Here is a 57,671-nt window from a genome sequence, read left to right as displayed (position 1 = left end):
TTGATGCATGAGAGTGGATGTCTTTAATTTCACTTCACGTTCAAGCTCATCCTTGGTCACAATATGGTTTTGTAGAGACACTTTCATTTTGTTAAAGAACGTCACTAGCACGACATACTCTTCCGCGAGTTTAGGGATAGAGATCAATGTGTCTAAGTCGCCGTTGTATAAGTTATGTATCCCTTCCTTGATAACATCCTGCCCAGCTTTAAACTGTTTAAAGATCAGTATTGCCGTAAAGCTTACAAGAAGTGTGAAAAAGAGTAAGACTAACGCGGTCATGGCGAGCGCTTTCTCTTGCTGAGCTCGATTGCCAACATGAACTTCCTGCTGCAAATGAAACAATTCTTCACCCATACTCTGAGCAATCATATTGTAGCGAGAGTGAAGTAAAGAGCGAGATTCAGACATATCAGCCGTAACGACGCTATGAGGAAAAGATTGTAACTTTGAATCATCAAGAGCCCGTTCTTGTCGCAACAAAACCGCTAAGCTGTAATTCATCTTCTCTAAGTTCTCGATGTAGTGCTTAAAATTGGTTTGCTCGCCTAACTGTTCCGTTAAGCTCTGTTGAGCCATATACACTTCTTCTAAACTGGCCTTGTCTTTATACTGCAAAAATATCCATAACTGGCTTCGTAACGTATCGATTCCTTGCTGAATTTGTAGAATGGTAGCCAACTGCTGATCATGAATTTGCTGATCTTCGCGAATACTCCAAAGCGACATCGAAACAATACCCACCAGCAATACTGAGATGATGACCAGTAAATTGAGCTTACTCAGAATAGACTTCATTATTTGATACTCAACGGGTTTCGTTGAACATATTCCAACGCTTGTGAATCAAGAATACTTCGGTAGTTAGGCATACCTCCCTCGACTAGATTTGAGTCCAACGCCCATCGAGCTTGCAACTGCAAGTTTGATAAGAGGGCATTTCCGATTGATAAACGAAATGCGTAATCTTGCCATGACCAATCAAGCTGTGACTGGGGAAGATCAAGCGCATCAGCCACTATTTTTTGGGCGTTTTTGGGGTTTTCTTTCATCCATTGAATCGACTCTTCCAGAGCCATTAAAATCGCTACAGAGTGTTCTAAGTGCGCTGAGTCTGATGATTTTCTGGTGACAAGATTAAATGTTAGGTGGTAAATGCCCTCTAAGCTCAGATCTATCACATCGCCGACGGTTGAGCTTAGCTGATAACCGTACGGTTCCCACACTGAAATGGCGTTCACTTCTCCTGATATCAGTGCTTGGTTAAGTTTATCGGGCGCAATATAAACACGCTCGACTGGCATCGATTTTAGATTGTTCGCTATCAGCAAAGAATCGAAATAGAACTCACTCGCGCTGGCTTTAACAATGCCTATTTTCTTTCCCATTAATTGATCGATCGATTTAAATTGGCTGGATGCTAATGCGAGTAGCTTTATATTGTTTCCCGATTCAACAAAACAGCTGACAAGTGAAATATCATCATGTTTAAAGCTCTCAAACATAACGACAGATTCAGAAGACGTCGCATAACTCACCTCGTTGTTGAATAAAGACCGAGCGCATGCAACACCGCCCTTACAAGGGACTAATTCAACGTTGATGTTTGCCTTTTTAAACAAACCAAGGTGATTGGCAACAATAAATGGGGAAGACAATGGCGTTTGAGAAACGGCAATTTTCACAACACTTTGCCGTTCAAACGATGAAGGCTCATTTGAATCTGACATGTAATAAAATAGAGATGTCATCGCTGAAAAGACTACCGCTATGAAACAAATTTTGGTCTTCAATCTCACTATACTAATACCCACAATGTTGCTGAGGTAAATTAACTATAGTTCAAACTAAAACGTGTTGTTTCATATATTTTGTGAATTATTCAATATCCACAATTCATAAAAAAGCAGCATCGAAAACGATACTGCTTAAACGTTAAATCAAGGCTGGATACTCAGCCTAGTTGTATATCTAACTCATTCTGAATCAATACAATACACTGAGAAGCAAACAACATTTTAGGCCCGAGACTTATTTTTTGAGTATTCAGACGCTTAAGGCTATTCCAAGACTTTTTAGGCATTGGAATATGATCCGTCAGTAGAAAACAAGCGTCATGCGATAACTCTATGTCACGCACAGAATCACCTTTTTTATCCAGCAAATAGAGTTGGTAAGTTTCAGCCAAGCGCTGAACTAGGCGCTCAAAGCTAACGGTTTCTACCGTTATTCCCGAGTCAACATCACGGATTTGCTCTTTATCCATTCCAACAGACTCCCCCAACGCGCGAGCTATCATGTTGATCAACGCTTCCTCATGAAATCCACCAATATCACGTAGCTCACTCGATTGAAAACGCACCGTTCTCGAAAAATCCTGAGTACTTTCAATCACCAGATACACTTCAACATCGTCACGATGTGACTGAGCAGTAAAAATGGCATTCATTAATACATGAGCCAAGATTTCGGTATGGGCTTCCTCTCCTACTGAGGCTAGAAAAGTAGTTTTATCCGTTGAAGCGGCGCGGGCTCGAACAACAAATGCTCTCATATTGGTACTCTTTCACTTAGGCTGGTAACAAACGCTCGTTACCCGGTAATATTTTGGAAAGCGAGGATACCATACCGAGAATAATCAACATACCCTCGCGCGTACCAAACCATTACGAACCATCGCCTAGCTTCAAACCTAATGTTCAATACCCGATGGATTAAATCCAAATTCAGACTGCTCATACACTTTCGCCAGAGACTTCGTCTTCATTTTCTTTCTGGGTTTCATGTCACTCGAGTGGCTTTCTTCATCGAGCAACGCTTGCTCATGCTCTTTTGCTGACTCAACAAATGCTTGGTTATTCAAAGCTTCTTGTCGTAAACGATTCACTCGTTCTAAGGTTTCCCACAACATATTTCACCTCAATAAACACTGTATTTATAAACAGTATAGATAATGAGCAGGAATAAACAAGAAAATACTGTATATAAAGTCAGTAATGTAAATATTCGCTATGCAACACTTGGTGTCATTCTGTACTAAACTCAGAGCTATCAGTGGAATTCATGGAAGCCTTTGAGAAAATGAAGCAACCTATAGTGCGGTTAAGCCTTTACTCTATTGAACTCATGAAAAACAAAGGGTTGATGCTGATCATCCTTTCTAATTTATCTCTATTTTCACTCAATGCGTATTCCGTTTCTTCGAGTTCGGCCAAGCAACATCCCGCCATTGATGTAGACGCTATCGCACAGCAATTCGAACATTCCACGCTATCAAAAAGCGAACGTGTCGCTGAACTCGAGTGGTTTCGTCGGGCAGCATTGCCTTATCAGGGCCTCAAAATTACTGTGATTTCCGAGGACATTCCTACCCACCGATACGAATCTCAGCACCTTGCGAAGTTATTCACGCAATTAACGGGGATACAAATTAGCCATGAAATAGCGGGAGAGGACGACCTGGTAAAACGGCTACAGCTTCAATTGAATTCAGGCTTACATATCTACGACGGCTATATCAATGACAGTGATTTTATCGGTACTCATACGAGAGCAAACAAAGTCATTCCAATTTCAGACTTCATTAATACAGACTGGAAAGACATTACTCTCCCTAGTCTGGATCTAGACGACTTCATCGGCATCGAGTTCACCAAAGATTCACAAGGGACTATTTATCAACTGCCCGCTCAACAATTTGCCAATCTCTATTGGTATCGCCATGACTGGTTTTCTAAACCAGAGTTTAAAGATGATTTTTACGAGCTTTATGGTTATGACCTTGCTGTTCCTCAGAACTGGCAAGCCTATGAAGATATTGCGGATTTTTTTACTCATCATGTTCGAGAAATTGATGGTGAACAGATCTGGGGCCACTTCGATTATGGAAAATACGAGCCTTCATTGGGATGGCGGATCTCTGATTCTTGGCTAAGTTTGGCTGGTGTCAATGACGTAGGTTTGCCGAGTGGACTTCCTGTTGGCGATTGGGGAATACGGGCGGAAAACTGTCACCCCGTCGGCGCGAGTGTCAGCCGTGGCGGTGCGCTAAACAGCCCTGCCGCTATTTATGCCTTAGAGAAATACAAATTTTGGTTAGAGCAGTTTGCGCCGCCAGAAGCGAAAACATTAACATTCAGAACGGCGGCACAATGGCTAGCCCAAGGCAAAGTCGCACAACAAATTTTTTGGTATAGCGCATTCGTGCCAACACTGTTAGATGAGAACTCGAAAGTCATTGATGAAAACGGCAATCCTTTATGGCGTCTGGCTCCTTCCCCACGAGGAAAATACTGGAAGGCCGGCATGAAATCAGGCTATCAAGATGCTGGCGCATGGACATTTCTTCATTCAGTTCCCAATGAAAAAACTCAAGCAGCTTGGCTCTACGCACAATTTACCGTGGCTAAAACGGTGTCTTTTGACAAGTTGCTTAAGGGCTTCACACCTATCAGACATTCAGATGTGCAGTCTCCTGCGTTCACTGACTTAGAGCAGCGATTGGGAGGGCTCGTCGAGTTTTATCAAAGCGATGCGAAACATGTCTGGACGCCCTCTGGTTTAAATATCCCAGACTATTCCGCAATGGCCGCCATGTGGTGGCAGCACATTGGTGAATACTTGTATGGCGACATAACAGCGAAAGAAACGCTTTTTAAACTCGCCAGCCGATTTGACCAACACATGCAAACTTTGTCTAACTCATCACTAAAACAATGTGCGCCGGAACTGAACAAGATCTCTGACCCGACGATATGGCTAAACACACCAGGAGCACCTTGGAAAGAGCTCGTCGAAAAACCAAAAGGAAAAACCCTACCACTCTCTGAGGTTTATAAGCAATGGAACATCGACGCACGCTAATAATGGCACTGTTGTGCATTAGCTCGGTGAGCTACGCAGAACCTCTTACGCTCAATACCTTTTTTTCCCCTCCTTTAGTCAATAAAGAAGGGAACCCGAACAGTGGCATCACTCATCACACGATTACTGAGATCTTCCACCGCGCCAACATTGATTACGACATGTTTTACGCGCCCAAGGCCCGAGCTTTGAAATCAGCGAAAAAACGCCTGAATACCTGTTCGTTCCCAATTTCAAGGTCACAGTTGATCGAGGCAGATTTTGTTTGGATAGGGCCCGTCGCCATTAGCCAATACGCGCTCTACGGAAAAGAAGGTTCTCACTCACAAGATCTCTTTTCCATTCGTGACGCGGTACACCACAAAATAGTGGCTTACGAAGGCTATGCGTTAACCCAGCAACTCGAAGCGCAAGGCTATAACTTACTGATCACAAAAGAGTTAGAAGACGGAATAAAAATGCTTAGACGAGAAGGCGTTGACTATTGGCTTTCTGACACACGATCCGCAACGACAATCGCCAGTGAACTAGAGATCAGCTTAGCGCCCTCGCCTTTCGTATTTCTTACAGAAATTAAATACTTAGCGTGTAACAAAGAAATACCGATTCAGAATGCCGTCAAACTACAAAATGAAATCGACACAATGCTTTCCAACGGTGAAATTAGCATGTCGCTGATGAAGTAACGCATCTAAAACTTTCCAAACGAATGGCACAAAAACAAAAAAGGAGCACAATCGCGCTCCTTTCTGAATGTCGCTACAGCTTCCGCTTAGTTTGCAGATGCTACCGAGTATTTAACGTTGCTCAGCTCTGAACGCAAACCAAGAACTAGGCTCACGCACATCACCAACAAGATAAAGGTAAACGGCAGAGCAGTTGAAATTGTTCCTGCCTGAAGCGCCTGTATCGCCTCAGTGCCACCAACCCACAGTAAAACCGCGGCAATTGAGCCCTCAATGATTGCCCAGAAAACACGCTGAGGAACCGGTGCATCAACCTTGCCCCCTGATGTAATGCTATCAATAACCAGCGATGCTGAATCTGAAGAAGTGATAAAGAAAACCATGATCAACACAACTGAAATGATCGACAAGACATTCGTCATTGGCAGCGCGTCGTATGTACTATAAAGCGCTAATGAAATATCAGTCAGTCCGTTCGTACCCAGTTCGCCGACTTTGTTCGCAATTTGATCAATGGCTACTCCACCAAATACGGCCATCCAAATCAGAGTGATGATGGTAGGAATGATAATCACAGCCGTTAGGAATTCTCTCACTGTTCTGCCTTTCGAAACACGCGCGATGAACATACCGACACATGGTGACCATGAGATCCACCACGCCCAGTAGAATACCGTCCAACCGTGCATCCAAGATTCATCTTCACGACCAAGTGGGTTACTAAGTGGAATGAAATTCTCAACATAGCCCATCAATGCAGTAGGAATAGCAGAGAGTGAAACCGTCAGAGTCAATAGGGCTACAAAGATAAGCAATCCAAAGGCGATGATCATGTTCAGGTTACTCAGCACCTTAACCCCGCCATGAATACCGCGAACAACCGATAAAATCGCAAACATGGTAACGAAGACGATCACACCCATTTGCAATCCTAAACCGCCCGTTGTGCCGAATACATGGTTGATGCCGCTCGTAACCTGCTGTGCGCCAAGACCAAGAGATGTGGCCAAACCAAACAGCGTCGCCAAAACAGCCATGATGTCGATCACATGGCCAAATACTCCCCAAGTACGATCACCGAGAATTGGGTAGAAAACAGAACGCATCGATAACGGCAGGCCTTTGTTAAACGCAAAAAGAGCCAATGACAAACCAACGATGCCGTAGATCGCCCAACCGTGGATTCCCCAGTGGAAAACGCTGGTACCAAGCGCGACTTTAGCGGCTTCTTCAGTGTATGCCTCAACACCTAATGGCGTGCCATACCAGTCGGTAAAGTAGGCCGCAGGCTCCGCAACGCCATAAAACATAAGGCCGATGCCGATACCCGCTGAAAATAGCATCGCTATCCAAGACAAGTTCGAATGCTCAGGTTGGGCGTCTTGCCCACCAAGGCGGATTTTACCAAAAGGCGTAAAAATCAGGCCAATACAGAAAACAACAAAGATATTTGCAGACCACATGAACAGCGTATCAAACTTATCAATAATGGCCCATTTGATGCTGTCTAAGGAGGATTTGGCAGTGGAAGGATCCAAAATGAGGAGAACGAAAAGGAATAAAAGGATGAGCCCCGCACTGATGACAAAAACGGGAGTATGAACATCAAATCCCCATTTTTGAACGTTATCTTGACCAACCGTATAGTCGGTATTTTCGATACTATATTTGTCTTTAACTTGTGTCATTTTCCCTCTCAAGTTACTGCGTACATCCAAATTTGTGCGATAAAAAAACCACTATTTCCTTAGTGGCCTAAACAAATCACACCGATGTACTTATGAGTTTTCGCGGAAAAGGGTAACAGCTAAGGTCACCAAAGCCAACAGAAATAAGATACAAATCACATTTACAATGAAATTAGTGATCATAAATCTCAATCAAGAATCCCTTGTTCATAGGCATATTTTGCTAACTCAACCGTGGAGTGAAGCCCCAATTTGTGCTTAATATTTTGCCTATGCGTTTCGACAGTACGACTGCTAATACTCAATAATGAAGCAACTTTTTTACTGCTGTTTCCCTGTGCGACTAGCTTAAGAACGGCTTCTTCTCGTCGACTTAAGGGGCTAACTTTAGTGTTAGAAGGAATGACTTCTTGAGAGAACAATGTTTGAGTTGTTGTCTCACAAAAGTAGGTAGAGCCTTGATTTACGGTCTTTATTGCTTGAACCATCTTCTCTGCCGTTATCTCTTTGAGCATGTACCCAACCGCTCCTGCTTGCATCACTTTCATGATGTATTCTCGATGATCATGCATGGTGAGCATCAGTACTTTTGCTTCTGGGTCTTCTTCTCTAATGAGACGCGTCGCTTCAATGCCATTCATCAGTGGCATACTCACATCCATTAATATAACGTCGGGGTTCAATTCCCTTACTTTTTCTATGGCTTCCACACCATTACTCGCCGTACCGACAACCGAAATACCGCTTTCCAACTCCAATCGAGCAAGGAATCCATCTAAGACAACTTGGTGGTCATCAACAATTACAACACTAATTAAATCATCCATACACTAACCCATCCAATCGCAATAACACGGTTATCTCAGTCCCAAATCCTGGTTCACTCATTAACTCAAAATCCCCACCCATAAATTCCACTCGATCACGCATATTTCTCAATCCTATGCCCCGTTTTTTAAGCGCCCCACTCACCGAAAAACCAACACCATCATCGCGCACCATCAACTGAAGCATGTTACCCATCTGTTGCAATACCACCGTAACCTTAGTGGCGTTTGCGTGTTTTTGAATGTTGTTTAGCGATTCTTGAGTGACACGATATAGCGTGGTTGCAGCTTCTGACTTGAGCTTCCCTTTTTGGGTATCAAAAATCGTTTCTATTTCTACCCCAGAGTGAGATTGAAAGTCTTGTAACAACCTCGACAGTGCCGCTTCTAAACCAATATCATCAAGGGCACTCGGCCTTAATTGGTGTGAGATATGACGAACTTCATTGATGGCTGACATGAGAGATTGTTGAGATTTCTCTACGTGCACCTTAAGTGAATCGTCTTCCAATTTATGACCTAGCAGCTCTAGGTGGCATTTGCTTGATACAAGCAGCTGATTGATTCCATCATGGAGTTCGCGCGCAAGGTGCTTTTTTTCATCCTCTTGAAACATGACGGTTTGATAGACCAGTTCCTTGAGGTTTTTGTCGGCTAAGCGATGTTCATGCAAATTGATGGCGAGTGTCAGAACAATGATCACAGCAACGGTCACGGCCAATATCACAATGACAGAAAAGAAAGTGGTTTCTATATTTCCAGTCACGGCTGATTGCATAATCGCAACTTCATTGGTGATGTCTTCAATGTAGAGCCCTGTCCCTATCATCCAATCCCATTTATCAAGCCACTGCGCGTAGCTCAGTTTGGGTACAGTTTCTCCCGTTGACGGTTTTTCCCACAGATACTGATGGAATCCACCACCCGACCTTGCTTGGTATAGCAATGATTCAATCAAATAATCACCATCGCTATCTTGAATATGAAGAAGATTTTGCCCAATAAGCTCAGGCTGAATAGGGTGAACAAGGTTAACGCCATTCTCATCGTAAGCGAAAAAGTACCCGTCTGAGCCGTAACTTAATCGAGTCAGAATGGCTTTCACTTCGGCTTTCGCTTCCGCTTCTCTCATGTCTGGATCGTTATACACATAATAGATGGCATCAAATGCCAAATCTAAACTGTCTTTTAGGGCACTTTCTTTCGCCGAAATGAGTCGGTTATAGAAAATCTCAACTTCTTGCTCACCAAGCTTTTTCGATTGGTAAATTGATATCCAACTGATACTCGCGGTCACTAATAACAGCGGCAGTAAAGTCAGTAATATGAGCTTAACCTTTAGAGGCATCCGTTCTCCAAAACAACAAAGACTTGTCTCTCCGTGGACAAGCCTGTCTACTGTAACAGTTCATCAACATTGATGAAATTTATGCGATCACACTCTACGGACATCGCGGGAACGATCATTCTCTCAATCCCCCTCAAAAAACTACCGTATCAATCACCACTGCTCTACATCGTGCTACCAAGAACACGTGCGTTTTCAGCAATCAAGGTTACTAGGCCTCAACGAATGCACTCAAAAAAAGCGGACACAAGAACAAAAAAATGGCTCCGCAATCGGAGCCATTTAGACAGATTTGATTCGATTCTTTTTACGACATGCCGTAAAACCCAGGGAACAACAGCAGAGACATCAAGATAGCTATCTGAATCGCGATAAACGGCATCACACCTCGATAGATATCCATTGTTGTCACTCCTTTTGGAGCAACGCCCTTCAGGTAGAACAGGCTGAAGCCGAATGGAGGGGTGAGGAAAGAGGTTTGTAAGTTCATCGCAACCAGTATTGCAAACCAAGTCATGTTGATGCCCATCAATTCAGCAACCGGGGCGATAATTGGAACAATGATAAAACAGATCTCAACGAAATCGATGAAGAATCCAAGTATCAGAATCACTAGCATGGTAATGATGAGGAAACCCCATTTCTCACCAGGCAGTTGAAGCATCCACTCCTCGACCAAATAGTCACCACCTGTGTAGGTAAAGGCCATAGAGAACGCCGTCGCACCAAGCAAAATAGCGAAAACCATTGCCGTTACTTTAACCGTCTCTTTAGCCGCATCATAAACCATTGAAAAGCTAAACTGACCATAGAGCAGTGCCAATACGATTGCACCAGCGCCACCTAAGGCTGCTGATTCTGTTGGTGTCGCGACGCCCGCAAAGATTGAACCTAGCACAACAATGATGAGTGCCAAAGGAGGCACTACGGCTTTCAACGCGGTAATCACTTCTTCTTTACGACTGATAGAATCATCACGCTCAATCGGTTGAGCCGCTTCTGGGTTTAGCTTCGCATAGATAAGGATATAGACAACATAAGCGCCTACTAGCATAAGCCCAGGGCCAACAGCTGCACCAAAGAGATCGCCAACAGGAACACCGAGTACATCACCCAATAAGATCAATACGATGGAAGGAGGAATGATTTGCCCTAACGTACCAGACGCACAAATCGTTCCGCAGGCTAACCCCTTGTCGTAGTTGTACTTGAGCATTACAGGCAAAGAAATTAAACCCATTGCAACCACTGACGCACCAACAACCCCGGTGGAAGCCGCAAGCAATGCCCCCACTAAAACAGTAGAGATGGCAATACCACCCCTAACTCCGCCAAACAAGCGACCCATTGATTCCAAAAGCTGCTCTGCCAAGCGCGTTTTTTGCAGAACTAAGCCCATGAAAACAAACAGAGGCACCGCCATTAGAACGGTATTTTCCATTATCGATTGAATTCGATATGGCATGAAGGCAAACATTTCAATACCTTCCGCCCAAACACCAAATATCAGTGCGATACCACCGAAAGTAAACGCGACAGGGAAGCCGAGTAAAAGCGCAAATAACGCAACAAAGAACATTACTATTCCGATCATGACAATATCCTTTATTTGTTATTCAGCGAATTGGCTTGCATTAGGTGTGGGTTAAAAATCTTATTCAATGAGTGAAGAAGTAACCCTATTCCCGCAACCGCCATGAAAAAGAATGACAATGGAATCATTGCCTTAATGAGCCAGCGATAAGGAAGACCACCAGGATCTCCTGACGTTTCACCAAGCGAATAACTTTCTTTCGCAAAGTCGACGCCAAACCATGCCACCAGTAAACAGAAAGGCAGAAGGAACACCAGTGTTCCTAGAATATCGATAATGGCTTGAATTTTATAAGAGAGCCGCTCATAAAAAATATCGACTCGAACATGACCACCCGCTTTGATTGCGTAAGGTACACCAAGTAGGAACACGGCAGAAAATAGATGCCATTCCATTTCTTGAAAGGCGATAGAGACATCATTGAATACGTAGCGCATGACCACATCGTACACAACGTTCGCTAACAATAGGATAAACAGGATACTGGACAGCCAACCTAGGGCGTCTCCAACCCGGTTAAACAATCGCTCGATATAAATAAGACTTCTCATTCCCGACTCCATGGGGCTTAAACTTGCTACGTGGATATCGTGATAAAACACCACGTAACAAAATTGGGGATAATTCTTTTATAGAAATAATGTGTTGATAAAAATAGGTTTCTTGGGCTTCTCGGCGAGCCGTAACCCGCCGAGTATTTTTTATTATTAGATTGGTTTTATTGTGCGCTACTGTTTAAGTAAGCTCTGTGCGAAATGTCTGTCCACGAGCGAACTTGTTTCAAGTAATCGGCTTGAGATTTCTGAATTTCTTTCGCTAGGTCGTCTTTTTCAGCATGCTTAACCAATAGGCGGTCATTCGCTTCTTTTAGTGCTGACATCACTTCTGGCGGGAAGTCTTTCACTTGAACATCAGGGTATTCTGTTTTCATTGAAACCCAGTTCTTACCACTTTCATGCGTCGCTTGAGTGTACATATCGTAAGCGGCTGTACGCATTGCGACACGTAGAATTTCTTGTAGATCTTCAGGCAAGCTTTCCCACTTACGCTTATTCACCAAGAATTGAAGTTCTGATCCAGGCTCATGCCAACCTGTGTAGTAGTAAGGTGCAATTTTGTGGAAACCCATACGTAAATCTAGAGAAGGTCCAACCCACTCCAATGCATCGATAGTACGACGCTCTAGAGAAGTGTATAGCTCACCCGGTGCAATGTTTGTCGGTTTAGCCCCTAGCTCAGCAAGAATTTCACCTGCGAAGCCTGGAATACGCATTTTAAGGCCTTGTAGATCTTCAACTGAGTTGATCTCCTTTTGGAACCAACCGCCCATTTGAATATCCGTGTTACCACCTGGGAATGACATTAGGTTATGTGGAGAGTAGACCTGCTCCATTAACTCCATACCGCCACCGTGATAGAACCAAGCGTATTGTTCTGCTGGTGTCATACCAAAAGGCATTGAAGTGAAGTAAAGCGTATTCGGCACTTTACCCTTCCAGTAATACGAACCTGAGTGGCCCATGTCATATTGGCCAGACTTCACCATATCAAATACGCCTAATGGCGCTTTATGCTTGTTAGCAGAGTCTATACGGATTTGAAGACGTCCATTCGACATCTTCTCTGCCATTGCTGCCATATTTTTGGTTGCGTCACCGAATACTGGGAAGTTAGGACCCCAAGTTTCCGCTAGCTTTAAACGATACACTTTCTCTGCAGCGGTCACTGAAGTTGACATCATTGCTAAGCATGCCGCCGCAACCACTGTACTGTTTTTTAATACTCTCTTTAGGGAGCAACTGATAAGACTCATATCTACGTCCTTTGTGTGATGGTAGCCATATAGGCTTGTTTCGTTATCCATCATTGACCAAAGAGCATAAAAATAAATCAGCGAGAACACGCACTGAATAACGCACCCACTGCCCGACTAAAACTTTAGTCTTAGGTAAAAGTACGTAGGATAAAGTTGATTAGGCTTCGTGTAATAAGGAATATATCGACGTACCTAGTTTCTTAAAAGCAATTTGTACGTACGAAGTGTTCGCATCGATTCGTTAAATAAATGTTCACTATTTGTGATGTGAGCATATGCATCAGAGCGCAATCATCATGAGTTATCGGAAAAATTTGGAAAAAGGAGGAGAAATGATTGGATTGAACTGAACATGTAGAGAAACAATAGAGACAAAAAAGCCTCACACAATGCGAGGCTCAAACCTTTACAGCTCAGCAGATCAAACTGATTTGTAGATAACTTTGTTACCTGCTAACTGCTGTTTTTCAACTAGGTTTTCTTCCAATAGTTTTTTCAATGCACCAGTCGCCCAAGATGCCGCTTTCGCTTCTTCTTGACCAGCGGCTAGGCCGATACCTTTAGGGTTAATACCTTCGGCATTGCTAACAACGATGTCTAAAACTTGTTGCTGCTTAGGAGTTAATGCAACGTCCACTGTTTTAGCCGCTACAGCTTTCTCTGCCACTGGTTCTTTTTTAGGCACAGGTTTCGCTTTTGGTGCTGCTTTAACATTCGCAACTGTCGCTTTAATGTGCTTTTGCAATTTCATCTGCACTTTACGCTTATGAGCAAGTCTCATCGAGTATCTCTCCATTTCACTGCTACGATGCAGTGGTGAAAATTTGAAGCGCGATTTATACCAAAAAATCACCCCCATTTGTAGGAGATTAGCTATTTTTACCGTCAAAAGTGCGCTCAAAGCCCAATGATGACTATAATTTAAACAGAAGAAATCAGAGACACGATTTAACCCTGATTATTTATACATATGCCAACAGTTACTAATCAAGATGCCTAGTTTACAAATTTCAAATTTCGACTTAGGGGCACTTTTATCCCCGTTTAAGCCAGCCCTTTTCATGGCCGTATTGATATTCTTAGCGGCCATCTATACTTTTTATAGCGTAGAAATTGCCACGCTTATTCTCTTCGTTGTGCTTGTCGTGTCCGTAGTAAGTTACATTATCGCGCAGCGTGCAAAAGTCTCATATACCCTAACCGCCACCCACTTCCAACAGCATTTGTATCGTGGCGGCTGGGTCGTTAAATGGACGAATATAGAACGAATCGGACTTTGTCAGTTGGATCGTGATGGCTTTCAACAACCTCTACCATGGATAGGCATAAAGCTAAAAGACTACACGCCTTATCTAAACAGCATTTGCCCAAGAGTCGCAACCGACATATTACTCAGCCAGCGCTCTTTACTCTACGTTGGCCACCAAAACTATAAAAAACATCATCGTTCAAAAGAGTTTGAAGACGTTGTTCTCGACTCAAACACCTACAAGACAACATCAGGGGCAAGCTATAGCGGATTAAGGGCAATGCTAGCAAATAGAATGAGCTATCAAAGAACATTTCATGATTATGATATTTTTATCTCTACCAGTGATCTAGACAGAGATGAAGGCAGCTTCGTTGGTTTAACTCGGCGCTATTTAGCCGCGGCAGAGCCTGAGAGCAAATTGGAATCTCTGTCTACATCTGTACACAAATAAGACACCGACTTGCTTAATGACGACACAAAAAAGCGATGGCGCAACACCATCGCTACAATCTATAACTCTGTATGTACTTAGTACAACGGCATCTCATCGGCTACGAAAGGGTTCGACACTCGCTCTTTACCGAAGGTTGATAGCGGCCCATGACCAGGAACAAAAGTGACATCATTACCTAGAGGCCAAAGCTTCTCTTTTATTGAAGCGATGAGTGTATTGAAATCCCCTTGAGGAAAGTCGGTGCGTCCTACCCCACCAGCAAAAAGAACATCACCAACAAAGGCCACTCTTGCAGACTCGCTAAATAGGATAACGTGACCTGGCGTATGCCCAGGTGTATGAATAACATCTAAGGTTTGGTTACCCACTGTCACCGTGTCTCCTTCTTCTAACCATTTTGTTGGCAAGAAAGGAGGAGTGTGTTCAAAACCAAACATCTGACACTGATTTTCAAGACCATCTAGCCAAAACTGATCACCTTTATGAGGGCCTACAATCTCAATGTTACCCAGTTCTTTGGCTAAAGGCTCAGTGCCACCCACATGATCTAAATGGCCATGGGTCAATACAAGACGAACGACGTTGACACCAAGCTCTTTAATCATAAGAACGAGCTGCTTTACATCGCCGCCAGGGTCAACCACTACGGCGTCCATCGTTTCGTCACACCAAACAATGGAGCAATTTTGAGCAAATGAAGTAACCGGAACAACTTGGAATTGCAAAGACATATATCTACCTAGATCAAATTCAAACTGCGTGAACTATGACACTAGGTAGTCCGATTTTCAATGCTATTACGACGAGATAATAAGGATATCTGACTACGCCCAACTCCGCACTGGGCCCGTATCTATATGAAGGAAATTACTTCTAGGATAATAACCCACCCCACCCGCTTTTAAACTTATAGCAGCTTCACGAACTCGTTTGAGATCAACACCATCCAACCGGAAATCCATTGCCTGCCCTAACATGTGAAAACTCTTCTTTGCGACACCATTGGATTTGCTTCGTAGCGCTTCATTCGTTACAGGAGAACGATAACCAGAGATAATTTGAACTTCAGTATCCGTTCCTAACAGCGATTGAATCGTCGATATTTGATCGAACAAACGGCGATCGATGGGATGCACTTCATTACGCCGGAAATCTCGACATAAATGGTCAAGACGACTCAGTTCACGCTCATTGTAGTCCACACCATTAAAATATCGGGATTCTACGCTTTCGCCCGTGTGTAGGTTATTCATCACTAAATGACGAGGCTTATCTGGGTATGAGGCCTGAGCAATTGAAGGGATCCCACTAGCAACAACAATACTGCCACCAGCAACTTTTAAAAAATGACGTCGAGAAAAAACCAAAACACTAACCTTCACACTGAGTCCAAACTTTCGAAACTGGACATTACCTAACTAGAATGTGAAGTTCAAATGCATAAATCGTGCAAAAACCGGTCAAACAGTGTGAATTTTGTGCTTACTGTCTGACCAGAATAGAAAAGTTATTTTAATAATAGTTATGTTAAAAGTGCGTCAAGGTTAACCTTTGCCGCTAGATTGCGGTGCTTTGTTGTAAGTATCGTACAGGTAAATATCGTCACGATAATGGATTTGCCCAGATTCCACCCACACGGTTTGATAAATGATATGAACCGGTATTCTCTTTTTCAAAGGAATCGATTGAGTCGTTGAATGGTCATTATTCACTTCATCAACGATATCGAGCCCTTGAGTTTCAAGTAGTGTGTTCGCAAACTGATCGGCATTTTCTACCCTGACACAACCGGAGCTAAAGGCTCTGATATCTTTAGCAAAAAGATGTTTACTTGGCGTGTCATGCAAGTAAATAGCACGTCGATTGGGGGTGTTAAATTTATACAAACCTAACGCATTGCTGTTCCCTGAGCGCTGACGCATCTTATAAGGAAAAGTTCTCGGATTCACCTCTGACCAATTAATCTCTTCGGGGTTGACGGTTGTTGACGTATTCCACCGTTCAATAATCTCAATTTTATTATTCGCTAGATAATCTTCGTCTATCTTCACTTGAGGAAGAATGTCTTCAACCATTATTTTTCTTGGCACGTTCCACGTAGGGTTAAGAATCAGCGAGTCTAGCTTAGTATGCATCACTGGCGTTTTACGAGACGTTCGTCCAACGACCACTTTTGACTGGAAAACTTCTTCACCAAGATGCCAATATTTCATATTGAAACTTGGCACATTCACCAAGATCATGGTGTCTCGTTGCGCAGGCCAAAGTCGTGATCGCTCGGCATTAAGCGCTAACATTGACAAGCGTTGAGCCGGAGAAATGTTCAGCCACTTCAACGTCTGTGAACCAATGATCCCGTCTTGTTTTAACCCGTGAATACGTTGAAAGTCCTTAATAGGTTCGACAAGAGAAGCGTCATACCAATTCACATCGGTGCGAATCATTGAGGTATCTATATTCACCACACTGAGTCGTTTCACCAATTCATTCCTATGAGACAGCTTGTCCCCTGATTTCTTTATTGCGTTTTGGTGGTAGGTTGGAATCGAGACATCTTTTAGCTGTTTGAAAGACTCATAGGAAGCAATGATCTGACGATAATCGGCACTGGATGGCGTATAGCTGTCAATGAGATCACCTAGATCATGAAGCTCAACAGCGATGAGCAAGGCGTTGACGGAACGAACGGAAGGAGGAGGCAGTTTCGATACCAACGGCTGATCGAAGAACCAAGATTCACCATCACTGGCCGCTTGCTCAGCGTAGCTCATATAGAGAAGCAATGTATCCGTTGCGAGTAAATCATATTCAAACCAACGGTTTTCTTCTCTAAACTTCTTTAAATATGTCAATTGGTTAGAGAATAAGGGGCTAAACCCTGCCTCTTCTATCATCTCCAACTGTAATTCTAGTTGTCGGCTCTGTTCAATATCAAACCAAATCAGCTGATCGTCGTTCTCTTCATAGATTCTATTGAGTAGCTGTGGGTACTGCATCAACTGCACAGTAGAAGAATCCGTTCCTAGCCATGTTAACTGTACAAAGCGATCCAACCCATACGCAGAGAGTGATACGAATAGCAGTGATAATACGAGCAGAACTCTTTTAAGCATTCTTATACTCTCCATTCCGTAGATGAGTTAAAAGTATGGCAGAAAAATGAGCACATGCAGGAGGAACAGAAAGCAAAAAGCCCCAGTCTCCTGAGGCTTTTTCTGAATTACTTCAATAATACTAGAGCTTTAAATTGTGTTTGCCGTGAGAAACTTTCGCTCGCAAATAACTTTCATTGCCAGATTTAACGTGAGCGGAGGTGTTCACGACATCCACAACTTCGATACCGTTCTCTTTCAGCTCTTTAATTTTCTTAGGGTTATTCGTAACCAAGCGAATTTTTGTTAGGTTCAACGCTTTCAGCATTTGAGCGGCCTCAGTGAAATCACGAAGATCGTCACCAAAACCCAAGTGATTGTTCGCTTCGTAGGTGTTCATGCCTTCACTTTGTAACCGATACGCATCAAGCTTGTTATAGAGGCCGATTCCGCGTCCTTCTTGACGCAAGTAGAGGATAATCCCTCCTTCTTCTCCCATCTTATTGATGGTTTCTTCTAACTGCTCACCGCAATCACAACGAGAAGAGTAAAACACGTCACCAGTAAGACATTCTGAATGCAAGCGAACTAACGGAACATCACGTTTGCTGTCTGCATGCTTAAAGACAAGTGCAACATGCTCTTTCTCTGTTTCCAAACCATGAAAAGATAAAATTTCTGCATCAATGTTACTTTGTGAGCCAACTTTAAGATCAACTCGGGCACGAACTTCCGCCATATTACTACTCACTTCAATGTTTGCTTTAGTAACCACAGCATCAGATTGCCATGTTCCTATTGAGTCTAACTATGGGGATTGTTTAGAAGTTTTTCAACGTTTCATTGAAAATGAGAGAGTACTCAAGCTGAGACGACAAATGTTCGTGCGTTTATACAAAACGAAGGAAAGTAAAAAATATATAAATTGAGGTAAACAGGGAGAACGGCTGAGGATTATATGGTCAAAAAGAACGAGTGACAGTATCTAACGATCTTGTTTGTTTTTCCAAAGAGATAACTCTACCCATGCCAACTCGAGTTGTTGTAACTCTTCATCAGTCAGTAGGGATATGCTGGGATCGGTCTCAGTGGGCGATTTTATTGGGATATCTGCAGGTCTGAGCCCTAGTCTCACATAAAAATCTTCTTTTAACTTGAGAATTAGTTTTTCTACTGCTTTTCCTTGCATGTACCAACTCAATCAATCGAGATATCAATATATTGAAAAGAATAACACATGCACTTTCCGCGTCTTTTTTAGTCTCAAATTATGGAATTATTATCACACATATACACTTGACGTGTGACTAAAGGTCAAAAGTTAAAACAACTCAACATCACTATCCGCATCCCCGTCATCCGTGTCATTGACCAACTGATGGTAACTGCAAACCTGATTCCTTCCGTTGTCTTTTGCGTAATAAAGAGCCTTATCTGCTTTGTCTAATATGTTTGATACAAAGAATGTGGTTTTAACTGAACATATTCCAGCACTGAATGTGACGTTCGAGATCTGGGGGAAATGATAGGCCTCGATATATTTTCTGAAGCTTTCCATTCTATCTTCAGCGTCACTTTGTTTTGCTCGTGGGAAAAGAACCACAAACTCTTCTCCCCCAAAGCGAAACAACTGCTCATCGTGTTGGAAAAAATGCTGCATCTGCTGAGCAAATATCAGCAGCACCTCATCACCAATCATGTGACCATACGTATCATTAATATTCTTGAATCTATCGATGTCTAAAATCGCTACCCTAGGTGAATATTCACCATCAAAATCGCCTTCTGCCATACGTTCAAAACAAAGATTCAACTTTTGGTCGAGCACTTTACGATTGAAAAGCCCCGTGAGTTCATCTCTTTCACTTTCGCGCAAAACAGCGAGGTAGTTTCGATAGATTTGACAAAAGCCTTCCATCAATAATAAGTAATTTTTGGGATTGCTCTTCATGGTGACAATAAACCTTGCCGAGCTGTGACCATCCATTTCTATCGGAAAGACACACCGAAATTGACCATCATCCAGTGCTTCAACTCGACTTGAGGTTAATGAGTGGTCAAACCCTATAGGAAGCTTACTGTCGTCTTCGTGTAACCAATGGTAGTTAACCTGACCGTCAACACTGGTTTCTCGATTCACAGCAGCCGTTAAGTGGGCGGTATCCCCTGAATAATGAAATAGGTGGACATATTGAATCGGAACCATTTCAGCCAGTGTGGCAATCACACAATGGGCCAAAGAGATGGAGTTTGTTTGTTCGGTTATCTCTACAACTGATTGGAGAATCTTCTGCTCGGCACTCATGATTCACCCGTGGTGAGTAATTTATAGCTAAGTATAGGCAGTCGATTTGGGTAGTGAATAAAAAAAGCAGCGTAAAATACGCTGCTTTCAATAAGGGTTATCTTCAGGTTAACTAATTTCGAGAGCCCAATTTCACTTTGCCTTTGGAATTAAACCAAAGCGCCTCTTTTCGTCGACGCGCAATCAGTATTGGTCCATCATCATAGAATAAGAAATTTTTCCAATGCTTCTTAAACGTTGACCACTTGGTCTCTAAGATGTTGTATTTTTCATAACAGAAATAAACGGTCACATCATCTTGCCACGCTAACAATTCGGCAATTTCTTCTGGAAACCCTTGGCCATCGTCTTCCCAAGGCGCCATCCAATCGAATTCATCGCTCCAGTTGCTCTCTTTACTTGGCCAGTCTTGTTTACTCAACCGGTCAGCATCTGGGCTTTGCGCACTGATATTTTCTTTCCAAAGCTGAGAAGCTCTGGCAGCATCCATCGGCTTGATTTTAGCCAAGTCCTCTTCAGGAACAGGCATTGACTGATGGGTAAAAATCCATTTTCTTTGGTATTCATCCAAAGGCAGATACGACATTCATTTTCCTCGTTATTTCTTCAACCAACCATTTTCGGTGGCGGTTTCTATCATTCGTTTTGCTTCATTCCACAGAGTCTCAGACCCTAATGCAATTTTACTATTAATGGTCAGCGCTTGTTCAGAAGTCACCTGATGCTCAATCCAGCTTTGTCCGTTATTATGAAAATTTAACATCATCGGTATGATTCGATCTAATGCTTTAGCAAAACGTGCATCTGCACTTGCTGCAGCCTCAAATTCCGACCAGATTGTCATTAACTCACCACCTTGGTCGCTCGGTAACATGGCAAACAATCGCTGAGCGGCTTTCAATTCTTTTTCTTCTTGCTCTAAAGAAGCAGCGACATCATAAACAAACGTATCACCAGCGTCGATCTCAACGATATCATGAAGCAACAGCATCTTAACCACACGCGCAATATCGACTGACTCATTCGCGTGTTCTTCCATCAATATCGCCATTAACGCAACATGCCAGCTATGTTCAGCGCTATTTTCCAAGCGGCCTTGCGCGCTTTTTACTCGGGTGCGACGCAGCACAGATTTGAGTTGATCTAGCTCGATGACAAGGGCTAATTGTTTCGCTAATCGTTCATTCATCTCGCCACCGTCTTCCAATTCTTGTTAATACAGCTGGTCAGTATGTGGTCTCGCCATTCACCATCAATCAACAGATACTGTTTCGCGAAGCCTTCTTTTTCAAACCCATTCTGCTTTAATACCGATGCACTTCGTGAGTTATTCGGCATGTACGCAGCGTTGATTCTATGCATGGATTGATATTGAAACATGTAGTTAACGGCAAGTGTCAGGGCGCGTGTCATTACCCCCTTCCCTTGAGCCTGTTCATCTAAAGAATAACCCACCGTACACGTGTAACATGGAAAACGAGATAGATTGCTGAACGAAACCGTACCAATCACCTTATCCCCAGAGGGATCAGTCACAATCAAATAGTACCCTAGCCCTAAAGAATGCAGTTCTTGCAACTTCACCAATTTCTGAGACCATCCTTGAACAGTGAAGAATGCGTCTTCTCGCCTAGGCTCCCATGGTTTAAGGTGGGTTCGGTTACGATTAAAGTATTGGCTTATTTTTTTCGCATCATCGATTTCAGCCGTACGTAATATAAAATCACCATCATCTTCATAAACACTTTGATGGGAATTCACTCTGTTCATTGCCGCTCCGTACAAGTCTGTCCCTCACTCTTTAATTTGTTTAACAGCCACTCACTGCCCTCACCGTATCGTATCTTATCTAGGTTTTACGTATGGAGTAATCACGCAATTTATTCGCGATTGACGTATGAGAAACATTGAGCCGCTTCGCTAGCTTACGGCTAGATGGGAATGACTGATACAATCTTTCCAGCACCTGAGATTCATATTCTTTCATTATCTCATCAAGAGAGCCGTCAAGATTCACATTAGGAATCCCAGCGGAGACGGTTTCAAGTTGTGGAAGATGGAAAAGCGAAGCATCGAGTCGACCTTCTTGCCACTCTGTTAACGCTCTTAACACCATGTTATCTAACTGGCGCATATTGCCCGGCCATTGATAATTAGATAACCCATCAACCAACTCTTCTGCAAGATCGGGTTTCGCCATGCCAAGTTGGTTCGCGTATTTAGCCACGAACAGCTCAAGTAAAGGAGCGATGTCGTTAGTACGCTCTCGAAGCGGTGGGATACGAAGGGTAAGCACGTTAAGGCGATAGAATAAATCTTCTCTGAATGCCCCAGAGTCCGCCAATTCAGCCAGGTTTAGTCTGGTTGATGCAATCACTCGGACATCAACATGAACTTCGTGTTCCTCGCCTACGCGTCTAAAGGTCCCATCTTGTAGGAACCGAAGCAGCTTTATTTGTAGATGAGAACTCATTTCGCCAATTTCATCTAAGAAAACCGTGCCGCCGTTGGCTTGCTCGAAGATACCTTTGTGCCCTTGCTCATGATTGAACGAGCCAGGTGCATGCCCAAATAGTTCGGTTTCAGCAACGTCATCCGGCATCGAAGCGCAGCTCAAGATCATAAAAGAGGCTGAAGCACGATTTGAGCGATTGTGGCATGCTCGGGCAAGCATCTCTTTGCCTGTCCCTGTTTCACCTTCAATCAACAAAGGTTGATCAAGCATAGAGAGTTTCTTCGCTTGACTTATTAGTGCCTTATGACGATTAGAGACACCGACAAAATGCTCAAAACCTAGATTGTTATTAAGGGGAAGATTGTCATCGAACTCTCGCTTGTTGCTTCCTGAGCGGATGATCATCACGGCACTTGCCAGTGTTGACTCGTTCGACTCACCGGTGATGTAAACCGGCATGATTTCCATTGCGTAATCAAGGCCGTCAATAACGATATTCTCTCGCTGACGAGTAATATTGCCTTCAAACCATTGAGAAAAGTCGAAGCTTGGTAGTAGTGAGGAAATCTGCAGACCCGTCATGTCTTCGTCTGCTTGTTTGAAGAGATCCACGGCCGCGTGGTTCGCCAAATCGATCTGCCCTTTAAGGTCAATCGCTAATACAGGATCAGGAAGGTTGTTCAGTAAAGAGATAAGTTCGGTATTGTGCCTTTCAATCGGCATAAACTGGATTTTTCTGACATCTTTCACGCCAGCGATTCGACGAATCTCAGTCATCAATTCACTGAAGGTATCAAAGTCAATATCAGGGCAGTTAAGGTATATGATTCCACTGATATCAATCTCGATGCCACGAAGGTCGATACTCTTAGAGGCTAAGATATCAAGCAATTCTCGAGTTAAACCTAATCTATCTTCACAAAATACTTCTAGGCGCACGAAGAAATCCTAATTGAACGGTGTCAGAAAATGTTGACACTAGTTTCGCTCATGGCCTGTAATGCGTCAAGAAGTCTGGCTTGAATCCGAAGAGTGCTGCACCTATTTGATTGAAATAGCAGCGACTTTAGAAACAATCTGCTTTCTAATCGTAGAAAGCGTCAACGCATTCTCTTTTTGCCAAGCCAGCGGTCTAAGCAGTGAAATCGCTTTAAGGCCAACACGAGCCGACAGTATACCGACCCCAATCCCTTGTCCCGCTCGCGCTGACAATTTCCCAGCCAGATCCATCGATAACAGATCCATACTCGCATCAATCGCTAGCTCACTTGCTCCTGCCGCAGCCATATTGACAACCACTAGTTTAAATAAAGAGATACGTGACCAATAGCCGAGCTCAACACCGTATAATTTCGCCAATGCGTCGATCATCTTAAAATTACGCCAAGCCACAAGCGCCATATCTGCCGCGGCCAAAGGGCTAACAGCCACGAGCGCAGCCGATTCACTAGCGTGCTTAGTGACAATTTGTGCCGCTTCTTCATCAAATTGCGACACCACCATCGACTCATACAGTTCCAGTATTTCTACGTCACTATGAGAGTCTGAAATACTGTTTTTCCAGCGATCGAAACTTGGGTTTTCATTGGGGATTCCGCTTTGCTTTGCAATGTCGTAACAAAAAGCCTTTGCTTGCCCAACGCCCCCCTCTTTTATCAACGCCTCACTCTTCTCTTGAGTAGAGAAGTGGTGGCGAAGCTTACGAAGTTTCCAGATCTCTTTGCCAATTGCACCGATGCCAAGAACAGACAACGCTCCTGCAAAACCAGCCCAGCCTAGCGCCAACCAATCGCCTGCTGTTAGAGCCGTTACAAGGGTATCAATCGTCTGCCACCCTAGTAACCCTCCAAAAATTGCAACCAGTACAAACGCGAGGCCTTTTCTCCCCTTTTTCGGTCTGATGATTTGGTCTAACTCAACTTCCACCTCTTCTTCAGTGCTTACGGCAGGGACAAACGTTTCAACTTGCTCGAACGCCTGATGAGCCGTCATTTCAATGTCATTGCTGTTTTTGTCGTCGCTCAACGTTTGGGCAAACACGTGCTTCGTTTTTAGATCGCTCATTTCAGTTTGTCTCCCAATATCGTCTCTAACGCTTTGTCCATTCGGATGTGTTCACTTGGCCCGTACTGAGGTTTGGGTTTTGGCCTAAATGAGGTGAACTCAAAACCGCTCTCTTGCCAGTACTCTCGATTCGGTAACTTTTTAGGGACCTCACCTGGAAAGACGGTAAGTGGCTTGTTCTCTAAAGTTTCGCCCTGAATAGCGGGGACAGTGCTGTCACCAGAGTTAACAAAACCCGAGGTTGTCGCTTGAATAGACGACATCGCAATACAGTTCATCTCAATGTTCTCAAACGCGGCGTTTTGCCATGCAGGATGGATGAGTTGTTGCAATAGAGACACCAAGTTTGGGTGCTGTTCTGGTGTCACATGATCAGCCTTGGTTGCTGCAAACAGTACCTTGTCTATTTTCGGAGAGAACAATCGCTTTAATAGCCCACTTCGACCGTACTGAAAACTATGCATAATTTGCTCTAGCGCGTGGCTCATGTCCTTAAAGGATTCATGGCTTTCATTCAAAGGAGACAGACAATCCACCAAAACAACCTGTCGGTCAAAAGTTGAAAAATACTGTTTATAGAATGTTTTGACGACTTTCTGTTGATACTCTTGATAGCGCTTTTTCAGCATATCCAAATTACTGTTTTTCAGCGCTTTCTCACTGGTTAAGTTTGGGTACGGAAAAAACTGCAACACGGGCGCGCCTTCAAGATCACCGGGTAATACAAACCGACCGGGTTGCACCCAATGAAGCCCTGTTTTCTTGCAGTCATGAAGGTACTGCGTATAGGACTGAGAAATAGCCTCTAGCTTTTTTTCATCGGCGGTTGCATTCAAATCGAGTCCATCGAGCAACCCCATCCATTCGTTAGCGAGCGCTTTTCTCGTTCCCGTCAATGCATCAAACTGAGTCTCTGACCACTGCTCGAAGCTTAAATCTAGCAATGGAAGATCCAGCAACCACTCTCCTGGGTAGTCAATGATGTCTAAGTACAGTGTCGAGGTTGAACCTAACAGTTTTTTATGGCGCTTCTTTGGCTTGTATTTGATTGCTAGGCGAATCTCACTGACATCCTTAGTCGGCACAGGCCACTCCGGTGGGGCTGATGCAAGCTGAGCCACGGCTTCATCATAGGCAAACCTGGGCACCATCATATTGCTTTGTGGTACTCGTTTCGCGCCAATTATTCGTTTGTCGCGAGCAGAATGAAGCAAAGGCAGATTATCATGCGTAGAGGTGTGGAGTAGCTGATCCACCATCGAGGTAATAAACGCCGTTTTCCCTGCTCGAGACAGCCCAGTGATCGCAACTCTGACGTGTGAGTCTGTACTGCGATGTAGAAAATCACTCATTTCTTGGCCCAGTTTCTTCATTTACTCTCTCTTTATTGGGCTTATGCCCGACCTCTAAATTTTCAATCCGATATCAATAAGCTACATCAATGAATCTTAATCCTAGATGAATAAAAAAGCCCCTGATGTTATTCAGAGGCTCAGTTTCAATACAATGTATTCTGTTTTAGTCATCTTCAATCAACTTGTAAATCACAAACAGCGCCAACTCTAGCATGACAAACAAAACGCAAGTGATGGTGACATATTTCACATCGAAGATACTGATACCATGTAAAATCAGATCGTAACCAAGGAAGCTGCCCACCACGATTGCGATGGCAATTTGTAAAATCTGGATAAATCGAGGCACATTATTCTCCTGAACGATTATTGATAGATACGCTATTGAATGCGGCGAAACCTATGCTTTTAACAGCGGATAAGCATCTAGCCGACGATTTTTTGTCAAACGGCAGCGTTTTAAAAAATAGCTTTAAAATCCTAACATTTCTATGAGTCGTTAGATTCAGAGCCCATTCATACTCACTGAATTTGGCAAGTTTAGAATGTCGCTCTGTTTCAAGCCTACATCCCTAAACATTGTTTTAGTAAGCTGCTGAACCAACTGACAACTAACTCCATTCACATCAACAGCTTACTACGTTTTTCCACTTGGAACCTATTGAAACCTAATGGTTAACTACGATTCCGCTTGTGCTATTTTGACTTTCCACGTGTCAGGCCCAATTTGGTGTGCGTTTGCACCGGTTGAGTCGACGGCTACAGTGACTGGCATGTCTTCGACTTCAAATTCGTAAATCGCTTCCATACCAAGGTCTTCAAACGCCACAACGCGTGCTTTCTTGATTGCTTTAGCCACTAAATACGCCGCGCCACCAACAGCCATCAAATACACGGCTTTGTGTTTCTTGATCGACTCAACGGTCGCTGGGCCACGCTCTGCTTTACCAATCATTCCCATAATGCCAACATCTTCGAGCATCATGTCGGTGAACTTGTCCATACGAGTTGACGTCGTTGGGCCTGCTGGGCCTACCACTTCATCACCAACCGCATCAACCGGGCCTACGTAGTAGATAAACTTACCTTTCAGATCGACACCATCAGGCAAGCTTTCGCCTCTTTCGATCATACCCTGTAAGCGCTTATGCATCGCATCACGACCCGTTAAGATCTTGCCAGATAGCAATACCGTTTCACCCGTTTTCCACTCTTGAACATCCGCTTGAGTTACGGTATCCAGATTTACTCGACGCGTATTGGCATCGGCTTCTTGAGTGATCTCAGGCCAGTCTTCTAGCTTAGGTGGCGCTAGATCAGCAGGGCCTGTGCCATCTAAAGTAAAGTGCACGTGACGTGTAGCCGCACAGTTAGGAATCAAACAAACCGGTTTAGAAGCGGCGTGTGTTGGAGCAGTCTTAATCTTCACATCAACGACAGTGGTTAAACCGCCAAGACCTTGCGCACCGATACCCAATTTATTGACGCGATTAAAAATGTCTAGGCGAAGTTCTTCTTCTGCGTTTTCTGGGCCTTTTTCAATCAGGCCTTGAATGTCGATGTGTTCCATCAAAGATTCTTTGGCAAGCACGGCGGCTTTCTCTGCCGTACCACCAATGCCTATTCCTAGCATGCCCGGTGGACACCAACCCGCGCCCATCGTTGGCAGCGTTTTTTCTACCCATTCGGCTATATCATCAGAAGGGTTGAGCATCACCATCTTGGTTTTGTTTTCACTGCCGCCGCCTTTGGCTGCAATTTGAACCTCAACCTTGTTACCAGGAACCATGTTGATGTGAACCACGGCTGGCGTGTTGTCTTTCGTATTGATGCGCTTACCCGCAGGGTCCATAAGAACAGACGCACGCAATGGGTTATCTGGATTGGTGTAGGCTTGACGAACGCCTTCATCGACCATTTGTTGAACCGTTAAATCGGTTTCCCACGTGACATCCATACCAATATTAACAAAACACGTCACAATACCCGTATCTTGACAAATTGGACGGTGCCCTTCAGCTGACATACGCGAGTTAATAAGAATTTGGCCAATGGCATCTTTCGCTGCTTGGCTCTCTTCACGTTGGTATGCGGCGTCTAGCGCTTGGATAAAATCGAGGGGGTGATAATAAGAGATATATTGAAGAGCATCAGCGACACTGCTGATAAGGTCTTGTTTGCGAATGACTGTCATTGCTTGCCTCATTATAGTTATATTTCCTTGTTACCACTATTATCGTAAAGGCCGACACAGATTATCAAGCTAGGCAACAACTTCTATCGACAATACAATCAAGTAGCAACTTTTGATTTGTTTTTTATGATACTCTTGCTTTCCTTTAGGCGCTATGAAGTGATCGTTTTCTTCGTCACAAATTATACAAATGAATAAACTCCTGCATAAATCTATCCAAATTACTCCTATTGATTACCAACAAGACCTTGCTAGCCGTGTGTTTACTCACATTCAAGACAAGCCTTGGGCGATGTTTTTAGATTCTGCTTCGCACGATCATATCGATAGCCGCTTTGACATAGTCGTGACGAACCCTATAGCCACATTAATCACCAAACACTTATCCACTCGTGTCACCACACCCGATGGTAATTTTGAAAGCAGTGATGACCCTTTCGAGCTACTGGCTGGTCTTCAATCAAAATACCTTCCAGAGGTTGAGAGCCTGCCCGATGCTTTAGTCGGTGCAGACAAAAAAAGTCACCAAGACACGCCTTTTGTTGGGGGGAGCGTGGGCTATTTTGCGTATGACCTTGGTCGCCGCGTTGAGCGCTTGCCGAACTTAGCGCTAGACGATATCGACATGCCTGAAATGGCGATTGGGTTGTATGACTGGGCTTTGGTTGTTGATCACCAACAACAGTCAGCGTGCATTGTTGGCCACCAAACGGATCAACAATGGCAATGGCTACTTGAGCAAATAGAAAATAAAAGCGATACACTGCCTTTCGAGTTAACGTCACCATGGTCTTCTAATATGACCAAACAGAGTTACTCAGAGAAATTTGACACCGTACAGGACTACCTACTCTCCGGCGATTGTTATCAGATCAATCTGGCACAACGATTTGAAGCAAGCTACAAAGGGTCTGAATGGCAAGCATACCAAAAGCTTGAGTCACACAACCTTGCGCCTTTTTCTGCCTTTATCCGCACTGATGACAGTGCCATTTTGAGTGTTTCGCCCGAGCGCTTCTTACAGGTAAAAAATAAGATCATTGAAACAAAGCCAATCAAGGGAACTCGTCCACGTTCGTCGATTGAATCCATCGACACAGAAAACGCAAATGATCTGGCAAACGCCGAAAAAGATCAGGCTGAGAATCTAATGATTGTTGACCTATTGCGCAATGATATTGGCCGTGTCGCTAAACCAGGCAGCGTTCACGTTCCTAAACTCTTTGATATTGAAAGCTTTCCAGCGGTTCATCACCTTGTTAGCACCATTCGAGCGAAACTAGACGCACAGTACACTAATGCTGACCTTCTAAAAGCAAGCTTCCCAGGTGGCTCTATTACTGGCGCGCCCAAGGTAAGGGCGATGGAAATTATCGAAGAATTAGAGCCGCATAGACGCACCGTATACTGTGGCAGCATTGGGTACATCAGCCGCGATGGAACAATGGATACCAGCATCACCATACGAACACTGGTCGCGAAAAATTCTAGCATCTATGCGTGGGCTGGCGGAGGCGTTGTTGCTGACAGTGAATGTGATTCAGAATACCAAGAAATTTTGGACAAGCTGAGCCGGATATTGCCTGTTTTGGAAAAGGACGGTGTCTAGAGACGCTAATCCTAATCTATACCCATTTGGATATCATTTGCTGCAATCCTGAAGCGGTATAAGGTTTGGTGAGAATATCGTCCATACCGCTTTCAATGCACAGCTCTCTTTCTTCAAGCGTAGTACCGGCTGTCAACGCGATGATTGGTTTTTGATACCCTTGCTGTCTAAGAACAGACGTCGCCTCAAACCCATCCATTTCAGGCATTCGGCAATCCATAAAGATAATGTCATACTCTTTGTTTTCCACTGCATTGATGGCTTCAATACCATTGCCTCCAATGTCAGCGACAAGATCAAATTTCTTCAGCATTTGATTGATAATGATTTGGTTCATACGAATATCGTCAACAACCAGTATTTCTAGCCCCTCTAAACTTTTCACTTCTGTCTGAGTGGATTCTTTTCGGGATTTATCTTCGGCTTCCTTAGCCACCTCTAATGGCAAAGAGACTCTAAAAGTCGATCCTTTGTTAAGCTCACTTTTTAATGACAGGTTGCCATCCATCAGCTCAATCAATTGCTTACATATCGCTAAGCCTAACCCTGTTCCCTCGAAATTACGTTTACTAGAACTGTCCGCTTGCACAAAAGGGTCAAAAAGCGTCGCCTGTTTTTTCTGCTCAATACCGATACCCGTATCGACGACTTTAAAAGCCAGTTGGTTACCTTGCCAGCTCACTTCTAATTTCACCCAGCCCTCACTCGTGAACTTAATGGCGTTTCCGACCAAGTTGACCAATATTTGACTAATTCTCTCCACATCACCAATCAAATTGCTTGGTACTTGAGTTTCCCGTTCAATACTAAATTCTATGCGCTTTTCAAGGGCCTTAGGAGCAAAGATTCCTTTCAGCATTTGTTCAAGCTCAGTCCAACTGAATTCACTTGGAATCAACTCCATCATTCCGGCATTCATTTTACTGAAGTCCAATAGATCGTTGATAATGGTTCGTAGCAGATCACCGGATTGCGTTAAATTGCCTAGATAACTGGTTTGCACCTCATCTAATGGTGTATCCGCCATTAGCTCAACACTGCCTAATAGGCCATTGAGTGGCGTTCTAAGCTCGTGGTTTATCATTGCCACGAACTCTTTTGTCGCGCGTTCAGAATCTTCAGCTCGTGTTTTTGCATCCAACGTCTCATTGATCATAATTTGACGACTCAATGCGCTGCACAAAAGCTCCCCAACGAGACGAACTTGGCTAACAATAAAGTCTTTGTTTACGTCGCCAACAATAACAACAAACACCAGCTCACCGATTTCAGCTCTACCGATGCGAAGCGGAAGAAACAAAAAGTTATTTTGCCAACGCACCTCGGTCGCTAGGGCGTCCTGTCGTTTATGTTCTACGCACTCAAAATCTTCAAGATCCAGCGCGGGCATTTCGGTTCCCGCAATATTGAGGTACACCGAATCAATGACATTACTGCTAGAGAGCTGGGTTAGAAAACTGGAAAGTAGTGCATCATCGAGATGACGGGATAAAAAAGAGCGGCCAAATTGAATCAGTACCTCATCAATTTGTTGTTCAAACTCAAATTTTCGCATGTCTTTTTGGTTTTGTTTTTCGAGCTGTTTGAGCGCCAGCGTGAGTTGTTGATTCGCCTCGTAAAGCTCTAGCCCTTTTTTCTCTAAAAGCTGCTCAGCCTCTTTCCTCGCGGCAATTTCTCGCGATAATTTTCGTTCAATGGGCGAAACACCACTCATTTTACCTATCACCCTTTCTATGAGCTTAACGTCAACGAAAACCGGACATGTGATCGGTCATCAGATTGAGTCTCTGTCGCGATGTCGATGTTTTCATTAAAGTGATCGCTGCAGCCTTTTACTAGGCCCAAACAGACATGGGATAAGCACCGAGCACTTTTATAATCAAACACCATTTTTGTTTTCGTTTCTGAAATGAACTCAAATGAGGGCGGTTTCGCATCTGGATAGAGCTTTTTGACTTCGATATGTATGTAATCTTCAACGTGACGAATGAACTGAAATGAGTTTGAGCAACGATTGAGAGCCGCAGTATTAGGCAGTGTTTTTAATAGGTTAAGAAACACAGAGCGACCGAATACCTGCTGTAGGTCCTCGCTCGATACGTTGGTTTTCTTACTCAATGCGATGATTAAAGAAACGAGCGCTTTATGGTCATAACTCCCCACTGAGGTATACACACCACTATCTTCCGCTTCATCCAGTATTGAATCCAGTACTTCAAGGCCAAACTCTCGCTCAACTAATTCCATGAATTCAGTAAAAATAATCCCTTTCATCTTTATGAGCTATCCTTAATGTGTGTAAGATAATTAAAGCATGATCCAAACTTACTCCTTTTACAAATTATTATCTGAAGGGTAATGCCTTGTTTGAACTAAATAAAAGTGACCTCATTCAAAAATTTCAGTTTCATCAGCCAGTCAGCTATCACGCGGAATCGACCAAACGTGTATCGCATTTAGAAAATAACACCTTGAGAAAAGCGTCGGTATTAGTGGGATTTATCGAAAGACCCCAAGGGCTGTCTGTCGTTTTAACCAAGCGAGCCAAACATTTAAGACACCACCCAGGGCAAATCAGTTTTCCAGGCGGCAAGTACGAAGAAAGCGACACCTCACTTCTAGCGACGGCGATCAGAGAAACTCAAGAAGAAGTCGGCATTGACCCTAAGTACATCAGTATATTTGGTCAAATGCCTGAACTCGTCACGGTTAGTCACTTCTCCGTCACCCCTGTATTGGCTTTCATCGACCCAGACTATTCTATGCTGATTGACCCAAATGAGGTTGCTGAGGTTTTCGAAATCCCTGTGAACCATATGCTCGATCAACAACAGTTATACAGTCATTTATTTACCATCAACCATCATCATCATCGCGTTTTCGCCTTACCCTATAAGAATCATTTTATCTGGGGGATGACCGCTCAAATTATTCAAGCAATGCAACAACACATTATGTCGATCAATTAGAAAAACAAGCCACTAATCAAGCATGAGAAAGCATAACCAAGATTAGAAAAAGTAACCAAAACACTCGCGCAACCGTTTGCCTCAAGGCTTAACCAGAATAACGCTCACTTCACCACCAACAAAACCCACCCATTAGTAAAACTAATCCAAATGAACAATCAAATTAATGAGTGGCACGTTTTTTACGTGACCCAGAACAAGTTTTTATTGATGGTTTTATAATCCCAGTAAATATATGATCTAGATCTAATATTTGTGCAACAAATCTATGCACAATGCACTCAACTTATTTCCTGTTCCCAAAATGAGTACAAATATGAATACACAAACTTCTGCGGCTACTGCCGTTCAAACTTCGTCTAAGTGGACTTATAAAGATTTCACTTGGTGCCTTTCACTGTTCGGCACTGCTGTCGGTGCTGGCGTACTATTTCTTCCAATTCGTGCCGGTGCGGGTGGCTTCTGGACTCTAGCAATCTTAGCGTTAATAGCGTTCCCAATGACTTGGTTAGCACACAAATCTCTTGCTCGTTTCATCCTTTCTGCTAAAAATCCTGATGCAGACATCAGTGAAACAGTGGAAGAACACTTTGGTAAAACTGGCGCAAACCTTATTACATTTGCATACTTCTTCGCTATTTACCCTATCGTTCTTATCTACGGTGTTGGCATAACAAACACGGTTGACTCTTTCCTTGTTCACCAAATGGGCATGGAGTCAATTCCGCGTTGGTTGCTGTCTGGCTCACTGATTGCCATGATGACTGCAGGCATCTTATTTGGTAAAGAACTGATGCTGAAAGTAACGTCAGCTCTGGTTTACCCATTGGTTACCATTCTTCTTGCGTTGTCTTTCTATCTAATCCCAGATTGGAATACTTCAATGATTGCTGTTAGCCCTGACTGGAGCGCTATGCCAGTGATGATTTGGTTAGCACTTCCAATGATTGTTTTCTCATTCAACCACAGCCCTATTATCAGTCAGTTCACTAAAGAACAACGTTTAGCGCACGGCGAGAACGCCGTTAAGAAAACTGACGCGATTACCGGCGGTGCAGCAGTGATGCTAATGGGCTTCGTCATGTTCTTCGTGTTCTCTGTTGTTCTATCTCTATCTCCAGAGCAACTGGCACAAGCACAAGCACAGAACATCAGTGTTCTTTCTTACCTAGCGAATATCCATGAATCTCCATTCATCTCATACCTGGGCCCTATCGTTGCATTTGCAGCAATCACATCAAGCTACTTTGGCCACTTCCTCGGTGCTCAAGAAGGTCTTGTTGGTCTTGCTAAGTCTCGTACGAAAGCGCCAGTGGCTAAAATTGAAAAGGTTTCACTACTGTTCATCGTTCTAACAACTTGGGCGGTTGCTATCATCAACCCAGACATCCTAGGTATGATTGAAGAGCTTGGTGCGCCAATGATTGCCGCTATCTTGTTCCTAATGCCTATCTTTGCAATGAACAAAGTACCAGCAATGGCAAAATACAAAACATCTAAAGCAGCGCAAATCTTCACAGCAATTTGTGGTCTTGCTGCTGTAACTTCAGCTATTAACGGTATATTCTAAAACCTATCCAGCACTATATTAGATATAATAACTAAAATAAGGCCCCATTTTAGGGGCCTTTTCTAATGAGGTTTCACATATGATCAGTGTTTTCGACATCTATAAAATCGGTGTTGGTCCTTCGAGCTCACACACAGTTGGACCAATGAAAGCGGGTAAAGAATTTATTGATGATTTACGCTCAATGGGAAAATTGCGCGACATTACTAAAATCACCGTGGACGTCTATGGATCACTATCACTGACAGGGAAAGGTCACCACACAGATATCGCTATTATCATGGGTCTTGCAGGCAATTCCCCTGAGAAAGTAGACATCGACTCTATACCAGGTTTTATCGCCCGTGTTGAAGAAACTGAGCGTTTACCTGTGGGTATGCACTGTCATACTGTTTCGTTCCCTAAAGAAGGGGGAATGAACTTCCATTCGTCTAACCTATCTCTACATGAGAATGGTATGAGTATCCACGCTTGGATCGACGATGAAGTGGCTTACTCTAAAACTTACTATTCCATTGGTGGCGGTTTCATTGTTGACGAAGAAAACTTCGGCAAAGAAGAAGAAAACCCGATTAAAGCCCCTTACGAATTCACAACTGCTGAAGAGCTGGTTAATCAGTGTAAAGAAAGCGGCCTTTCTATCAGTACACTAGTTATGAAAAACCAAGCGGCTTTTCATTCTGACGAAGAGTCTCGTACTTACTTCGCGAACATTTGGAAAACCATGCGTGAATGTATGGAGCGAGGTATGAATACGGAAGGCATTCTTCCTGGGCCTCTACGCGTACCGCGCCGCGCTGCTGCTCTGCGCCAACAACTGATGACATCAGAGAAAACCACTAACGATCCAATGGCGGTGGTCGACTGGGTTAACATGTTTGCTTTTGCCGTCAATGAAGAAAACGCAGCCGGTGGCCGTGTGGTAACGGCACCGACAAACGGCGCATGCGGGATTATTCCTGCCGTACTCGCGTACTACGACAAGTTCATTCAGACAGTGACTGAGAAAGATTACATCCGTTATTTCGCGGCGTCTGGTGCAATTGGTGGCCTTTATAAGCGTAACGCTTCTATCTCTGGCGCCGAAGTCGGTTGTCAGGGTGAAGTAGGCGTGGCTTGTTCAATGGCTGCTGCGGGTCTTGCTGAGCTTATGGGTGGTAGCCCTGAGCAAGTATGCATGGCCGCAGAAATCGCTATGGAACACAACCTTGGCTTAACGTGTGACCCTGTTGCGGGTCAGGTTCAAGTACCTTGTATTGAACGTAACGGCATCGCAGCAGTGAAGTCAATTAATTCGACTCGCATGGCACTTCGCCGTTCATCTGCGCCAACAGTCTCTCTTGATAAAGTTATCGAGACGATGCTTGAAACCGGTAAAGACATGAACGCTAAGTACCGTGAAACCTCTCAAGGCGGTCTAGCCATTAAAGTGGTGTGTTAATCGCTACGTAATGACTTAGCAAAACAGCTAAATAGAGAAAGCCCGAGCAAATAATTGCTCGGGCTTTTTGTATCCATTTACGGGTAAACGAACCGGTAACGAATCAGATCGCTAGATAAATTGAGAAATCAGCAAAAATAACCCGAACAGTGAGGTTATGATCAACATGACACCCCCACCCTCAGCGGTATAACTCTCGCTCTTTATTCTATCTTTTCTCAGTTTGTATACGAACATCAGTGGTATGAACACCGCCAAAAAGACCAAAATCACTCCTGCGTAACTCAGTATCGACAGAAATTGATTGGCTGCCAACAGCGCCCCGGCCAATGGCACCATGAACGTAAGTAAATACGTAACCAGTTTGTTTTGATTAAACAAATCACTGTTTTGGTGGAACAGCGCCATCGCAACGCCAAAGAACGAAGTCAACAGAGCTAAGCCAGTAAACACAGACAATATTGTACTGAGCCACGGTGAATGAGATTCAAAAGCGCGTATTAGGTCCGAGACATGATAAAAGCGGCTCATTTGTTCCAGCTCTAGGTTGCCCACGACCGCAAACAACCAACATAGATAGCAAACAAGTGGAATCAAAGAGCCAAGTATGACCATATTTCTCAGCTGCTTGTCGGTCGCCTCATGGTTGTAGGCAACTAGGCTCGGAATCACGACCATAAAGCCAAAGCTTGTAAACAGGATTGCGCTCGTTTTAATCAACGAGATATGACTAGTATTACTGACCTGATGCAAGTTTTCTAATGAGAAGCTCGGTTCCAACAACAAGAGTGTGGCGCCTAGGCTAAGCACCATGACAAGAAACAACACTCGATTGAATTTATCGATAATGTCAGTGCCGATGGCTACTAACGAACCAGCCACAACGGTGAATAGGATTTGACTTTGTACCGACGTCAAATCAATACCGATGCCACCTAACAGTTGAATAACGAAGTCAGCCGCACCCAAAATATAAGCCATGAGCAAACAAATCAGTAACGCGTAGAGCAAACCATTGGTGACAAGCTGACCACTTTTACCCAAGAGTTTTCGGGCAATCGAATTCATTCCAAGGCCATCCCCCACCTTGATTGTCGCCTCTAACAGTAAGAGCGCCGCGTAGGTCGTCCCCGCACAAATACCGAGCATGAGTAAAGAACCATACATCAAGCCGAATTGAGCCAAGACCATCGGGATAGCAAGCATACCAGCACCTAACGCGGTACCAGAGATAATTAGGGCGCTGCCTAATATTTTAGTATTCATATTTTCAAGCACTTAAAATTTGATTGAGATTTTCAGAGAGTTGTATTGAGTCAATAGACGTTTGACCATCAATACGAAAAGTGCGCTTGAAACGACGAGAACTGACGTGCAGAGATCCAATAAAATGGAGTAGACACAGCAAGAAGCCACGGGCTTAGAAAGGAAGAGACATAAGAGGTTTGGTGATGGCTAAGTGGAAGCGCGTTATGTGGTGAACCTTCTGTTGGTTCGATGATTGGTGCGGTAATCTTGAATTTCATTTATTGATCCAATAAGTGACATCCGTTGTATTTGAAATTAGCTGTCCTTACGCTAACCCACCTCAGATTTAGAGGTGGATCAATCTTATCTATTGAGCTTCGTATTGCAACGATTAACTGACGATCATGCTAAATAATCGTCGAATCTATTCAGGTTGAACTTTCAGCTTAAGCTCATTACTAGCGTCTCGAAGCAGGTTAATGGGTGATAATACAACCCCTTTCACCGCACCTTGAGTGGCCTCTGCCGCTATTTGCTGCGTTTTATCGACAATAAGGTCTGCCTTGGCTAGCATTGGTGGAATGTCACTTCGTAAATGGGCGGATTCACTGACTACGGCTGGGATCACCGTTGTTCGATACGCCTCAGTTTCAACAAGCACAGGCGGTATGACATCCACACGATAACGCTCTAGTTCGGCGACGGTTTGGGGAATAGCTTGAGTACGGTACAGCTCCATCTCTATCAACGCCGAAGGGATCGTTTGCTCACGATACGCGGTAATTTCTGAAACGATGACGGGTATTTTTTGATCAATTGACTCCACCGTACTATTCACATCAACCAAGGTTTGGTTAACCTCGTTAACGGTACCGATAACTAGTGGAACCATTGACTCCAAATGATCAGCAAACTGCAACCACTCTTTGATTTCAAGCTTCTCCGTTAAATCGCCAATGTCGGTGATCATTTGCGGATATTTATCGACCACCTCCCCTACCTTGGAAGTAAACGAGTGAATGCTATAGCCTAGGTAAAAAATTGAAACCGCCAAAATGCACTGAATGACCATTGAAATGCGCGCTGCCATAAATCCATTGTCCCTTTTAGATCGAATAACGCCATCCATACTAGCATTGTTTTTTAGGCATAAAAAAAGCGAAGTTAAACTTCGCTTCTCATTGATATTGATTGGTTGAATTTAGCGCTCACCCACATAAATACAACCTGCGGTACACGTTTCTTTAATTTCAACTTTGCTCAATAAAGACAGGCTTGGTTTCAATTCATTCCAAATCCATTTTGCCAATACTTCGCTAGTTGGGTTCTCAAGGCCTTTGATATCGTTGAGGTAGTAGTGATCTAAGCGGTCGTATATCGGCTTGAATGCCGCTTTGATTTCAGAGAAATCGACAACCCATCCCGTATGAGGGTCAACCTCACCTTCAACATAAAGACGAACCATGAAAGAGTGCCCATGAAGACGACCACACTTATGTCCTTCAGGAACATGCGGTAAGTGGTGAGCAGCTTCAAACATAAACTCTTTGTATAATTCGGCTTTCATTTTCATTCTCGACGTTTTTAAAGACGCGCAATAGTAAGGAATTCCCCTCACTGTGACAAGTTTAGTTGATAGAAAAGCCATTGATTGACGGAATCAAAGACTGAGTACAATTTTAGGCCAAACGAATTCTTAAAAGTGAACACCGGTAAGTCAGAGCAATGTCAGAACGTCACACGGAAAACACCACGCATTCACATCACATTTACAACGAAACCTCATGCGACATATCACACCAACAAGATATTCATTATATTAACCCTACTTTAATAGGGGTATATTAACGACGTCAGCCCAAAACAATAAAAACATCATGAAACTATCCGTCAGCTTTAAACTTCTCATCACATTAATTTCCGTTTCAGCGCTTGTCTTAACGGTGTCCACTTCCTATCAGTACTTTCAGCAAAGAAGCCTCGTCAATTCGGTTTTGAGCGAACAGTTGCACGATAAAGCCAGCAACTACTTCGACAGCCTGAATATGATGATGCTCACTGGAACCATGGCTCAGAAAGAAACGTTGCGAGAGAAAGCGCTCGCTCAAGATGGCATTGAAAACGTAAAAGTACTGCGTGCTGAAGCCGTCAACAAAATTTATGGTGAAGGTCAACCCAACCAAAAACCGACTGATGACATAGACCATAGAGCGCTTGCTGGAGAAACGGTTATTGAGCCATTCTCTGGAGAATGGGGAAAAGGTATTGTTGTCGCGATGCCGATGAAATCAAGTGAAAACTATCGTGGAACCAATTGCGTAGCTTGCCATTTGGCACCTGAGGGAGAAGTCCTTGGCGCAATTCGTCTTGAATACAACCTCAGCAGCGTCAATAGCCTCATCAATAACCAAACGCTCTTTGTTGTCGGTATTACCGCACTCATCTCGTTTATCGGTTTTCTTATTACACTTTTCGTGATTCGAAAGATCATCGTACGACCGATTCAACAAACCTCTCAATTCATGCAATCCGTTAGCCAAACTAAGGATCTTTCGCAACGCATGAACACCAAAAACCAAGACGAAATCGGTCATTTATCGAACGCCATAGACTCGTTCATGAGTACAGTGAGCGAGAGTTTAAGCAAGGTCCAAGAGACATCGCATCATCTGGCAGATTCCGCAACGACCCTTACAGATGTCGCTAAAATCACCGATCACGCGGCGAATAACCAACAGCAGGAAACATCTGACGTTCAATCGAACATAGAACAAATGCAAGCTCAACAGAATCAGGTCGAGCAAGCGACTGCCGACGCGTCGGCGCTGATCAAGCATACGACGACGATCGCTCAAGACAGCGCGACCCAAGCTCATCAAGCGAGTGAAGGCGTTAAAGATCTGGTCGGTGACATCGAAGGGGTAAAAACGACCATTTTACAACTCAATAACCAAACCAATGAAGTATCGAGTATTCTCGCGGTCATCAAAGGCATTGCCGATCAAACCAATCTACTGGCATTAAATGCAGCAATTGAAGCTGCACGTGCGGGTGAACAAGGGCGAGGCTTTGCCGTGGTTGCGGATGAAGTCAGACAGCTCGCAAGCCGAACTTCAGAAGCGACAGGGAATATTGAAACCATCATCACTCAACTGCAAGAAAACAGCGAAGGCTCTCTGCAATCGGTTGATACCGTATGTGAACAAGCCCAAGAGCGTTCAGTTGTAATAGAAACCCTGTCGAGAGCAATGAGCGACGTCGTGACTGAGATGGAGCAAGCGCTTAATCATGCAAGCAGCATCGAACAACAAAGTCAGGTATCGACCCAACTAAACCACGAGATTCAAGGCAAGATAGAGGTCATCACTCGTCACTCAGATGATACATCGAGCTCGGCAACTCAAACCCGTGAAATCAGCATCAATCTAGAGCAATTATCTGAGAAATTAGAAGCATTACTTAACCAATTTACCCTTTCGGGGAAGAAATCGTAATGAATGGTGGAATATTCACCAACTAGAGGCGAATAAAGGTTGAAGCTAACGATATGACAGGTAATATGTCCTATCGAATTAAAAATGTATTAACTAGCCTAGTGCACCCGTTCGAACACTGTTTCCTTTTTATCAATAAGGTACACGTCGATACGAGACGCTAGGTGATTTATCCCTCAATGGAGAATGAAATCAACATGACTTACGCGCCTGTAACAGACGTACTTGGCGGCAAGCTAGCGGTAGACAGTGAAGTTACTGTTCGCGGCTGGATCCGTTCACGTCGTGATTCCAAAGCTGGAATCTCTTTCCTTGCCATTTATGACGGCTCTTGTTTCGACCCGATTCAGGCCGTGGTCCCTAATAATCTTAATAATTACGAAGACGAAGTATTAAAGCTAACGACTGGCTGCTCTGTTGAAGTAACTGGCAAGATTGTTGAGTCTCCTGCGAAAGGTCAAGACTTTGAACTTGCAGCTACTGACGTAAAAGTAGTTGGCATGGTAGAAGACGCTGACACTTACCCAATGGCTAAGACACGTCACTCTATCGAATACCTTCGTGAAGTTGCGCACCTACGCCCACGCACTAACGTAATTGGCGCAGTGGCACGTGTACGTAACTGTCTATCTCAAGCGATTCACCGCTTCTATCACGAGCAAGGTTTCTTCTGGACGTCAGCTCCGCTTATCACTGCATCGGATGCAGAAGGCGCTGGTGAAATGTTCCGTGTTTCTACGCTAGACATGGAAAACCTACCTCGCACTGAAGAAGGCAAAGTTGATTTCAACGAAGATTTCTTCGGCAAAGAGACGTTCCTAACAGTATCTGGCCAACTGAATGCTGAAGCGTACGCTTGTGCACTAAGCAAGGTTTACACGTTCGGTCCTACGTTCCGTGCTGAAAACTCAAACACCAGTCGCCACCTAGCGGAATTCTGGATGGTTGAGCCTGAGATTGCTTTCGCTGATCTTGATGACGCAGCAAAACTGGCTGAAGACATGCTTAAGTACGTGTTCGCTGCGGTTCTTGAAGAGCGCCGTGATGATCTTGAGTTCTTTGCACAACGCATCGATAAGCAAGCTATCACTCGCCTAGAGCAATTCGTTGATGCTGATTTCGCACAAGTTGACTACACTGACGCAATCCAAATCCTACTAGACTCTGGTAAGAAATTTGAGTTTGACGTTGAGTGGGGCATCGACATGTCTTCTGAGCATGAGCGTTACCTAGCTGAAGAACACTTTAAAGCGCCTGTTATCGTTAAGAACTACCCGAAAGACATCAAAGCTTTCTACATGCGCTTAAACGATGACGGCAAAACAGTGGCAGCAATGGACGTTCTAGCGCCAGGCATCGGTGAAATTATCGGTGGTGCACAACGTGAAGAGCGTTTAGACATTCTAGACGAGCGCATGATTGCTATGGGTATCGACCCTGAGCACATGAGCTGGTACCGCGATCTGCGTAAATACGGCACAGTGCCACACGCTGGTTTCGGTCTTGGTTTCGAGCGTCTAGTGTCTTACGTAACAGGTATGGGCAACGTTCGTGACGTGATTCCATTCCCACGTACACCACGCTCTGCAAACTTCTAAGTCAGTCTGATAGTAACAAAAAAGCCGGACATCACTCAGCGATGTCCGGCTTTTTTGTATCCGATTAGCGAGAATCGAACTATAGCTCTGGCAGCCATTCTCTCGATTCTACGCCTCCAATATTCGTACCTGACCTTTATTAGCTTTCTTCGCCTGGTACATGGCTTTATCAGCCAACTTCAAACTGTCGTGTAGATTAGCCTCTTTAGTAGAGGTAAATACGACGCCTATGCTCGCCGACACAGAGTGTGAGAGTCCTTTTAAGCTTTCTATTTTATCGTCTTCGAAGAGCGCTAAAACATCATGCGCTAAGGCTATGGCTCGTTGGTCTTCTTCGGGCACATCGCCGACAAATACCGCAAATTCATCGCCCCCTAAACGTGCCACATCGTATTTTCCTAGTTCATCACCGATATGCTTTTTTGCGAGTTGTTTTAGGCCAAAACCAAAATCAGAGAGTACGCTGTCACCCTGATCATGACCGTATTCATCATTTATGTTTTTGAAATTATCAAGATCGATATAGATCAGTGCCGAACGCCTTATTTCATTTAGATTCATTGTACGCTCTAAGTTAGAGCGAAATGTCGAACGGTTTGCCAGTTGAGTCAGGCCATCAAAGTACGCCAATTTATGGATATCTTCTTCATGCATTTTCAAGATGTAGTCATCGGCTTTGCTTTGAAAATAGATAAGAATGTGGCACATCACACTAAGCGCAAATAACGTAATCACAAAACGAATTTTCACCACATCGCTGTATTCAGCTATCACCCAATTATTCGTTAGAATAATGAACAAAGTAATAACAAACGTAATGCTCAACGCTAAGCCTTGGCGAAACGGGTTAATGAAGATACTGATCGCAGCCAACAGATAAATCCATAACGTGCCGGTGTTCTCATGTCCACCTGAAATCACTAAGTAGAGACTCAGCGTGTAAATGATGGTGGTCAATCCAACCAGCCCTGCACTTCTCCATCGATTCATCACATAAATATTGCCAAGCGATGCCAACGAAAAAAAGAACAAGGTTGTACCAAGGAGATCGTTCTGCATACTGAAATTGTAAAAGCTAAACGAGAATAAGAATATCAAGCCAATCGCGGTAAAAGTGTTCACCATCATTCGTTGGCGGCGATGTTTATCCTCAACCACTTCAACTAGCTTTTCTGCAATAAAATTATGTGTCTTCAGGGGCACTATGTCTGTCTCTACTGCTCATGATGTTGATATTAAAAAATCCGTGATAGGCACACTGTTTAACTTAGATACTTATCAATTATTGGTATATTATTTGGAACGATATTAACATTATTAGCAGTACATCACTCGGTATCAACTCACAGTTATCAACATATACGCAACATTGCTATCAAGAACACTAAATGTACTAACCTCTTAATAAAGATTCATTTTTTCTAACTGTCTCAAAAGATAACGTATATTTATAAATGTGAATTGAAATCATTTACGTAGTCGCTCGGTCTAATTGAGTGATCGAAAATCCACGACGAAATACTAATAATAAGCGCATAAACAATGCAATAAGGTTCAGGCTGGCTATGACTAACTTTCATTACAATGTATCTAAAACAATCAAACTCTACGCGATCGCTGCTGTAGTGTTTGCGCTCTATGGGGGACGAGTATGTCCTTTCATGGAAACACTCAGCGCATTTGAAATTTTCACTCACGTGGGCATCACCTTTTTGCTTCTTATCATAGCTAGACACTGGGTGTCGTCGAAAGAGACCGATTCGCGTCCGAATGATTTCATCTCACTCGATACCGGATTGTTCTTCATATTTAGCCTTCCGCTCGCTCTCTATTACAACATGAGCTATGAATTCCCGCTGGAGAGTAACGTCAAGGTTCTAATCGGTATGGCCTTGTTCGGATTTTTTACTGGCACCATCTTACAGTTAGACGCCAAACTTCATCTATTTTCCCTAAGAGAACATCAGGTTGATGACGGAGTGTTATCAAGCCAGCGTCAGTCGTTAGTGAAACAGATGATCATGATGATGGCGCTGCTTTTAGTCACCTTAACCACCATGCTCACAATGGTGGCAGTAAAAGACATCTATTGGCTAGAGCATAACCCTGCCCGCGTGCTTGATGGCAGTGGTTCGATTAGTGTTATCAAGGAATTTATCTATATCACATGCGTACTTGGTGCTTACGCGGGAAGTATATTGATTTTATGGACTCGATTAATGAAGAAGGTTCTGTTGAGCCAAGAATGTGCGTTAATGGAAGTGACCCAAGGGCATGCCCATAAGCGACTGCCTATTTTCGAGCACAATGAACTGGGTTCTATGGCCTCACTCACCAATAAAATGCTCGACAGTCTTCAATCCTCTCAAGATGAAGTAAAACGAACTCGTGACGTGGCAATTCTAAGCTTATCAGCACTTGCAGAGTCTCGAGACAATGAAACGGGCGCACATATCCTTCGCACCCAAGAGTATATTCGCGTACTGGCGAATGAACTGAGTAAAAGTGAACGCTACCAGCAGCTCCTCACACCAAGCTACATTGAGCTACTGTACAAATCTGCCCCACTCCACGACGTAGGAAAAGTGGGTGTTCCAGACAGCGTACTGCTCAAACCAGGGAAATTGACCGACGAAGAGTTTGAGGTGATGAAGCAACACCCAGAAATTGGTGCTAAAGCCCTTTCTATGGCAGAAAAACAACTAGGAACCAGTTCCTTTTTAGAGATTGCCAAAGAGATCTCTCTTTCCCACCACGAGAAGTGGGATGGCAGTGGTTATCCAAACAAACTTTCAGGTGATGATATTCCATTGTCTGGTCGCTTAATGGCGCTTGCAGACGTGTATGATGCCTTGATTTCTAAGCGCGTTTATAAAGAAGCTTTTAGCCATGAAAAAGCTCGCAGCATCATATTAGACGGAAAAGGAAGTCACTTTGATCCACTGCTTGTCGATACATTTCTTGCGGTGGAAGAACGGTTCGTTGAAATAGCATCACACTATCAGGATTAACACTTGTCGTTGTAATGGCTCGCCAAGGTTAGAACACAAACTAATAGGCTAATATCATCCCTTTTCCACCCTATAAGCGGCTGAAAATAACGATCTCATGCAAAAATCTTTAACAGCGAGAATTTTTTTGTAGTTTTCTGTTTTGTTTCGGTTGTTTCAAAAGGCGCACAAAGGTATAAATGAGGAAGTTAGAAAACTCACCCTCAATTACACACGGATGAAGATTATGTTTGAAAAAGTTCTCGCAGCCCCTGCTGATCCTATCTTAGGCCTAACTGAAGAGTTTAAGAAAGATGCCCGCGCTGAAAAAATCAACTTAGGCGTTGGTATTTACAAAAATGAAAATGGCGAAACACCGGTTCTTGCGACTGTTAAAAAGGCAGAAGCCGCGCTGCTAGAAAATGAAAAAACAAAATCTTACCTGACCATTGAGGGAACCGCTGAATACGGTGTTGCGGTACAAAAGCTTCTTTTTGGTGATGATTCTGAAATTGTTGCTAACAAACTGGCTAAAACAGCTCAAGCTCCTGGTGGTACTGGTGCTTTACGCGTTGCTGGTGAGTTTATTAAGCGCCAATTGGGCGACGTGAAAATCTGGATCAGTAATCCAACGTGGGCTAACCACAATGGTGTCTTTGCGGCCGCAGGTATCAAAACCGCTCAGTACGGCTACTACAACGCAGAAACTAAAGACAAAGATTTTGATGCAATGCTTGCCGATTTAAGCACAGCCTCTGAAGGTGATGTTGTCTTGCTTCATGGATGCTGTCACAACCCAACGGGCATTGATCCAACAGCTCAAGAATGGGAAACACTTGCAAAGCTAGTAGCAGACAAAGGCCTACTACCAATGTTTGACTTCGCTTACCAAGGCTTTGCTTCTGGCGTAGAAGAAGACGCTATCGGCCTACGTACCTTTGCGAAATACTGTAAAGAAATCCTAGTTGCGAGCTCATTCTCTAAAAACTTTGGTCTGTACAATGAACGTGTTGGTGCGTTTACTTTAGTCGCTGAATCTGAAGAAGTCGCAACGACTGCCTTCTCACAAGTGAAAGCGATCATTCGTTCAATCTACTCAAACCCACCAGCGCACGGCAGTGCAGTTGTGACTCACATTCTAAACGATGCTGGGCTTAGAGCTGAATGGGAAGCTGAAGTAGCTGAAATGCGCGATCGTATTCAAGAGATGCGAGAGCTATTTGTTGCGACACTTAAATCAGAAGGTGTTAACGCAGACTTTAGCTTCATTGAACGTCAAAATGGCATGTTCTCTTTCTCTGGTCTTTCTAAAGAGCAAGTTACACGTCTTAAAGAAGAGTTTGGTATTTACATCGTAGGCTCAGGCCGTATCAGTGTAGCCGGAATGACGAAGTCGAATATGGGCCCGTTATGTAAAGGCATCGCAGCCGTTTTATAACTGCATTAAAATACGTCATATACAAACTAGAGCCAGCAAATTGCTGGCTCTTTCTTTATCTATTGATTGGCATTAAATCCATTGTTTCAAAGACTGATGCTATAGAATTCGTTAGTAATAAAATCGAAGAGAAATCCCGCCTTCATTGGTTGTATTACTTTTCATATCTCTATGGGTATAGAATCCACCCAATGTGAAACTCTGAGAAATACGGTAATCTCCCCGAAGCGTTAATATATTCTCATCAAAATGCTCACTTCGAATCAACTCTCCTACCGCTGCGATCTCCAGTTTTTTCGTCAATAGATACGCAGCCTTTAGATCGCCTCCATAGATAAAATCATCGTGCCGAAAGATACGCACATCCGTGTCATCCACCACGATATTTAAGCGCTTAAACCCTACTTTGACCCTAGGAGACAATTCAAAATTTGGCATTAGCTCAAAGCGATAGCCAATCGCAGGTTGCATTGTGTAATACTCATCTGTTTCTGTATCACGGTGTGTAAAACGGGCCGAGTAGTCAAAACCTAGCAACCAATTTTGACGATAAACCGCGCTGAAACCCACCGCGAGTGCCGTCACGTTGCTGTTGACCCCTAATGTCTCATCGTAAGAACCCGAGCTAAGATCCGCATAAAAATAGTCGTAGTTTATGAATGACGAAGAAAGCATTTCCCCATTAGGAACCTCGTCCGCCATTGCCGAAAAGCCAGTAAATAGAAAAAGAAAAGTAAAAGCTATCCATCGCTTAATCATCATCTAACCTCTATAACAAACAAAGAGTTGATCTATTGAGGATAGACTAAATAATTGATGAAAGAGGAAAACTTCATGTTCAATTTACCGCTGCTAGAAAATCAAACGAGGCGCTTTATAGATAGCCATTTCACACCATGATTTTGGCTTTGAATAGGCATGATCATGTGCTGTGAATAGGGAACAATGAATAGCGACAAATTAGAAAGGGAGTCCTTCGAACTCTACAGATGCAGAACAAACTCTTCTTGCTGATGGTTTTCAATCGCCAATTCACATTGCTGTTGAATGGCATCAAGTTGATCTTGCTCTAGGGAGTAAGGCATCACCACCTTTAGGTGTTCAATTCCTTCCTCTTTGGCTAACTCGACAAGAGTCAAAAGATTCATCTCATCACTGTAACTAGGCGAAAGTAACTGCAGCGCTGAAGCCCAAAGACGTTCTTCGGCTGAGTCTAGTATTTCAGGGGTCTTACCAAATCGTTCTGAAAATGCAGGAGCAATTGAGCTCATTGCCTCTAGGAATGTCCATTTTTTAGTGCATGAAGCGCCAAGAAAAGACGTATAGTCAAAAACTATGTACTGCTCTACTTGTTTATCCATCACATTCCTACCCTACCGATTAGTTAGAGATCCAATATCAAACAATTGAACTTCTATATCAATAGGATATAAGGCATCGGTCTTTTATATCCAAAAGTAAGGTTAAAAGGCTATATAAAAACCCAGAATGTAACAAGTGATGTACATGAATGACTCATTTCATCTCTTAATGTTTAATATTTTTTGTCTAGAAATAAAAAACATGACAATTGTTAATTTTCTTAATATTGACCGCCCAAATGGGTCGTTCTTCAAACCATTTGCACCGCTTCGTATTAAGTTATGCTCCGCAAAAACCGCCTATTTAAAGCTAACAACAGAGCAAACAAACACCTGATTTTGGCGACGAGATCTAAGCGCGAAAGATCAGGTGACGAGCATTAATGCAAATCAACACCACAAAGCATCGGAGAGCATGCTCCGGTTCTTAGTACTTAAACTGAGAGATCTCATCACGAAGCTCTTCAGATTGAGATGACAATCCCTGCAGGACATCATCCGCATCATTCACTTCAGATGATACGGCCGATGACGCATCAGCGATTGATGTAATACTGCCACTTATTTCATCCGTCACCGCTTTTTGCTCTTCCGTTGCTGAGGCAATCTGAATATTCATGTCGTTGATTTCAGTGAGCATCGAAACCAATTGAGAAAGCATTTCTGTGTTCTTACCACACGTTTCAACGCCTCTCACAACGGTTGAATTGGCACTTTCAATGCCCTTAGACACACTATTCGTCTCTTTCTGTAAGGATTCAATCTTATCTCGAATCTCTTCCGTCGAAGATTGTGTTCGTCCAGCCAAGGACCTCACTTCATCGGCAACTACGGCGAAACCCCGCCCTTGCTCACCCGCTCGCGCGGCTTCAATGGCTGCATTGAGCGCCAGTAAGTTCGTTTGTTCAGCTATCCCTTGAATCACGTCGAGCACTTCAGCAATCGAATTACTTTCCGCATGCAAACGGGTTATGGCTTCAACAGCGGTTTTCATTTCTGTACTGAGTTGGCTTATCTCTTCACCCAACACGTTTCCAACATTGACTCCCAAAGTCCCTGTATCATTGGCTTCTTTTACAAACTCAGCGGCTCGATTTGCGAACTGTGCTACCTCGCTTATAGAGGCACTCATTTGGTTAACGGCTGTTGCAACGGATTCAGAACGGTGGTTCTGGTCTTGTACAGCGTCGCGAGTACTGTTCATATTGTTCGACATGGTTTGAGTATTGTTGGTCAGTGTTTCTGTTGCGGTCGCAAATTGCTTGATCATGCCTTGTAGGTGATCGAAGAGAGCGTTTAACGACACGGCTAGATCCGTCATTTCATCTCTACCCTGCTCTTTTAATCTGGCTGTTAAGTCGTTTTCATTGCTAATTTTCTGAATTTGGTGAGACGCAATGCGAATAGGCTTGGAAATACCATTCCCAACGATGTAAGAAAGGACAATTGAGACCGCAACAATGACCACGATGACAATCATCACAGTAAAAAACATCGAATCCACTAAAGCCGAGACGTCTTTCAAAGCTTCTGCTTCATCGATCTCGGTCAGTATCCCCCACTGCATACCCGCTGCGTTTATGGGGGCGTAAGCTGAAAACACCTTAACACCACGATAATCAGGCAGTACTTTAATCCCACTCTGACCTTGCAAAGCGAGCCGGGCTGTTTCTGTATTCACCGATTGTCGTCCAATCGCTGAGTTTTTACTGCGTATCTGCTCAACCATGCTTGACGAAACACCCGCTTGAGTAAGCGCAGCAAAATAGCTGTCAGCATCTTCAATTAAAAAGCGTGATTGACTTCGTAGTAAGCTATCTTGCCCTATCAGATAGGTTTCACCGCTTTCTCCAAGGCCCGCATAACTCCAATTACCATCAAACGTCATGATTGAATTGATCACATCCACTGGCATTTGGAATATCAAGACACCAATACGTTGTCCATTTAGAAATACGGGGGTAGCGATAAAGGATGCGGCGGCTTCGTATGATGGATAGTAAGGTGCAAAGTCTTCTAGATGGTATTCTGACTCACGCATATTTACCGCGGCGTTAAATGCACTGGCGATGCCGCTGCTTCGATATGGGCCAGACTTTAGGTTTGTCGCGAAGTCGAGCTCTTTAAACACTGAATAGACAATGTTGCCCTGTAAGTCGGCCATGAAAATATCGTAGTAACCAAAGGCTTCCAAAAAGTGTTTTATTGCTGGGTGATAGCGGGCGTGAACTTTATCGTAATCGGTACCTAGGCTATCGGCTTTCATTTCATGTTTATTGCCCAACCCATTTGGGTTAACAGCAATATAACGTGATTGCAGCGCCACACCTGTTTCCGTTAACTGGCTGAGAATTTGAAGCTCATTCCCCGACGCACCATTATTGCTTGCTCGGTAACTCGCCCCAAACTCCGAGGAATAGTAGCTCTTGAGTTTGGATTTATCTGAAGAAGAGACATTAGACGAAGGGTAAGATTGATAGGCAGAAGCAAATGCTGACATAGCTTCTTGCGTACTCACATCGTGTGCCAACGTTTCTATTTGAAAGTGGATCTGGTCAAAGTAGCGCTCTATCTCTGATTTTTTGATGGCTCTTACCGATATAAGCTGGCTTGAGGCTCTGTCAATGAGAGCTTGCTCTGACATTACAGAAGCACGCCATCCGACAAAGCCCCCAGAAATAACAACACCCAGCGAACACAATACGGTACACGCAATAATGATTTTACTAGCGATCTTCATAAACAAACCTGACAGCAATACGCTGAAAGCTCCATGTCGAGTTATACGTTTCTTATTATTTTTTAACCAACTGGTTTGTATGAAATCTGTTTTGATACTTTTGTCAGTTTAGGATCGATGAGTCTATCCATCGACACTAAAAGCAGAGGGAGATTGAGTCCTTTAGGTAAAACCTTGTTAATTCTGAGGGTTAGTAGCCGAAGAAATTGGAATATTTTTGCCCATAACAAACGTCGTAAGCCCGTTTTTTTACGAAAGCGAAAACGTTCGACGTACGATAAACCTTACAAATTCTATTGATAGTAGATGATTGAACCTTAATACGCTCCTAAAGGATGCTGCACTTAGCTAACCCAATATTTCTCTCTATCAAGTCAGACGACAACGGCCGTGGACTTGGTTTTCTAACTCGTTGGTAAAGTCACTAAGAAGAAGTTGAGCGCAATAATTAACGCATATTAGCGTTTGGCCTGAATTTCTCACAATATTGTTCATTAAGGTCATTGAATTCACGACTAACCGTGGCCTGTTCTATTTACAATAAGATAACTTATCCCTATCATTTTAAGTGTCACCTCACCCTACAATAGGCATAAAATGAAAAACGATAAACGCCCTCTCTATATCACCTACGCTGGACCCGCTCTTCTTAGTACTCCACTGCTGAATAAAGGCAGCGCATTTACCGCTAACGAGCGTAGTTCTTTTAACCTTGAAGGGCTGTTACCAGAAAGTACAGAAACCATTCAAGAGCAAGTAGAACGGGCTTATCAACAGTACACCAGTTTTGAAAGTGACATGGATAAACACATCTATCTACGTAATATTCAAGACACCAACGAAACTCTGTTTTACCGCTTAGTTCAAAACCACATTTCTGAGATGATGCCTATTATTTACACGCCCACTGTCGGTGCTGCGTGTGAGAATTTTTCAAACATCTACCGACGTGGTCGTGGTCTGTTTATCTCATACGCGAATCGTGATCGCATTGATGATTTATTAAACAACGCAACGAACCACAATGTAAAAGTCATCGTGGTCACCGATGGCGAGCGAATTCTGGGTCTAGGCGACCAAGGCATAGGAGGAATGGGTATTCCAATTGGTAAGTTGGCGCTATACACCGCTTGTGGTGGTATCAGTCCTGCTTATACGCTGCCTATCGTATTGGATGTCGGCACAAACAACCCACAAAGGCTCGCAGACCCTATGTATATGGGCTGGAGAAACCCAAGAATTACAGGTGATGAATACAACGCTTTTGTCGAAGAGTTCATGCAGGCTGTTCAACGACGTTGGCCTGATGCACTGATTCAGTTTGAAGACTTTGCTCAAAAGAACGCAATGCCTCTACTTGAACGCTATAAAGACCGTCTGTGTTGTTTTAATGATGATATTCAAGGTACAGCAGCCGTCACCGTCGGCTCATTGCTTGCGGCGTGTAAAGCGGCTGGCAGTCAGTTATCAGAACAACGTGTAACCTTCTTGGGTGCAGGTTCTGCGGGTTGTGGAATAGCAGAAGCTATCATTGCTCAAATGGTATCTGAAGGGATCAGTGACGCGCAGGCTCGTTCTCAAGTCTACATGGTTGATCGCTGGGGACTGCTTCAAGAAGGCATGCCAAACTTACTGGACTTCCAGCAACGTTTAGTGCAAAAAAATAGCGATACGAAAGATTGGACGACAGAAAGCGGTGCTTTTTCTCTACTTGATGTTATGGCCAATGCAAAACCAACAGTCCTTGTTGGCGTTTCTGGTGCTCCAGGGCTATTTAGCAAAGAAGTCATTCAAGAAATGCACAAACATTGCCAGCGCCCAATTGTCTTCCCACTTTCTAATCCAACGAGCCGTGTGGAAGCCACACCAAATGACATTATTCGCTGGACCAACGGCGAGGCGCTTGTGGCAACTGGCAGCCCGTTTGATCCAGTTGTTCACGATGGTAAAACGTACCCAATCGCTCAATGTAACAACAGCTACATTTTCCCTGGGATTGGCCTTGGCGTACTTGCCGTTAACGCAAAACGCGTTACCGATGAGATGCTGATGGAATCAAGTCGCGCACTCTCTGAATGCTCGCCACTGGCTATCAATGGACAAGGCGCTCTTCTTCCTCCACTAGAATCTATTCATTCCGTTTCTAAGAAGATTGCATTTGCCGTAGCGAAGAAGGCGATTGAACAAGGTGTTGCGCTGGAAATCACAGACGAAGCATTAGAATCTGCAATTGAGCAGCATTTCTGGCAACCTGTTTACCGCCGCTATAAGAGAACAGCATTCTAAACAGTATTGAAAACCACTTCTGGTAAACGTACTGAGTTTTAATATTTATTGCCCTTACTGGCATCTCGTCTATTGATAGCGACCAGTGAGGGCTTTCTATTTTGAAGGTCACTGCATTTATTTAAAGGTCACTATGTTTGATTTTTTAGCGCCCCTTGGGCACTACTTACACCCCTATTTACTTGAAATATCCACGGCGATGATTGCCTGCGCGCTCGTGGTGTTTGGCTCAGATATCAATAGAGGGCTTCGCCACGCATTACGCGCTCACCATTTCCTCACAAGAACAATCGTTTTCGTCTTAGTCAATGCATTTGGCTATGGGTTAATCATAGTTAAAGCAACACCTTACCTGTCTCGAACACTTTCTGGGCTGAACTCTGGTATGATGTTTACAATCGTATTAGTTAGCATTATTTTGATAGGGTTATGGGCACAGCGAAATCGGCAAATATAATTGTGGAATTGATTGTTAAATTACACTCTCAGATCACTTGGAAGCGAAGCTTACAAGCGCTTAGATACGCCCTCATTTTTATCCTGATTAGTATTAGTATCCTGGCTATCATCGACCGATGGGTAAGCTGGAAAACCTCCGATTCAATCGTTTCTAACAATCAACTCATCAAACATTACGATGTCGCAGTCGTCTTAGGTACAAGTAAATTCTTAGGTCGCACTCTAAATGAATATTATCAACACCGCATCGACGCGGCCATTGAATTGTTTGAGCAAAATAAGATTGATGACTTTTTGCTTAGCGGAGACAATGCTCACCGCTCTTATAATGAACCCTGGACGATGAAGCGAGATTTACTCAGGGCAGGTGTTCCAGAGCATAATATCTACCTAGATTACGCCGGATTTAGAACCTTAGACTCGGTCATTAGGGCAAAAGAAATATTTGAAAGCGATGACTTTTTAATTATTACCCAACGCTTTCACTGTGAACGTGCTCTCTTTATCGCCAAGCACCATGATATAAACGCGCAATGTTTAGCGGTATCTGGGCCTAAAAATCATTCTGGATATAAAGTTAGGTTACGAGAAGTATTTGCCCGAGCAAAAGCCGTACTCGATCTATACATAATCAATACACAGCCTAAATTCTTAGGGCCTAAAGAGCCTATAATTAACGACAATGCGTTCGTTGGTCCACCCGAAGAACAAGTACTGCTCGAGAACACATCTGAAAACTTAGAATAAACTCACCCTATAATCTTTTCACCTTTGGCTTAAGATCTAGATCATTTGATCATCATTTTCTCTTGTTCACCAGCAAGCTGAACTCGATTTCGCCCTAAGTGTTTCGCCATGTACAGGGCTTCGTCAGCACGTGCAATCGCCTCAGTTGAACGCTCATTCGTTAACAGCGCTACTCCTATACTGCACGTCAGTGGATCACCGTGAACCCAGATATGGTTTTCGACACAACGGCGAATCTGCTCTGCCAGCTTGGCAGCGGCTTCCAGCTCCATAGCTGAACAGAAAACAATGAACTCTTCCCCACCCCAACGAACGAGTCGATGCTCTTGGTCGATGACACTGAACACAACCATAACGAATTCACGCAAGATGTCATCACCGATAGTGTGCCCGTACTGATCATTCACGTGCTTAAAGTAATCGATGTCAAGATACAAAATGGCCACCGAGTTTAATCCGTCGCCGCATTTTTCCGATTGGACTTTCAACCAATCCCTAATCGCATGACGATTCATCGCACCGGTCAAAGCGTCTCGATGAGCCAGCTCTGCATATTGGAAGTTTTGAGCACGAAGGTTTCGATTGATGTTGCGAAGATGCTCCTGCCTTGCTGCCGATTGATTGATCAGAAGCTGATTGCGTCGAATCTCCCCCAGCAATAGGAAGCTGCCACCCATTACCCACATCAAAAGCAAAGACATAAACAGAGTATCACCAGGGATGTATTTGCCCACTAGAGACACTTCTCTGATTTCCATTCTGTAATGACCTAGGCCAACAGCGGACCCCGTAGCGAATTCTATTTTGTTTACGTTTGAGAACTCCGGAGCGGAGTGTTCGATAGGTATATTGTTGTCCACTAACCACCATGTCATGACTTGCAGGCTATGCAGTGGGATCTCCAAAAGTCCCTTTCCTTGTCCTGGCGCGTATTCAATACCATTATATTTATGGGTATATTCATCTTCAACAAGAGAGTACGCCGAGTTAAAGTTGCGCATGTAAAAACGCATTTTAGGGTGGGAATTATCTTCAACATTGACTAAATCCACGTCTAACCGAACAGTATGATAAGAAGAGAGATCAAGGCCATTTTCTTCTTGGTCATTAAGGTGGATAGATACACCACAGTACGGCCAAGGATAATCACTTTCTTTAAGTTCGCAACTAAGAATAGCAGTCGAACCTTCAATGAGTACGTCGGCGGTAGACGAACCGTCATTGGAGGAATCACTGGTTGCGTAAAAGGTATACATACTAGGAGGTATAAGCCTAACCCTGCCATCTCCATACCAACGATATAGCTGAACAGCTAGAATTGTGATTAAAACCATGAAAAATACAGATTTATGGATAAACTTCATACCGTATTGCTGACTCCACAGCCAAGTAAGCTAAAACATGAATTCTTACGATGTCGGAACAGAGTATTTGTTCGCTGCAATACTTCCGCAATTTGGCTGTAAATGCCACATTGGTTCAATAAAACTTAAGCATAAGTGACAATATGCTTATTAAAATTCGAGACAGATCACCATTTGTATTATGCAGTAAGCCATTCAAGTATAATCGACTATTGATATTTCACATTTTATTTCAATACACGATCTTTGCTAAACTAACGCTACATTCTAAGAACAACGAGCAAAGTCATGTCATTCACCATTCAAGGTACATTAAAGAAGATGACCGCCTCTCTTGGCGAGCAAGTAATGTATCAGCTACCCGTCGGTAGTGAATCCGTCGAGCTAAATCCGCTCATCGGCAAGTCAATCACCCTCACCCATACTGGCAATATCTATTGTAGTTCATGTGGTAAAAAGACCAAGAAAAGCTACTCCCAAGGCCATTGCTTTATCTGCATGAAAAAGCTAGCAAGCTGCGATATGTGCATCATGAAGCCCGAGACTTGTCACTACGAGCAAGGAACCTGCCGGGAGCCGCAATGGGGCGAAGAAAATTGCATGGTCGATCATTTCGTCTACCTTTCGAATACATCAAGCATGAAGGTTGGCATTACTCGCCACACTCAAATTCCAACGCGTTGGATCGATCAAGGGGCGACTCAAGGTTTACCTATCTTCAAGGTGAAGACCCGACATATCTCTGGATTAATAGAAATTGAGTTAGCAAAGCACATTGCTGATAAAACCAACTGGAGAACGTTATTGAAGCAAGATGGTGACGATCTACCACTGGCAGAAAGGTTTGCTGAACTCCTTCCTCTTGTTCAAGACAAGATCGATGAGATTAAGCAAAAATATGGCGATGACGCTATCCAAATCTTGGATGAAAGCATTACTCCACTTCAATTTCCTGTCACACAGCATCCGACCAAGATAGTCTCGCATAATTTTGACAAGAACCCAGAAGTGACAGGCGTGATTCAAGGAATAAAAGGTCAGTACCTGATCCTCGATACTGGCGTTATCAACATTAGAAAGTTCACCTCCTATGAGGTTGAAGTCACCGCTTAAAGCATTCGCCTCTTCTGGCTTAGTTAGAAGAGGCGACATAAAACAGACTGATTCACCGCCTCCATATTTCACATCTTCCACCTTTCTAAAAGTGACATTTTTAGCCATTCCGTTCTTGTGATGATCTATTGGTTCTAACCTATTCCCTTTTATTCATGAAAAGGCCCTTGTTTGCCCTTTCTTTACCCCCATATCTTCCATACAATCATCCCAATTAGTATTCTAATTTTAAGTATTGGAGCGCGAATGAGCGACGTAAAACATTGTAATCTATTAATTCTTGGATCAGGTCCTGCTGGATACACTGCCGCTGTTTATGCCGCTCGTGCAAACCTTAACCCAGTTTTAATTACCGGTATGCAGCAAGGCGGACAACTGACGACAACAACAGAAGTTGAGAATTGGCCTGGTGATCCTGAAGGCCTAACTGGGCCTGCATTGATGGACCGCATGAAAGAGCACGCCGAGCGCTTTGAAACCGAAATGTTGTTTGACCATATCAATGACGTCGACCTGAGTCAGCGTCCTTTCCGCTTGAAAGGGGACAGCGGTGAATACACCTGCGACTCTTTGATAATCTCGACCGGAGCTTCGGCAAAATACCTAGGACTGGAATCGGAAGAAGCGTTTAAAGGTCGCGGTGTATCGGCCTGTGCAACTTGCGATGGCTTCTTTTATAAAAATCAAAAAGTCGCGGTTGTTGGCGGTGGCAATACTGCCGTTGAAGAAGCACTTTACCTGTCAAACATCGCGTCTGAAGTTCACCTCATTCACCGCCGTGATACGTTCCGATCAGAAAAGATTCTGGTCAAACGTCTGATGGATAAAGTCGAAAATGGCAACATCGTTCTTCACACCGACCGTACGCTAGAAGAAGTGCTTGGTGATGACATGGGTGTCACAGGCGTGCGTATTAAAGATACTCGCTCTGATAAAACCGAAGATATCGAAGTGATGGGTGCTTTTATTGCGATAGGCCACCAACCGAACACGGGCATATTTAAGGGTCAGCTCGAGATGAAAGACGATTATATCGTTGTGAAATCGGGGCTAAATGGCAATGCCACCGAAACAAGTATCGAGGGTGTCTTTGCTGCGGGTGATGTTATGGACCATAACTACCGACAAGCCATTACCTCTGCCGGTACGGGTTGTATGGCGGCGCTAGACGCGGAACGTTATTTAGACGCCTTAGCCGATAAAGCTTAACTGTTAATCTTCATATTAAATGCAAAACACTGAAGCCCAAAG

52 protein-coding genes (1 of these 52 cut by a window edge) are annotated in these 57,671 nt (G+C 43.7%); 16 read left to right on the top strand and 36 right to left on the bottom strand.

The features are described 5' to 3' along the window. From BCU12_RS14240 to BCU12_RS14225, 4 genes are all read right to left on the bottom strand, one after another. Nucleotides 1-798, bottom strand: the 5' portion of a protein-coding gene (locus BCU12_RS14240; protein ID WP_241909840.1) for a diguanylate cyclase. The gene continues 558 nt to the left of window position 1, outside the view; only the first 798 of its 1,356 coding nucleotides appear in the window; the start codon lies at nucleotides 796-798; its stop codon lies beyond the left edge, outside the window. Next, nucleotides 798-1,751, bottom strand: a complete 954-nt coding sequence (locus BCU12_RS14235; RefSeq protein ID WP_198599337.1) for an ABC transporter substrate-binding protein — start codon at nucleotides 1,749-1,751, stop codon at nucleotides 798-800. Before BCU12_RS14235 ends, BCU12_RS14240 begins: the two co-directional genes overlap by 1 nt. 203 nt (nucleotides 1,752-1,954) lie before the next feature. Continuing rightward, nucleotides 1,955-2,554, bottom strand: a complete 600-nt coding sequence (gene trmY, locus BCU12_RS14230; RefSeq protein ID WP_102404914.1) for a tRNA (pseudouridine(54)-N(1))-methyltransferase TrmY — start codon at nucleotides 2,552-2,554, stop codon at nucleotides 1,955-1,957. A 138-nt stretch (nucleotides 2,555-2,692) separates the two neighbouring features. After that, nucleotides 2,693-2,911, bottom strand: coding sequence for a hypothetical protein (locus BCU12_RS14225; protein ID WP_102404913.1), 219 nt, complete (start codon nucleotides 2,909-2,911; stop codon nucleotides 2,693-2,695). Between the two features lie 170 nt (nucleotides 2,912-3,081). Between BCU12_RS14225 and BCU12_RS14220 the strand changes: the two genes are divergently transcribed. After that, on the top strand, nucleotides 3,082-4,863 hold the full coding sequence (locus BCU12_RS14220) for an ABC transporter substrate-binding protein (RefSeq protein ID WP_198599336.1): 1,782 nt from the start codon (nucleotides 3,082-3,084) through the stop codon (nucleotides 4,861-4,863). Further along, on the top strand, nucleotides 4,842-5,549 hold the full coding sequence (locus BCU12_RS14215) for a hypothetical protein (RefSeq protein WP_133153885.1): 708 nt from the start codon (nucleotides 4,842-4,844) through the stop codon (nucleotides 5,547-5,549). Before BCU12_RS14220 ends, BCU12_RS14215 begins: the two co-directional genes overlap by 22 nt. An 86-nt stretch (nucleotides 5,550-5,635) precedes the next feature. Here the strand turns inward: BCU12_RS14215 and BCU12_RS14210 are convergent, their stop codons facing one another. From BCU12_RS14210 to BCU12_RS14180, 7 genes are all read right to left on the bottom strand, one after another. Further along, nucleotides 5,636-7,237 carry a BCCT family transporter gene (locus BCU12_RS14210; protein ID WP_102404911.1) on the bottom strand — a complete coding sequence of 534 codons (1,602 nt, stop codon included), beginning with the start codon at nucleotides 7,235-7,237 and terminating at the stop codon, nucleotides 5,636-5,638. 188 nt (nucleotides 7,238-7,425) lie between these two features. Then, nucleotides 7,426-8,064 (bottom strand): response regulator transcription factor, encoded by a 639-nt coding sequence (locus BCU12_RS14205; RefSeq protein WP_102404910.1) that lies wholly within the window; start codon nucleotides 8,062-8,064, stop codon nucleotides 7,426-7,428. Next, nucleotides 8,057-9,412, bottom strand: coding sequence for a cache domain-containing protein (locus tag BCU12_RS14200; protein WP_102404909.1), 1,356 nt, complete (start codon nucleotides 9,410-9,412; stop codon nucleotides 8,057-8,059). The genes BCU12_RS14205 and BCU12_RS14200 overlap by 8 nt, the downstream gene beginning before the upstream one ends. A 307-nt stretch (nucleotides 9,413-9,719) precedes the next feature. Beyond that, nucleotides 9,720-11,006 (bottom strand): TRAP transporter large permease subunit, encoded by a 1,287-nt coding sequence (locus BCU12_RS14195; protein ID WP_102404908.1) that lies wholly within the window; start codon nucleotides 11,004-11,006, stop codon nucleotides 9,720-9,722. A gap of 11 nt (nucleotides 11,007-11,017) precedes the next feature. Beyond that, complete coding sequence (locus BCU12_RS14190; protein WP_102404907.1) at nucleotides 11,018-11,557, bottom strand: TRAP transporter small permease subunit; 540 nt, start codon at nucleotides 11,555-11,557, stop codon at nucleotides 11,018-11,020. A gap of 167 nt (nucleotides 11,558-11,724) precedes the next feature. Next, nucleotides 11,725-12,819 carry a TRAP transporter substrate-binding protein gene (locus BCU12_RS14185; protein WP_102404906.1) on the bottom strand — a complete coding sequence of 365 codons (1,095 nt, stop codon included), beginning with the start codon at nucleotides 12,817-12,819 and terminating at the stop codon, nucleotides 11,725-11,727. A 424-nt stretch (nucleotides 12,820-13,243) separates the two neighbouring features. Beyond that, nucleotides 13,244-13,603: a MarR family transcriptional regulator gene (locus tag BCU12_RS14180; RefSeq protein WP_102404905.1), complete on the bottom strand. Its 360-nt coding sequence runs from the start codon at nucleotides 13,601-13,603 to the stop codon at nucleotides 13,244-13,246. A gap of 205 nt (nucleotides 13,604-13,808) precedes the next feature. Between BCU12_RS14180 and BCU12_RS14175 the strand changes: the two genes are divergently transcribed. Beyond that, the gene (locus tag BCU12_RS14175; RefSeq protein ID WP_102404904.1) at nucleotides 13,809-14,525 is read left to right on the top strand and encodes a DUF2982 domain-containing protein; all 717 of its coding nucleotides are present in this window, start codon (nucleotides 13,809-13,811) and stop codon (nucleotides 14,523-14,525) included. 77 nt (nucleotides 14,526-14,602) lie between these two features. Here BCU12_RS14175 and BCU12_RS14170 read toward each other — a convergent pair whose 3' ends face one another. The 14 genes from BCU12_RS14170 to BCU12_RS14105 form a co-directional block, all read right to left on the bottom strand. Next, nucleotides 14,603-15,259: an MBL fold metallo-hydrolase gene (locus BCU12_RS14170; RefSeq protein ID WP_102404903.1), complete on the bottom strand. Its 657-nt coding sequence runs from the start codon at nucleotides 15,257-15,259 to the stop codon at nucleotides 14,603-14,605. Between the two features lie 93 nt (nucleotides 15,260-15,352). Further along, nucleotides 15,353-15,895, bottom strand: coding sequence for a DUF882 domain-containing protein (locus BCU12_RS14165; RefSeq protein ID WP_102404924.1), 543 nt, complete (start codon nucleotides 15,893-15,895; stop codon nucleotides 15,353-15,355). A 177-nt stretch (nucleotides 15,896-16,072) separates the two neighbouring features. Next, nucleotides 16,073-17,641, bottom strand: coding sequence for a L,D-transpeptidase family protein (locus BCU12_RS14160; protein WP_102404902.1), 1,569 nt, complete (start codon nucleotides 17,639-17,641; stop codon nucleotides 16,073-16,075). 121 nt (nucleotides 17,642-17,762) lie between these two features. Continuing rightward, nucleotides 17,763-18,359: a GTP cyclohydrolase II gene (gene ribA / locus BCU12_RS14155; protein ID WP_102404901.1), complete on the bottom strand. Its 597-nt coding sequence runs from the start codon at nucleotides 18,357-18,359 to the stop codon at nucleotides 17,763-17,765. Nucleotides 18,360-18,605: 246 nt separating this feature from the next. Continuing rightward, nucleotides 18,606-18,809: a hypothetical protein gene (locus BCU12_RS14150; RefSeq protein WP_102404900.1), complete on the bottom strand. Its 204-nt coding sequence runs from the start codon at nucleotides 18,807-18,809 to the stop codon at nucleotides 18,606-18,608. 132 nt (nucleotides 18,810-18,941) lie between these two features. Further along, nucleotides 18,942-19,925: a GGDEF domain-containing protein gene (locus BCU12_RS14145; RefSeq protein ID WP_102404899.1), complete on the bottom strand. Its 984-nt coding sequence runs from the start codon at nucleotides 19,923-19,925 to the stop codon at nucleotides 18,942-18,944. Nucleotides 19,926-20,037: 112 nt separating this feature from the next. Next, nucleotides 20,038-20,511, bottom strand: coding sequence for a DUF2947 domain-containing protein (locus BCU12_RS14140; protein ID WP_102404898.1), 474 nt, complete (start codon nucleotides 20,509-20,511; stop codon nucleotides 20,038-20,040). Nucleotides 20,512-20,523: 12 nt separating this feature from the next. After that, nucleotides 20,524-21,114 carry an HD domain-containing protein gene (locus BCU12_RS14135; RefSeq protein ID WP_102404897.1) on the bottom strand — a complete coding sequence of 197 codons (591 nt, stop codon included), beginning with the start codon at nucleotides 21,112-21,114 and terminating at the stop codon, nucleotides 20,524-20,526. After that, nucleotides 21,111-21,695, bottom strand: a complete 585-nt coding sequence (gene rimJ / locus BCU12_RS14130; RefSeq protein WP_102404896.1) for a ribosomal protein S5-alanine N-acetyltransferase — start codon at nucleotides 21,693-21,695, stop codon at nucleotides 21,111-21,113. Before rimJ ends, BCU12_RS14135 begins: the two co-directional genes overlap by 4 nt. 79 nt (nucleotides 21,696-21,774) lie before the next feature. Beyond that, complete coding sequence (gene tyrR, locus BCU12_RS14125; protein ID WP_102404895.1) at nucleotides 21,775-23,319, bottom strand: transcriptional regulator TyrR; 1,545 nt, start codon at nucleotides 23,317-23,319, stop codon at nucleotides 21,775-21,777. Nucleotides 23,320-23,421: 102 nt separating this feature from the next. Then, nucleotides 23,422-24,444 (bottom strand): TIGR01620 family protein, encoded by a 1,023-nt coding sequence (locus tag BCU12_RS14120; RefSeq protein ID WP_102404894.1) that lies wholly within the window; start codon nucleotides 24,442-24,444, stop codon nucleotides 23,422-23,424. Beyond that, nucleotides 24,441-25,817, bottom strand: coding sequence for a YcjX family protein (locus BCU12_RS14115; protein WP_102404893.1), 1,377 nt, complete (start codon nucleotides 25,815-25,817; stop codon nucleotides 24,441-24,443). Before BCU12_RS14115 ends, BCU12_RS14120 begins: the two co-directional genes overlap by 4 nt. Nucleotides 25,818-25,962: 145 nt before the next feature. Beyond that, the gene (locus BCU12_RS14110; RefSeq protein ID WP_102404892.1) at nucleotides 25,963-26,148 is read right to left on the bottom strand and encodes a hypothetical protein; all 186 of its coding nucleotides are present in this window, start codon (nucleotides 26,146-26,148) and stop codon (nucleotides 25,963-25,965) included. Nucleotides 26,149-26,478: 330 nt separating this feature from the next. Further along, nucleotides 26,479-27,993 carry a fumarate hydratase gene (locus BCU12_RS14105; RefSeq protein WP_102404923.1) on the bottom strand — a complete coding sequence of 505 codons (1,515 nt, stop codon included), beginning with the start codon at nucleotides 27,991-27,993 and terminating at the stop codon, nucleotides 26,479-26,481. A 190-nt stretch (nucleotides 27,994-28,183) separates the two neighbouring features. On the opposite strand from BCU12_RS14105, the gene pabB reads away from it, so the two are divergent. Further along, nucleotides 28,184-29,602 (top strand): aminodeoxychorismate synthase component I, encoded by a 1,419-nt coding sequence (gene pabB / locus BCU12_RS14100; RefSeq protein WP_102404891.1) that lies wholly within the window; start codon nucleotides 28,184-28,186, stop codon nucleotides 29,600-29,602. A gap of 16 nt (nucleotides 29,603-29,618) precedes the next feature. On the opposite strand, the gene BCU12_RS14095 is transcribed toward pabB, so the two are convergent. Both BCU12_RS14095 and BCU12_RS14090 read right to left on the bottom strand, forming a co-directional pair. After that, nucleotides 29,619-31,316 carry an ATP-binding protein gene (locus tag BCU12_RS14095; RefSeq protein ID WP_102404890.1) on the bottom strand — a complete coding sequence of 566 codons (1,698 nt, stop codon included), beginning with the start codon at nucleotides 31,314-31,316 and terminating at the stop codon, nucleotides 29,619-29,621. A gap of 17 nt (nucleotides 31,317-31,333) precedes the next feature. Next, on the bottom strand, nucleotides 31,334-31,876 hold the full coding sequence (locus BCU12_RS14090; RefSeq protein ID WP_102404889.1) for a heme NO-binding domain-containing protein: 543 nt from the start codon (nucleotides 31,874-31,876) through the stop codon (nucleotides 31,334-31,336). Between the two features lie 89 nt (nucleotides 31,877-31,965). On the opposite strand from BCU12_RS14090, the gene BCU12_RS14085 reads away from it, so the two are divergent. The 3 genes from BCU12_RS14085 (at nucleotide 31,966) to BCU12_RS14075 (ending at nucleotide 35,582) form a co-directional block, all read left to right on the top strand. Then, nucleotides 31,966-32,571 (top strand): CoA pyrophosphatase, encoded by a 606-nt coding sequence (locus tag BCU12_RS14085; RefSeq protein ID WP_102404888.1) that lies wholly within the window; start codon nucleotides 31,966-31,968, stop codon nucleotides 32,569-32,571. A 316-nt stretch (nucleotides 32,572-32,887) separates the two neighbouring features. Beyond that, complete coding sequence (locus tag BCU12_RS14080) at nucleotides 32,888-34,141, top strand: aromatic amino acid transport family protein (RefSeq protein WP_102404887.1); 1,254 nt, start codon at nucleotides 32,888-32,890, stop codon at nucleotides 34,139-34,141. Between the two features lie 79 nt (nucleotides 34,142-34,220). Beyond that, nucleotides 34,221-35,582 carry an L-serine ammonia-lyase gene (locus BCU12_RS14075; protein WP_102404886.1) on the top strand — a complete coding sequence of 454 codons (1,362 nt, stop codon included), beginning with the start codon at nucleotides 34,221-34,223 and terminating at the stop codon, nucleotides 35,580-35,582. Nucleotides 35,583-35,693: 111 nt separating this feature from the next. Here BCU12_RS14075 and BCU12_RS14070 read toward each other — a convergent pair whose 3' ends face one another. The 4 genes from BCU12_RS14070 to queD form a co-directional block, all read right to left on the bottom strand. Next, nucleotides 35,694-36,848, bottom strand: coding sequence for an aromatic amino acid transport family protein (locus BCU12_RS14070; RefSeq protein WP_102404885.1), 1,155 nt, complete (start codon nucleotides 36,846-36,848; stop codon nucleotides 35,694-35,696). Nucleotides 36,849-36,916: 68 nt separating this feature from the next. Then, nucleotides 36,917-37,108, bottom strand: a complete 192-nt coding sequence (locus BCU12_RS14065; RefSeq protein WP_102404884.1) for a hypothetical protein — start codon at nucleotides 37,106-37,108, stop codon at nucleotides 36,917-36,919. Between the two features lie 146 nt (nucleotides 37,109-37,254). Further along, nucleotides 37,255-37,920, bottom strand: coding sequence for a hypothetical protein (locus tag BCU12_RS14060; RefSeq protein ID WP_102404883.1), 666 nt, complete (start codon nucleotides 37,918-37,920; stop codon nucleotides 37,255-37,257). Between the two features lie 111 nt (nucleotides 37,921-38,031). Further along, on the bottom strand, nucleotides 38,032-38,397 hold the full coding sequence (queD, locus tag BCU12_RS14055; protein WP_198599334.1) for a 6-carboxytetrahydropterin synthase QueD: 366 nt from the start codon (nucleotides 38,395-38,397) through the stop codon (nucleotides 38,032-38,034). Nucleotides 38,398-38,707: 310 nt separating this feature from the next. On the opposite strand from queD, the gene BCU12_RS14050 reads away from it, so the two are divergent. After that, on the top strand, nucleotides 38,708-40,324 hold the full coding sequence (locus BCU12_RS14050; RefSeq protein ID WP_102404881.1) for a methyl-accepting chemotaxis protein: 1,617 nt from the start codon (nucleotides 38,708-38,710) through the stop codon (nucleotides 40,322-40,324). A 197-nt stretch (nucleotides 40,325-40,521) separates the two neighbouring features. Further along, nucleotides 40,522-41,922 (top strand): asparagine--tRNA ligase, encoded by a 1,401-nt coding sequence (gene asnS / locus BCU12_RS14045; protein WP_102404922.1) that lies wholly within the window; start codon nucleotides 40,522-40,524, stop codon nucleotides 41,920-41,922. Nucleotides 41,923-42,030: 108 nt separating this feature from the next. Here the strand turns inward: asnS and BCU12_RS14040 are convergent, their stop codons facing one another. Beyond that, complete coding sequence (locus BCU12_RS14040) at nucleotides 42,031-43,125, bottom strand: GGDEF domain-containing protein (protein ID WP_102404880.1); 1,095 nt, start codon at nucleotides 43,123-43,125, stop codon at nucleotides 42,031-42,033. Between the two features lie 362 nt (nucleotides 43,126-43,487). On the opposite strand from BCU12_RS14040, the gene BCU12_RS14035 reads away from it, so the two are divergent. Both BCU12_RS14035 and BCU12_RS14030 read left to right on the top strand, forming a co-directional pair. Further along, complete coding sequence (locus BCU12_RS14035) at nucleotides 43,488-44,933, top strand: HD domain-containing phosphohydrolase (RefSeq protein ID WP_102404879.1); 1,446 nt, start codon at nucleotides 43,488-43,490, stop codon at nucleotides 44,931-44,933. A gap of 226 nt (nucleotides 44,934-45,159) precedes the next feature. Further along, nucleotides 45,160-46,350 carry an amino acid aminotransferase gene (locus BCU12_RS14030; RefSeq protein ID WP_102404921.1) on the top strand — a complete coding sequence of 397 codons (1,191 nt, stop codon included), beginning with the start codon at nucleotides 45,160-45,162 and terminating at the stop codon, nucleotides 46,348-46,350. Nucleotides 46,351-46,461: 111 nt separating this feature from the next. Here the strand turns inward: BCU12_RS14030 and BCU12_RS14025 are convergent, their stop codons facing one another. The 3 genes from BCU12_RS14025 to BCU12_RS14010 all read right to left on the bottom strand — a co-directional run bounded on the left by BCU12_RS14025 (nucleotide 46,462) and on the right by BCU12_RS14010 (nucleotide 50,451). Next, nucleotides 46,462-47,112: a hypothetical protein gene (locus BCU12_RS14025; RefSeq protein WP_102404878.1), complete on the bottom strand. Its 651-nt coding sequence runs from the start codon at nucleotides 47,110-47,112 to the stop codon at nucleotides 46,462-46,464. Between the two features lie 221 nt (nucleotides 47,113-47,333). Next, on the bottom strand, nucleotides 47,334-47,711 hold the full coding sequence (locus BCU12_RS14020) for a transporter (protein WP_102404877.1): 378 nt from the start codon (nucleotides 47,709-47,711) through the stop codon (nucleotides 47,334-47,336). Nucleotides 47,712-48,138: 427 nt separating this feature from the next. Further along, entirely contained in the window at nucleotides 48,139-50,451 is a 2,313-nt protein-coding gene (locus BCU12_RS14010; RefSeq protein WP_102404875.1) for a methyl-accepting chemotaxis protein, read from the bottom strand. A 597-nt stretch (nucleotides 50,452-51,048) separates the two neighbouring features. Here BCU12_RS14010 and BCU12_RS14005 point away from each other — a divergent pair. The 3 genes from BCU12_RS14005 (at nucleotide 51,049) to BCU12_RS13995 (ending at nucleotide 53,943) form a co-directional block, all read left to right on the top strand. Continuing rightward, nucleotides 51,049-52,737, top strand: a complete 1,689-nt coding sequence (locus BCU12_RS14005; protein WP_102404874.1) for an NAD-dependent malic enzyme — start codon at nucleotides 51,049-51,051, stop codon at nucleotides 52,735-52,737. Between the two features lie 133 nt (nucleotides 52,738-52,870). Then, complete coding sequence (locus BCU12_RS14000) at nucleotides 52,871-53,194, top strand: DUF3392 domain-containing protein (protein WP_102404873.1); 324 nt, start codon at nucleotides 52,871-52,873, stop codon at nucleotides 53,192-53,194. Then, nucleotides 53,167-53,943 carry an ElyC/SanA/YdcF family protein gene (locus tag BCU12_RS13995; protein ID WP_102404872.1) on the top strand — a complete coding sequence of 259 codons (777 nt, stop codon included), beginning with the start codon at nucleotides 53,167-53,169 and terminating at the stop codon, nucleotides 53,941-53,943. The genes BCU12_RS14000 and BCU12_RS13995 overlap by 28 nt, the downstream gene beginning before the upstream one ends. Before the next feature lie 41 nt (nucleotides 53,944-53,984). On the opposite strand, the gene BCU12_RS13990 is transcribed toward BCU12_RS13995, so the two are convergent. Next, a complete protein-coding gene (locus BCU12_RS13990) occupies nucleotides 53,985-55,307 on the bottom strand; it encodes a GGDEF domain-containing protein (RefSeq protein ID WP_102404871.1) in 1,323 nt (440 codons plus the stop codon). A gap of 288 nt (nucleotides 55,308-55,595) precedes the next feature. Here BCU12_RS13990 and BCU12_RS13985 point away from each other — a divergent pair, with 288 nt between their 5' ends. Continuing rightward, nucleotides 55,596-56,420 (top strand): DUF2797 domain-containing protein, encoded by an 825-nt coding sequence (locus BCU12_RS13985; protein WP_102404870.1) that lies wholly within the window; start codon nucleotides 55,596-55,598, stop codon nucleotides 56,418-56,420. Nucleotides 56,421-56,666: 246 nt separating this feature from the next. Further along, complete coding sequence (trxB, locus tag BCU12_RS13980; protein ID WP_102404869.1) at nucleotides 56,667-57,629, top strand: thioredoxin-disulfide reductase; 963 nt, start codon at nucleotides 56,667-56,669, stop codon at nucleotides 57,627-57,629. Nucleotides 57,630-57,671 lie beyond the last annotated feature (42 nt).

Origin of the sequence: Vibrio sp. 10N.261.55.A7 (genome assembly GCF_002877365.1) — a bacterium.
GTDB lineage: Bacteria > Pseudomonadota > Gammaproteobacteria > Enterobacterales > Vibrionaceae > Vibrio.
This window is presented reverse-complemented; position numbering and strand designations above follow the sequence as displayed.

What these genes read in the sequence shown, in the direction of transcription:
- BCU12_RS14140 (WP_102404898.1), bottom strand. Translation starts at nt 20,511, where the DNA reads ATGTCGTATCTGCCTTTGGATGAATACCAAAGAAAATGGATTTTTACC.
- trxB (WP_102404869.1), top strand. Translation starts at nt 56,667, where the DNA reads ATGAGCGACGTAAAACATTGTAATCTATTAATTCTTGGATCAGGTCCT.
- BCU12_RS14005 (WP_102404874.1), top strand. Translation starts at nt 51,049, where the DNA reads ATGAAAAACGATAAACGCCCTCTCTATATCACCTACGCTGGACCCGCT.
- BCU12_RS14080 (WP_102404887.1), top strand. Translation starts at nt 32,888, where the DNA reads ATGAATACACAAACTTCTGCGGCTACTGCCGTTCAAACTTCGTCTAAG.
- BCU12_RS14210 (WP_102404911.1), bottom strand. Translation starts at nt 7,237, where the DNA reads ATGACACAAGTTAAAGACAAATATAGTATCGAAAATACCGACTATACG.
- BCU12_RS13985 (WP_102404870.1), top strand. Translation starts at nt 55,596, where the DNA reads ATGTCATTCACCATTCAAGGTACATTAAAGAAGATGACCGCCTCTCTT.
- BCU12_RS14150 (WP_102404900.1), bottom strand. Translation starts at nt 18,809, where the DNA reads ATGCAAGGAAAAGCAGTAGAAAAACTAATTCTCAAGTTAAAAGAAGAT.
- BCU12_RS14090 (WP_102404889.1), bottom strand. Translation starts at nt 31,876, where the DNA reads ATGAAAGGGATTATTTTTACTGAATTCATGGAATTAGTTGAGCGAGAG.
- BCU12_RS14095 (WP_102404890.1), bottom strand. Translation starts at nt 31,316, where the DNA reads ATGAGTGGTGTTTCGCCCATTGAACGAAAATTATCGCGAGAAATTGCC.
- queD (WP_198599334.1), bottom strand. Translation starts at nt 38,397, where the DNA reads ATGAAAGCCGAATTATACAAAGAGTTTATGTTTGAAGCTGCTCACCAC.
- BCU12_RS14050 (WP_102404881.1), top strand. Translation starts at nt 38,708, where the DNA reads ATGAAACTATCCGTCAGCTTTAAACTTCTCATCACATTAATTTCCGTT.
- ribA (WP_102404901.1), bottom strand. Translation starts at nt 18,359, where the DNA reads ATGGCGGAAGTTCGTGCCCGAGTTGATCTTAAAGTTGGCTCACAAAGT.
- BCU12_RS14020 (WP_102404877.1), bottom strand. Translation starts at nt 47,711, where the DNA reads ATGGATAAACAAGTAGAGCAGTACATAGTTTTTGACTATACGTCTTTT.
- BCU12_RS14105 (WP_102404923.1), bottom strand. Translation starts at nt 27,993, where the DNA reads ATGACAGTCATTCGCAAACAAGACCTTATCAGCAGTGTCGCTGATGCT.
- BCU12_RS14075 (WP_102404886.1), top strand. Translation starts at nt 34,221, where the DNA reads ATGATCAGTGTTTTCGACATCTATAAAATCGGTGTTGGTCCTTCGAGC.
- BCU12_RS14160 (WP_102404902.1), bottom strand. Translation starts at nt 17,641, where the DNA reads ATGCTTAAAAGAGTTCTGCTCGTATTATCACTGCTATTCGTATCACTC.
- BCU12_RS14025 (WP_102404878.1), bottom strand. Translation starts at nt 47,112, where the DNA reads ATGATGATTAAGCGATGGATAGCTTTTACTTTTCTTTTTCTATTTACT.
- BCU12_RS14065 (WP_102404884.1), bottom strand. Translation starts at nt 37,108, where the DNA reads ATGAAATTCAAGATTACCGCACCAATCATCGAACCAACAGAAGGTTCA.
- BCU12_RS14060 (WP_102404883.1), bottom strand. Translation starts at nt 37,920, where the DNA reads ATGGCAGCGCGCATTTCAATGGTCATTCAGTGCATTTTGGCGGTTTCA.
- BCU12_RS14185 (WP_102404906.1), bottom strand. Translation starts at nt 12,819, where the DNA reads ATGAGTCTTATCAGTTGCTCCCTAAAGAGAGTATTAAAAAACAGTACA.
- BCU12_RS14170 (WP_102404903.1), bottom strand. Translation starts at nt 15,259, where the DNA reads ATGTCTTTGCAATTCCAAGTTGTTCCGGTTACTTCATTTGCTCAAAAT.
- BCU12_RS14115 (WP_102404893.1), bottom strand. Translation starts at nt 25,817, where the DNA reads ATGAAGAAACTGGGCCAAGAAATGAGTGATTTTCTACATCGCAGTACA.
- BCU12_RS14135 (WP_102404897.1), bottom strand. Translation starts at nt 21,114, where the DNA reads ATGAATGAACGATTAGCGAAACAATTAGCCCTTGTCATCGAGCTAGAT.
- BCU12_RS14195 (WP_102404908.1), bottom strand. Translation starts at nt 11,006, where the DNA reads ATGATCGGAATAGTAATGTTCTTTGTTGCGTTATTTGCGCTTTTACTC.
- BCU12_RS14205 (WP_102404910.1), bottom strand. Translation starts at nt 8,064, where the DNA reads ATGGATGATTTAATTAGTGTTGTAATTGTTGATGACCACCAAGTTGTC.
- pabB (WP_102404891.1), top strand. Translation starts at nt 28,184, where the DNA reads ATGAATAAACTCCTGCATAAATCTATCCAAATTACTCCTATTGATTAC.
- rimJ (WP_102404896.1), bottom strand. Translation starts at nt 21,695, where the DNA reads ATGAACAGAGTGAATTCCCATCAAAGTGTTTATGAAGATGATGGTGAT.
- BCU12_RS13995 (WP_102404872.1), top strand. Translation starts at nt 53,167, where the DNA reads ATGGGCACAGCGAAATCGGCAAATATAATTGTGGAATTGATTGTTAAA.
- BCU12_RS14000 (WP_102404873.1), top strand. Translation starts at nt 52,871, where the DNA reads ATGTTTGATTTTTTAGCGCCCCTTGGGCACTACTTACACCCCTATTTA.
- BCU12_RS14030 (WP_102404921.1), top strand. Translation starts at nt 45,160, where the DNA reads ATGTTTGAAAAAGTTCTCGCAGCCCCTGCTGATCCTATCTTAGGCCTA.
- BCU12_RS14200 (WP_102404909.1), bottom strand. Translation starts at nt 9,412, where the DNA reads ATGCCTCTAAAGGTTAAGCTCATATTACTGACTTTACTGCCGCTGTTA.
- BCU12_RS14035 (WP_102404879.1), top strand. Translation starts at nt 43,488, where the DNA reads ATGACTAACTTTCATTACAATGTATCTAAAACAATCAAACTCTACGCG.
- BCU12_RS14180 (WP_102404905.1), bottom strand. Translation starts at nt 13,603, where the DNA reads ATGAGACTTGCTCATAAGCGTAAAGTGCAGATGAAATTGCAAAAGCAC.
- BCU12_RS14215 (WP_133153885.1), top strand. Translation starts at nt 4,842, where the DNA reads ATGGAACATCGACGCACGCTAATAATGGCACTGTTGTGCATTAGCTCG.
- BCU12_RS14190 (WP_102404907.1), bottom strand. Translation starts at nt 11,557, where the DNA reads ATGAGAAGTCTTATTTATATCGAGCGATTGTTTAACCGGGTTGGAGAC.
- BCU12_RS14145 (WP_102404899.1), bottom strand. Translation starts at nt 19,925, where the DNA reads ATGAGTGCCGAGCAGAAGATTCTCCAATCAGTTGTAGAGATAACCGAA.
- BCU12_RS14120 (WP_102404894.1), bottom strand. Translation starts at nt 24,444, where the DNA reads ATGAGCGATCTAAAAACGAAGCACGTGTTTGCCCAAACGTTGAGCGAC.
- trmY (WP_102404914.1), bottom strand. Translation starts at nt 2,554, where the DNA reads ATGAGAGCATTTGTTGTTCGAGCCCGCGCCGCTTCAACGGATAAAACT.
- BCU12_RS13990 (WP_102404871.1), bottom strand. Translation starts at nt 55,307, where the DNA reads ATGAAGTTTATCCATAAATCTGTATTTTTCATGGTTTTAATCACAATT.
- BCU12_RS14225 (WP_102404913.1), bottom strand. Translation starts at nt 2,911, where the DNA reads ATGTTGTGGGAAACCTTAGAACGAGTGAATCGTTTACGACAAGAAGCT.
- BCU12_RS14235 (WP_198599337.1), bottom strand. Translation starts at nt 1,751, where the DNA reads ATGACATCTCTATTTTATTACATGTCAGATTCAAATGAGCCTTCATCG.
- BCU12_RS14070 (WP_102404885.1), bottom strand. Translation starts at nt 36,848, where the DNA reads ATGAATACTAAAATATTAGGCAGCGCCCTAATTATCTCTGGTACCGCG.
- BCU12_RS14220 (WP_198599336.1), top strand. Translation starts at nt 3,082, where the DNA reads ATGAAGCAACCTATAGTGCGGTTAAGCCTTTACTCTATTGAACTCATG.
- BCU12_RS14010 (WP_102404875.1), bottom strand. Translation starts at nt 50,451, where the DNA reads ATGAAGATCGCTAGTAAAATCATTATTGCGTGTACCGTATTGTGTTCG.
- asnS (WP_102404922.1), top strand. Translation starts at nt 40,522, where the DNA reads ATGACTTACGCGCCTGTAACAGACGTACTTGGCGGCAAGCTAGCGGTA.